The sequence below is a fragment of the Geodermatophilus marinus genome, assembly GCF_003428645.1.
GTDB lineage: Bacteria > Actinomycetota > Actinomycetes > Mycobacteriales > Geodermatophilaceae > Geodermatophilus.
Map to the genome: position 1 here is coordinate 171,933 of NZ_QVQH01000006.1, position 56,584 is coordinate 228,516.

Below are 56,584 nucleotides of genomic sequence, written 5' to 3' on the forward strand. Positions count from 1 at the left end.
CGTCCCCGCCGAGGCGCACGCCAAGATCACCTTCCGGCTGGTGCCCGACCAGCGCCCCGCCGACCTCGCCGAGCAGGTGAAGGGGTGGGTCGCGGCGAACCTGCCCGAGGGGATCCAGGCCGACGTCCACGTCCCCGCGGGCGGGGTCTCGCCGTGCGCCAGCGACCTCGACTCCCCGGCGATGGACGCGTTGCTGGCCGCCATCGGGCAGGCCTTCGACACCGACCCCGCCGACGTCCTCTTCACCCGCGAGGGCGGCAGCGGCCCCGAGGCCGACCTGGTCGAGGCCCTCGGCGCGCCGCTGCTGTTCCTCGGGGCCGGGCTGCCGACCGACCGCATCCACTCCCCGAACGAGCGGGTCCTGCTGCCGATGCTGCACCGCGGCGCGGAAGCGGCGGCCCACCTGTGGCGGGAACTGGCCGCCGTGCCGGTCGTGCGCTGAGCCCGAGCGGGCCGCCGCCGTCCTAGGGTGTCGCCGTGACCGGACCTGGACAGCCGAGCGCACCGGCGGGCTGGTACCCGGACCCGGACGGGACGCCGGGGACCGCGCGGTGGTGGAACGGCCTGAGCTGGTCGGACGTCACCACCCCGGCCGGGCCCGGGGTGCGGGTCCAGGCGGTCGCCGTCCAGACCCCGCCGGCCGCCCCGCCGGCCGCCCCGCCGGTGGCTTCGGCCCGCAGCCGCACCCCGTGGGTGGTCGGTCTCTCCGTGGTCGCCGTCGTCGTGCTGGTCGTCGTCGGTCTGGTGGTCGGGCTCCCCACCGGTGGGGAGGACCCCGACCCGCCGGTGGCCGGCCCCGCCGCGCCCGCGGGCCCGACCTTCCCGCCCGGCACGGTGCGGATCGTCGACGAGGCCGCCGGCATCGCCTACCCGTTCCTCGGCGAGGGCTGGTACGAGTACGACCTCGGCCCGGTGCTGGAGACCACCGCCGTGGCCGGGCAGTTCTTCACCACCCAGGACCTCACCCCCGACGGCGGCACCTTCATCGCCCAGTGCACCTCCGGGCCGCTCGCCCCCGAGTTCGGGTACGCCGGCCCCGCCACCCTGCAGGGCACCCTCGCCCAGGTCGCCGACAGCGTGCGGCTCAACTACTACCCCGGCCCCAACGAGCGCCGGGTGCTGCGCGACGAGGGGCTCACCGTCGACGGCGCCCCGGGCCACGTCCTCGTGTTCGACCTGACCTGGGACGTCGAGGGGTACGACGCGACGGGGGAGCGGGCCGCGCTGCTGCTCGTCGACGTGGGGCGGGACGCACCGGCGCTGCTCTACCTCTCCATCCCCAACACGCACGCCGAGCTCTACGGCGTCATCGACCGGGTGATCGGCGCCGTCGAGGTGCTGTGAGCTCTGTCATCGGTCGGCCTACCGGCCTCCGACCGCGGCCACGTGCCGTCCCCGGCCCGCGCGGAGCCGCTCTGCCGCGTCCCTCCTCGCCGGACCCTGCGGGCCCCGCTCGTCGGTCGCCGACCGCGGCCGGGTGCCGTCCCCGGCCCGCGCGGAGCCGCTCTGCCGCGTCCCTCCTCGCCGGACCCTGCGGGCCCCGCTCGTCGGTCGCCGACCGCGGCCGGGTGCCGTCCCCGGCCCGCGCGGAGCCGCTCTGCCGCGTCCCTCCTCGCCGGACCCTGCGGGCCCCGCTCGTCGGTCGCCGACCGCCGCCGGGTGCCGTCCCCGGCCCGGGCGGGTCGTCGGCGCCGCACCGAGGTGCCGGGCCTCCCCGCTCGGCGCGGGAGGTCCCCGGGGCAGCGGCTAGTGTCGGGTCGTGACAGCAGCTGCTGCCGACCTCATCCTCCGGCACCCGGTCGAACGCTTCCGGCTCGACAACGGCCTGCGGGTCGTCGTCGCCCCGGACCGCAGCGTCCCCGTGGTCGCGGTGACGGTCTCCTACGACGTCGGGATGCGCAACGAGCCGGAAGGCCGCACCGGGTTCGCGCACCTCTTCGAGCACATGATGTTCCAGGGCTCGGCGCACGTGCCGAAGATGGAGCACGCCCGCCTGGTCCAGGCCGCGGGCGGCACGTTCAACGGCTCGACGCACCAGGACTACACCAACTACTACGAGGCGCTGCCGGCCGAGGCGCTGGAGCGGGCGCTGTTCCTCGAGGCCGACCGCATGGCCGCCCCGGCGATCACGCCCGAGAACCTCCGCAACCAGATCGACGTGGTCAAGGAGGAGATCCGGGTCAACGTGCTCAACCGGCCCTACGGCGCCTTCCCCTGGCTGCAGCTGCCGCAGATCGCCTTCGAGAGCTTCGCCAACACCCACGACGGCTACGGCTCCTTCGTCGACCTGGAGTCCTCGACCGTCGAGGACGCCCTGGACTTCTTCCACCGCTACTACGCCCCGGGCAACGCCGTCCTCTGCCTCGGCGGCGACCTCGACGTCGCCGAGACCGAGCGGCTGGTGCAGCGCTGGTTCGGCCCCATCGAGGCGCGCGACGTCCCGCCGACGGCGGCCACCGGCGAGCCGTCCCCGACGGCGGTCCGCCGCGACGTGGTCGAGGACCGCCTGGTGCCCACCCCGGCGCTCGCGCTCGGCTGGCGGGTGCCCGACCCCGTGGGCGACCTCGACACCTACCTCGGTACCGTGCTGCTCGCCGAGCTGCTCAGCGAGGGCGACGCCTCGCGGCTGGAGCGCCGGCTGGTCCACGACGACCGCATCGCGGTCGCGCAGAGCAGCTACGTCGGGCTCTTCGGGGACCCCTTCGACGTCCGGGACGCCACGCTGCTGACCACCCAGGTCCACCACCCCGCCGCCGTGCCGGCCGACGACGTCATCGCCGCGGTGCACGACGAGGTCGGGCGGATCGCGACCGAGGGCGTGGGCCCCGACGAGCTGGCCCGGGTGCAGGCCCGGACCGAGGCCCAGCTGCTCCGCCAGGCCGACTCCGTGCTCGGCCGCACCCTCGCCTTCGCCGCCGCCGAGCTGGTCCACGGCCGCGCCGAGCTGGCCGGCGAGCTGGCGGCCCGGCTGGCGGCGGTCACCCCCGAGCAGGTGCAGGTGGCCGCCCGCGGACTGGACCCGGGCACCGTGGCGGTGCTGGAGCTGCGTGCCACCGGAGGTGCCCGATGACCGCGCCGGACCTCCTCCCCCCGCTGGGCGAGCCCCGCCCGCAGCCGGAGCTGGCCGTCACCGAGGAGACCCTGCCCAGCGGGCTGCGGCTGGTCGTCGTCCCGCGGCCGGGCGTCCCGCTGGTCGAGCTCCGGCTGCGCGTGCCCTTCGCGGCGGCCACACCACGGGGCGCCGCGCAGCACGTGGCGCGGACCTCGGTGCTCTCCGGCGCCGTGCTCCTGGGCACGGGCGCGCACGACGCCACCGACATCGCCATGCTCGTGCAGGAGCACGGCGGCGAGCTCTCGGTGTCCGCCGACCCGGACCGGCTGCTGTTCTCGACCACCCTGCTGGCCGAGGGGCTGGCACCGGTGCTCGGGGTGCTCGCCGAGGTGCTCACCGGCGCCACGTACCCGGCCGACCGCGTCGAGGCCGAGCGGGCCCGCGTCGCCGAGCGGATCGCCATCGCGCGCTCCCAGCCCGGGGTCGTCGCGCGCACCGCGCTCGCGGCCCGCCGCTACGGCACCCACCCCTACGCCGAGCAGCTCCCGGCCGTCGAGCTGGTCGCCGGCGTCCGCAGCCAGGCGCTGCGCAAGCTGCACCGCGAGCGGGTGCTGCCGGCGGGCAGCACGCTGGTCCTCGTCGGCGATCTCGACCCGGCCGCCGCGGTGGACGCCGCCGGTGCCGCGCTGGCCGGCTGGACCGGTGAGGGGACCGCGGTGGCCGCCCCGCCGGCGCCGCAGCTGGCCGCCGGCCACCTGGAGCTGATCGACCGGCCGGGGGCGGTCCAGTCCAACCTGCGGCTGGGTGGGCCGGCACCGCAACGCACCGACCCCGACCTCCCCGCGGCCCGGCTGGCCGCCATGGTCTACGGCGGCTACTTCTCCTCGCGCCTGGTCGAGAACATCCGCGAGCGCCGCGGCTACAGCTACAGCCCGCGCAGCGCCGTGGACCACTTGGCGGCCGCGTCGTCCCTCCTGGTGGAGGCGGACGTGGCCACCGAGGTGACCGCGCCGGCGTTCCTCGAGACCTGGTACGAGCTGGGCCGCATGGCCACCACCCCGGTGACCGAGGCCGAGCTGGACGCCGCCCGCCGCTACGTGCTGGGCAGCATGGCCCTGTCGACGGCGACGCACGCCGGCCTGGCCAGCACCCTGTCGGCCCTCGTGGGGTCCGGCCTGCCGCCGGGCTGGCTGGCCGAGCACCAGCGGGCGCTGGCCGGGGTGACGGTCGAGGAGGTGCAGGCCGCGGCCCGCCGCTACCTGTCCCCGGCGGCCCTCACCGCGGTCGTCGTCGGCGACGCCGAGCGGGTGGCCGACGAGCTGCGCGCGCTGGGCCCGGTCGACGTCCGCGCCTCGGCCTCGGACGGCGCGCCGGCGTGAGCGTCCCCGAGGGCGGGAGCACGGCCGCCGACAACCCGCAGCAGCCCACGGTGACCAGCTGGCCCGAGGGCTCGCGCCCCTCGCCGCCCGGCCCGGTGCCGCTGCTGTCCCGGGCGGCGCACGACCGCAGCCACCTGGCCCGCGCGCTGCCCGACCCGACGGAGGGCCGGCCGGTGCGGGTGCTGCTGGTCGACGAGCGCCGCACGGTGCCGGTCCACGAGGACGGCGAGCGGCCCCGGCTGCTCTGGGAGGAACGCGCCGGGCTGCCGGAGGGCGCGGTGTACCTCGGTGAGGCCGAGGGCGTCCCCTACGCCGCGGTCCGCGCCGAGCGCCGGCCGACCGTCGCCGGTCGTCCGGTGGACGGCTGGAACGGGCTGCGCGAGCTGGGCGCCGACCTCGACGACCTGGACGCCGGCCTGCTCGCCGAGGCGATCGGCATCCTCGAGTGGCACGAGCGGCACCGGTACAGCCCGCTGTCCGGCGCGCCGACCACGGTGGAGCGGGCCGGCTGGGTGCGCCGCGACCCGGAGACCGGCGCCGAGCTGTTCCCGCGCACCGACCCGGCGGTGATCATGCTCGTGCACGACGGCGCGGACCGCTGCGTGCTGGGCCGCCAGGCGGTGTGGCCGCCGGGCCGGTACTCCATCCTGGCCGGCTTCGTCGAGCCGGGGGAGTCCGCCGAGGCCGCGGTCGCCCGGGAGGTGGCCGAGGAGGTCGGCGTCCGGGTCACCGACGTGCGCTACGTGGGCAGCCAGCCCTGGCCGTTCCCGCAGTCGCTGATGCTCGGCTTCACCGCGCGGGTGGAGGGCGACCCGACCCTGCGGCTGGACCCGACGGAGATCGAGGAGGCCCGGTGGTTCACCCGGGACGAGCTGCGCTCCGGGGACGGTCCGCGCGCGCTGCCCCCCGCGGTCTCCATCGCCCGGCACATCATCGACCGCTGGGTGGCCGGCGAGCTGTAGGGGGACGGGCCGTCAGGCGAGGCGGCCCCGGAGCACAAGCGCGGGCCGGTCGGGGGAGTCGGCCAGCACCACCGCGTCGGCGAGCGCGACGGGGTCCACCTCGTCGTCGTACCGGTCGAAGGCGGGCAGCTCCCAGGCCTGCTCGGGCGGCGTCCGGCGGCGTCGGGCGGCCGGACCGACCCGCAGGTGGACGACGACGTCGAACGCCAGGCCCAGCCCCTGCAGCATCGCACCGGGCACCAGCAGCACGCCGCGGGTCGGTGCCGGACGACGGTCGGCTCGGGCGGCGCGGTCGGTCTCGACGTTCCACAGCACCGGCAGGTACAGCCCCGGGCCGCCCGGCCCCACGGGGTCGAGCACCTCCCGGGCCAGGGCGCCCGCGTCCAGCCAGTCGGTGTAGCGGGCGTCGGGGTCGGTGCGGCCGTGCTCCAGGCGGAGGGAGGCCGGGCGCAGGAAGCCCCCGGCGGGGACGACGGCCGCGCCCCGGCCCAGCGGCGGCAGCCGTTCGGCCACGGCGGCGGCGAGGACCTCCGGCGCGGCGACGTCGGGGCCGTCGACGGCCACCCGCAGCGCGGCGGCGCCGGGGTCGGGGTCGAGGTCGGCGAGCAGGCCGGCCAGCCGGTCGGCCAGCGCCTGCGGGGTGAGCGGCTCCGGCCGGGTCAGGACCGGCTCTCCGCGGCCGCCCCCCGCCGGGTGCGGGTGCGGCTCCGGGCCGGGCGCTCGTCACCGGCGGCGGGCTCGCGCGGCGCCGGCGGCCGGGGGACGCTGCCACCACCGGTCGGCGCCGCCGGCGCGGGGCGGGCGGCCAGCTCGTCGAGGACCTGGCGGGCCAGCTCCGGGACCGGCCGGCCGGAGGCCCGGGCGTTGCCGCGGAGCAGCTCGAAGGTGGCCCGCGGGGAGGTGCCGAGACGCTCGGCCAGGACGCCGATGGCGCGCTCGGTCGACACCCGGGCCGCGAGGGCGTGCTCCAGCTGGGCGACGGTGCGCTCCAGGGCGGCGATGCGGGCGTCCCGGGGGTCGACCTCGGGCTCCGGTGCGCCGGAGCCCCGGGCCGCGCGGCGCGCGGTGCGGTCGGGCTCCACGGGCGCGCCCAGCTCCTCGGCGACCAGGTCGGCGAGGGTCATGCCCTCCACGAGGTCCGCGACGTCCTCCGCGCGGCCCGGGGACAGCACCGACCACCCGCGCTCGGTCCGCACCACCACGACCGACGGGGTGTCGGCCCGCAGGACGTCCTCCGGGCCGACGCCCGCGACGGCGATATCGACGCTCGTGCTCACGTCAGCGGCCTCCGCAGGGTCGAGGGCCCGGTGGGACGGCCGGGCGCCGGCGGGCCGTCGTCCCGGCCCCGTGCACGACGATCATGCCTCTTGGCGCACCGCGTGCGCGGGAACACTCGCCGTCATGCCCCGGCTTGCTGGGTGAGCTGTGCCTTCACCTGGTCGATCCCCGGGTTGGTCAGCGCGGTGCCGTCCGCGAACACCAGGGTCGGGACGGTGCGGTTGCCGCCGTTGGCCTGCATCACGATGTCGGCCGCGGCGGGCTCGCGCTCGATGTCGACCTCGGCGTAGTCGATGCCCTCGCGCTGCATGAGCTTCTTGAGCCGGACGCAGTAGCCGCACCACGGGGTGGTGTACATCGTCACGGCGGGGGTCGCAGCGCTCATGGGGTCGGTGTCCTCCTGGTCGGGTGCGGGGGCGCGGCCGGTGCGGCCGCTGCCGTCCCCAACGCCGCGCCCCTGGGGATGCTTCCCCCGCCCGTCGGTGCCGGCTGGGAGGATGGGCGGGCTGTCGAGGGAAGGCGGGGGAGCGGATGTCGCAGATGGTCGGGGCGCCCGGCGCCGTCCGCGCGACCGGCGCGGAGGTGGTGCTCGCGCAGCTGGACGACGAGCAGCGCGCGGCGGCCTCCGCGGTCAGCGGGCCGGTCTGCATCCTCGCCGGGGCCGGCACGGGGAAGACCCGCACCATCACCCACCGGATCGCCTACGGCGTGCACACCGGTGCGTTCGTGCCCGAGCAGGTGCTGGCGGTGACGTTCACCGCCCGGGCCGCGGGGGAGCTGCGCACCCGGCTCGGGGGGCTCGGGGTCGGCGGGGTGCAGGCGCGGACGTTCCACGCCGCCGCGATGCGGCAGCTGCGCTACTTCGCCCCGCAGGTGCTCGGGGGCCCGATGCCCGGCCTGGTGGAGAACAAGCTGCGGCTGGTCGCCTCCGCGGCGTCCCGGGCCCGGCTGACCACCGACCGGACCAGCCTGCGCGACCTCGCCGGCGAGATCGAGTGGGCCAAGACCACCCTCGCGACGCCGGAGGACTACCCCGCCCGGGCCCGCGCCGCCGGTCGCGAGCCGCCGTTCGAGGCGCCGGCGGTCGCCCAGGTCTACGCCTCCTACGAGTCGGCCAAGCAGCGTGACGGCGTCCTCGACTTCGAGGACCTGCTGCTCGTCACGGCCTTCGCCATCGAGGAGCACGCCCCGGTGGCCCGCCAGATCCGGGCCCAGTACCGGCACTTCGTGGTCGACGAGTACCAGGACGTCAACCCGCTGCAGCAGCGGCTGCTCGACGCCTGGCTGGGCGGGCGGGCCGACGTCTGCGTCGTCGGGGACCCCAACCAGACGATCTACTCCTTCACCGGCGCGGACCCGGACTACCTGCTCGGCTTCGCCGACCGCTACCCCGACGCCGAGGTCGTCAAGCTGGAGCGCGACTACCGCTCGACGCCGCAGGTGGTGGCGCTGGCCAACAAGCTCATCGGGCAGGCGCCGCCGCGCAAGGGCCTCCCGGGGCTGCGCCTGCTCGGGCAGCGCGCCGAGGGGCCCGCGCCGCGGTTCTTCGAGCACCCCGACGAGCCGACCGAGGCCGCCGCCGTGGCGCAGGCGTGCCGGGCCCTGGTCGAGGCGGGGACGCCGGCCTCGGAGATCGCGGTCCTGTTCCGCATCAACGCCCAGTCCGAGGTGTACGAGAACGCGCTGAGCGCGGCCGGTGTGCCGTACGTGCTCCGGGGCGGCGAGCGGTTCTTCGAGCGCCCCGAGGTCCGGGAGGCCGTGCTGCTGCTGCGCGGGGCGGCGGCCGGTGGTTCGGAGCCGGGCGCCCTGGTGCCCACCGTCCGCGACGTGCTGGCCTCGACCGGCTGGGTCGAGCACCGCCCGCCGCCGGGTGGCGCCGCGCGGGACCGGTGGCAGTCCCTCGCCGCGCTCGTCGACCTGGCCGTCGACCTGGTCGCCGAGGACCCGACCATCGACCTGCCCGGGTTCGTCACCCACCTCGCCGCCCGGGCCGACGCCCAGCACGCCCCGACCGTGCAGGGGGTCACCCTGGCCTCGATGCACGCGGCCAAGGGCCTGGAGTGGGACGCCGTCTTCGTCGTGGGCCTGGTCGACGGCGTCCTCCCGATCGCCCAGTCGCTGTCGCGGCCGGAGGCGGTCGAGGAGGAGCGGCGGCTGCTCTACGTCGCGGTCACCCGGGCCCGCGAGCACCTGACGCTCTCCTGGTCCCTGGCCCGCAACCCCGGGGGGCGCCGGTCCCGGCCGCGCAGCCGCTTCCTCACCGGCCTGGTGCCCGAGTCCGCGCCGACCGCCGCTCCCGCCGCGCGCCGGCAGAAGCGGGCCAAGGTGGTCCTCGAGGGGGAGGCCGGCGAGCTGTTCGAGCGGCTCCGCGCCTGGCGCAGCGCCACCGCGCAGGCGGCGTCCGTGCCGGCCTACGTCGTCCTCACCGACGCCACGTTGCAGGCGATCGCGGAGAGCCGGCCCGGCACCCTGCGGGAGCTGGCCGCGCTGCCGGGGATCGGGGCGCGCAAGCTCGAGCTCTACGGCGAGGACGTCCTCGCCACGGTGAGCGCTTGATCCCCTGCTTTCCGTGACGGCGAACGGGTGACGGGGCTCACACCTCGCCCGCCGGGTCAATTGCGTTGACCGCCCTCGCGGGGCCGCCCTACTGTCCTCATCGCGCCTGGGGGAGTTCCCGGGCGCGCCAGACCCCGGTCCCGGCGCCCGCGCCGGCACCCGATCCCCGGAGAGGAGGGGAACGATGATCACCACGATGACCGCTCTCGTCCCCTCCGCGGCCTCCTGGACGGGGAACCTCGCCGCGCGTCCGGCCGATCTCCAGGCCCCGTGCCCGGCCGCTCGTCTGCGCGCCCTGCCGCCCGTCGGTGCCGTCGCCCCCGAGGTGTTCGGCATCGCGCCCACCGCGGGTCGCCCCGACGGAACCGCCGTGCCCTCCGTGCCCGTCGCCGCCCAGTTCGGCACCCGTGAGCAGTCCTACACCCAGCACGACACGACCCCCGGGATCCACTCCCCGCGGAGACCGCTGAGCTAGCGCTCACCAGGTCCTCCTCGAGGCCGCGGAACCCGAACCCCGGGTCCGCGGCCTCTCTCGTTGCAGGCCGCGACACCCGGCCCGACCTCCGGTCGGCGGTTCCCCGCCGGCCGTGGACGAGACGAGTACGAGGAGGAGCGGCAGTGCAGCAGGCGATCGACCGCCCGTCGTCCCACCGCCGGCCGGGGCTCCCCCGGACCGGGGGCCCCCTGCCCCGACGGCCCGTGCGGGTTCCGCCGGCGCCGGTGCGCCGGCCCCTGCCGTGCCGGACCGACCCGGACCTGTGGTTCGCGGAGAGCCCGGCGCTGCTGGAGCAGGCCAAGACGCTCTGCGCGGAGTGCCCGGTCCAGGCGGCCTGCCTGGCCGGCGCCCTGGACCGCGGGGAGCCGTGGGGCGTCTGGGGCGGCCAGATCTTCGAGCGCGGGGTGGTCATCCCGCGCAAGCGCCCGCGGGGACGTCCCCGCAAGGTCATCGCCGCGTGAGCGGCGGGACCGGCCTCGCCGCGTGAGCGGCGGGACCGGCCTCGCCGCGTGAGCGGCGGGACCGGCCGCGCCGCGTGAGCGGTGCGGCACCCCTGACCCATCGACCGACGCCACGGGCCCGCCCGGGCCCACCCGAGAACCGAGGAACCGCCGTGCACACCACCGAGTACCACATGGCCGTCGACCGACTGCGCGAGCTGCGCGCCGAGGCCGACACCGCGAGCCGGGCGGCCCGCCTGCGCGCCGCCCGCCGCTGGGCACGCCGCGCGGAGTACGCGACCCGCCGGGCCGCGCGCGCCAGCGCCGCCGTCCGCTGACGGTCTCCCCGGCCGGGATCGGGCGTCCCGCACGCCCGGTCCCGGCCCGATCCGTCCTCCCGCGGGGCATGCTGGAGGGGTGCAGCCACCGGAGCTGACCTGCCGGCGCTGCGGCCGGTCCGGGCGGGCGGCCGACGCCGCGACCGGTTGGTCGTTGGACACCCCTCCGCGGCCGACGGGGTCGGCGGGCGGGCCGGCGCCCGGGCCGACGACGGCGCTGTGCCCGGACTGCGCCCGGGAGTGCGTCCGCGACCTGGAGGCCCGCCTGGACCCGTGACACCGCGACCGGGGCACCGGTGACGGGCCGGCCGGTGGAGCCCGTCAGCCGGTGAAGCCCGGCAGCCACTCCTCGACGACGCTGCGGAAGTCACCGGCCGCGTCCAGCTGGCACAGGACGCCGATCGAGCCGATCGTCACGCGGTGGATGAGCAGGTAGGCCGGCGGCAGGTTGAGCATCCGGCCCAGGCGGCTGGCCTCGCTGCGCGGGTCCGCGACCCGGGCCGCCTGCTCCTGCATCCAGGCGCGCGTGAAGTGGAAGTGGTGGCCGGTGATCGGCTCCAGGAGCGGCAGCAGGTACTCGAGCACCCCCTGGGCGTCCACCGCCACGGTGGGCCGCACGAAGCCCTCGCCCCGCAGGTCGGCGAGCACGTCCTCGGCGCGCCCCTCGAGCGCCCAGCGCACCAGCCGGCCGATCGGCTCGGGGTGACCGTCGGGGAGCCGCGCGGTCGCGCCGAAGTCGATGACGCCGAGCCGGCCGTCGGGCACCAACCGGAAGTTGCCCGGGTGCGGGTCGGCGTGCAGCAGCCCGGCGCGCTGCGGCCCGGAGAAGTGCAGCACGGCCATGAGCCGGCCCGCCCGGTCGCGCTCCTCCCGGGTGCCCGAGGCGATGATCCGGGAGAGCGGGGTGCCCTCCAGCCACTCGGACACGATCACCTTCGGGGCGCTCGCGACCACCCGCGGGACGACGATCTGCGGGTCGTCGGCGTAGGCGGCGGCGAACCCGCGCTGGGCGTCGGCCTCGAGCCCGTAGTCGAGCTCCTCGACCACCCGGGCCTTGAGCTCGGCGATCAGCGGCTTGACGTCCATGCCCGGGAAGAGCGCCGCGAACAGCCGCGCGAACCGCGCCAGCTGGTTGAGGTCGGCCATGAGGGCGGTCGCCGCCCCCGGGTACTGGATCTTGACCGCCACGTCGCGGCCGTCCCGCCAGGTGGCCCGGTGCACCTGGCCGATGCTGGCGGCGGCCGCGGGTAGGTCGTCGAAGTGGCGGAACCGCTCCCGCCACCGGCCGCCGAGCTGCTGGGAGAGCACCGCGTGCACGGTGCGCGCCGGCATGGGCGGCGCCTCCTCCTGCAGCTTCACCAGCGCCTCGCGGTACGGGGCGGAGACCTCCTCCGGCACCGCGGCCTCGAAGACCGACAGCGTCTGCCCCAGCTTCATCGCCCCGCCCTTGAGCTGGCCCAGGACGGCGAAGAGCTGCTCGGCGGTGCGCTGCTGCATCTCCGCGGCCACGGCGTCGGCCGACTGGCCGGAGAGCCGCTTGCCGATCCCCAGGGTGGCGCGGCCGGCCGCCCCCAGCGGCAACGAGGCCAGCCGTGCGGTCCGTGAGACCGACCCTCGCGGCATCTCACGTCCGGTCTCGCTCACGCTCTCTCCTCGCTCGCGCGCGGCCGCGCCGGGGCACCGATCGGTGCCCCGGAGCCCAGGCCCTGACGCGCACCCCCCGCGGGTCCGCTGGCGCACACTGCCGCCATTGTCCCCCGACCGACGGGCCGGGCGCCGGGCGTGGTCGGTGACCTCATCCCCCCGGGGGCCGTGGCGGGCGGCACCGGCACTCGGGATGGGCACCCCAGCGCCGGCTCCGGGGGGTGAACTGGGGCGGCCGCAGCTCCAGGGTCGCCCCCAGCGTGACCGGGGCGCCGCCGCCGTCGACGTAGCCGAGGACCTGGACGGCGGCGGTCAGCGCGGTGAGCAGGCAGGTGACGGTGGCGCCGGCCGGTCGCGCATCGGTGGCGAGCTGCGCGGACAGCACCGGCCAGCGCGGGTCGGCGTCCCGGCGGAGCAGCTCCGCGCAGCGCAGGCAGCCGGTCCGGCCGGGGACGACGAGGGGGCCCACCACGCCGGTCTCCCCGCGGACGGTGGCGACCAGGTGGGCGACGCCGTCGCGCTGCAGGTCGGCCACGCGGGGGTCGGTGGACGCCCAGGCCCGGGTGAGGACGACCAGGTCGGCGGGCCCGGCCGGGGGCCGCAGGTCGGTCAGCGGGCTGGCCCGGCGGACGGCGTCGGCGGCGGCCAGGCCGCGGGGCCGGCCCTCGTCGGCGGCGTCCAGCCCGCCCACCACGGCGTCGCCCGCGGCGACCGGCCCCGTGTCGCGGACGTGCACCCGGCCCACGCCACTCGCGGCGAGGACGGCGGCCAGCGGGACCCCGACCCGGGTGGCGCCGTCGACCACGACGGTCGCCCGGCGGCGGGCCTGCCACCGGGCACCCCCGGTGGCCGTGGGGAGCTCGGCCGCCGCCCGCGCCGAGGCGGCGGGACCGGCGTCGGTGGCCAGCAGGTCCGCGGCCTCGAGGTCGACCAGCAACCCGGTGTCGACCAGCGCCCGCAGCACGGCGTCCACCGCGGTGGGGTCGTGCCCGTCGCGCACCGCGTCGGCGACCACGGCGCGCCAGGTGCGGCGGCCGTCGAGCCCGCGGAGCAGGCGCTCGAGCGCACCGGTGGCGGGGGAGACCACCACCCCGTCGGTCGAGTCGACGCCGCCCACCTGGAGGGCCGGACCGTCCGCGCCGCCGGGCAGGCGCAGCACCGGCACGGTCGGGGGCAGCAGCGGGTGGGAGGTGTCGGTCACCGGGGGAGGGTGGCAGGGGCCGGACCGGTCGCGGGGCCGTCGCCCGGGGCCTGTGGACGACGACGGCGGCGCCCGCGGTGCGGTGCGCCGCCGTCGGATCCGTCCCGCGCCCCGCCGCGGGCCTGCGGGGGGGGGCTCCTCCCGGCTCAGGCCTTGCCGAGGATCCGGTTCATCTTGGTGCCGCAGACCGGGCAGGTGCCCTGGGCCATGCGGCGGCCCGACTCGCTGACCTTGACCTCGCCGTCGAAGTCCCGCTTCTCCTTGCACTTCACGCAGTAGCCGTTGTAGCTGTCCGCCACGCTGCTCCCTCCTCGCGCTCCCCGGCGCCCGACCCGGGTGCCGTGGGGCGGAACGGTACCCGGGTCGCCGGACATGTCCCGGAGCCGACCGGGCGGTCGCCCGCGCCCGCTGTCCACGGCTTGTGGACAGCGGTGTGGACAGGGTGGGGACCGCGGCCCCGGAGCTGTGCGGAACCGGGGGACGGGCCGGCCCCCGGCCGGGTGGGGGGCCCGGCGACACGCGTGCCCAGCTGCGGGTATCCGGTCCCCGGGGGCTGTGGACGGCGGTGGCCCACCCGGTCCCCCGACCCGCGCGGCCCGCCTGCGTGTCCACCGTCCGTGCGACATGCACCCGAGCGGGTGCAGGGCCGGCTCACGCGGCGGCCGGCCGTCACCTACGGTCTCCCCCGTGCCCGGTTCGACCCCCGACTCCCCGGACTCCCGCGTCCCGGCCGCTGCCCCGGCCCGGTCGCCGCGCACCGTCCCCGCGGTGCCCGATCGCGTCGAGGTCCGGCGCAGCACGCGCCGGCGTCGCACGGTGACCGCCTACCGCGAGTCGGGCCGCACCGTCGTCCTCATCCCCGCGGCCTTCACACCCGCGGAGGAGCGCCGCTGGGTGGCGCAGATGGTGGCCAAGCTGCAGACCCGCGAGGAGCGCCGCCGCCGCTCGCTCGGCGGGGACGACGACCTCATGGCCCGGGCGCGGGCGCTGTCGCTGGCGCACCTGGACGGCGTGCCCGAGCCGGCCAGCGTCCGCTGGGTGGACAACCAGCAGCGCCGCTGGGGGTCGTGCACGCCGGCCGACCGCAGCATCCGGCTCTCCAGCCGGCTGCGCGCCATGCCCGAGTACGTCGTCGACTACGTCCTGGTCCACGAACTGGCCCACCTCGTCGAGCCCAGCCACTCGACGGCGTTCTGGGCGCTCGTGGCCCGCTACCCCCGCGCCGAGCGGGCGCGGGGGTTCCTCGAGGGGATCGAGCAGGCGTCGGGCGAGCCGGCCGGCCGCCCGGAGGGCGACGCGGTCGACTGACCGTGCCGTGCGGCGGTCCGCCCGGGCGCCCGGCGGGCCGCACCGGGGCCGCCGGCCCCGGTGCGGGACGTGCCGTCGGGTCAGCCCTGCCCGTCCCGGCGGTCCGGGTCGTCGTCCCCGCCCCGTTCCGGGTCCCCGGGAGCGGAGCCGCCCGGTGCGCCACCCCCGGTGTCGCCGGGGGCGGCGTCCGCGCGGTCGTCGTCGCCGCCCTGCGGCTGGTCCCCGGTCTCGGCGGTGAGCGCCTGCAGCTCGTCGTCCAGGCCCTGGCGGGCCACGAAGTCGAGCGGCTCGTCGAGGTCGTCGGAGGTGGGCAGCAGGTCGGGGTGCGACCACAGCCGGTCGCGCGCCGCGCTGCCGTGCTGCTGGGCCATGGCCCCCCACACCGTCGCGGCGTCCCGCAGCCTCCGCGGCCGCAGTTGCAGGCCGACGAGGGTGGCGAAGGTCTGCTCGGCCGGACCGCCCGAGGCCCGGCGCCGGCGCATCGTCTCGGCCAGCGCGCCGTGGCCCGGGAGGCGCTCGGCGGCGGCCGCGGCGACCACCGCGTCCACCCAGCCCTCGACCAGCGCCAGCAGGGTCTCCAGCCGGCGCAGCGCCATCTGCTGCTCCGGCGTCTCCTCCGGCTCCAGCAGGCCGCTGCCGAGCAGCGCCTGGATGCTCTCGGGGTTGGTCGGGTCGATCCCGCCTATGGAGCCCATCGCCTCGGAGAGGCCGCGCTCGATCGCCTCCCGGTCGATGGTGATGCCGCGGGCGTAGGCGTGCACGGCGTCGGCCAGCTGCTGGCGCAGCCACGGCACGTGGGCGAACAGGCGCAGCGACCCGGCCTCGCGCAGCGCCAGGAACAGCCGCACCTCGTCGGCGGGCCGGTCGAGGCCCGCCGCGAACTCGGCGACGTTCTGCGGCACCAGGACGCCGGTGCCCTCGGGGGCCAGCGGCAACCCGATCTCGGTCCCGGTGAGGACCTCTCCCGAGAGCCGGCCGAGGGCCTGGCCGATCTGCGCGCCGAACATGAGCCCGCCGACCCGCCCCATGATCCCGGCGAGCGGGCCGGCCATGGCCGCGGCCTCGGGCGGCAGGGCGCTGGTCATCGCGCCGGTCACCCGCTCGGCGAGGGGGTCGATCAGCCTGGCCCACTCCGGCAGGGTCTGCTCGAGCCACTCCACCCGCGACCAGGCCACGGCGCGCTCGACCCCGGAGGGCAGGTCGGTGACCTGGTCCAGCCACAGGTCGGCCAGGCGCAGCGCCTCGGTCGCGGCGCCCCGCTCGGCGTCGGACGACGGCTGCGAGCCGGTGGCCAGGGTGCTGATGGCCCCCTGCCGGGCGAGGTCCCAGTTCACCGGGCCGCCGGACCAGTTCATCAGCTTCTGCAGCTCGGCGAACAGCGGCATCTTGCCGAGCAGGTCCTCCGGCGTGCCGGCCCCGGGGCCGCCGCCGAAGAGCGCCCCGAAGCCGAACGGGTCGTTGCCCCCGGGACCCGGCTGGTCGCGGCGCTCGGGATCGCGGTCGGGCATGCCGAAGCCGAAGGGCAGGTCGCTCATGCCCCCACGGTAGACGCGTGATCTCCCGGTGGAGGGCTCGTCCGCCCTGGGCGGACGGAGGGCGGCCGGCCCCGTCCGGAGGCTCGCGCCGGGCGTGCGAGGCGTGAGGGGGACGGGGTCCTTTCTCTAGGCTGGCCGGTCGTGACCCGTCGGATCGCCGTCCTCAGCGTCGGTGTCGTGCTGCTGGTGGTGTTCGGCGTGCTCGGCGCGGCGGTGCCGGTGCCCTACGTCGCCCAGGTGCCGGGGCCGACCTTCGACACGCTCGGCGACGTCGAGGGGGAGCCGATCATCGGCGTCGACGGCCGCGACCGCAACGAGGTGTCCGGGGAGCTGACCCTCACCACCGTCGGGGTCAGCCGGGCCGGGCTGAGCCTGGTGGAGGCGGTGCAGGGCTGGTTCGACGACGAGGTCAGCGTCGTCCCGGAGGAGACGGTGTACCCCTCCGACCGGACGGAGGAGGAGACCCGGCAGGCCAACCGCCAGGCGTTCCTCACCTCCGAGGAGGCGGCGGAGGCCGCGGCGCTGGGCGAGCTCGGCTACCCGACCAAGGTCGTCGTCCGGGGGCTGGCCGAGGACTCGCCGTCCGAGGGGGTCCTGCAGGAGGGGGACGCCATCGAGAGCGTCGACGGGCAGCCGACCCCCGACCTGGCCGCCCTCGACGAGGTGCTCACCGGTATCCCGGGCGGCACGGAGGTGCCGGTCACCTACACCCGGCTCGGCGAGGCGACGACCGCGACGGTGACCACCCGGGCGGCCGAGGACGGCTCCGGCTCGCGGCTCGGCGTGCTGGTCCGCGAGCAGCCGCACGCGCCGTTCGACGTCGACATCCAGGTGGAGGACGTCGGCGGCCCCTCCGCGGGGCTGATGCTGACCCTCGGCATCCTCGACCTCGTCGGCGACGAGGACCTGACCGGCGGCGCCTCGATCGCCGGGACCGGGACCATCGCTCCCGACGGGACGGTCGGGCCGATCGGCGGCGTCCAGCTGAAGATGGTCGCCGCCGCCGACATCGGGGCCGAGCTGTTCCTCGTCCCGGCCGACAACTGCGCCGAGGCGCTCGCCGCCCCGCAGCCGGGGCTGACCACCGCCCGGGTGGCGACCCTGGACGACGCCCTCCGGGCCCTGGAGGACGTCCGGGCCGGGCGGACGCCGGAGCCGTGCTGACCGGGCGGCAGCGCCGCCTCCCGGAGGGCGCGGGTCCGGGGGTGCGCAGCCCCGGCGGCCTGCCTCGTGGGGGATGCTGGCCGCCGGAGGCGGTGCGGGAACCTGCAGCGCCCCCGTCCGTTGGATTCGGATGATCGGGCGAAGTCGGAACGGCTCGTCTCGTAAGTCCCCGGGCCCTCCGGGGCCCAGCTCCGTGGCTGCCCGCCACGACCGCATCACCTGAAGGAGTCCGCTCGTGGCCATGCGGCCCCCCGTGTCCGTGCCGGCACTGTCCCGGCGCGCCAAGGTGGTCATCGGGGCCATCGCCGTGCTGCTGGTCCTGTTCACGGCCATCGGGACCCTCACCAACGTCTACGTCGACTACCTGTGGTTCGACGAGACGGGGTACACCGAGGTCTTCTGGACCGAGCTGCAGACCCGCGCCCTGCTGTTCGCCGTCGCGGGCATCGCCACCGGCGGGCTCACCGCCCTGGCGATCTACCTCGCGTACCGGTTCCGCCCCACGTTCCGGCCCATGTCGCTGGAGCAGCAGAACCTGGAGCGCTACCGCCAGTCGCTCGAGCCGCGCCGCACCCTCGTGCTCACCGCCGTGGCCGTGGTGCTCGGCCTCTTCGCCGGCTTCACCGCGCAGGGCAACTGGGAGACGTGGCTGGAGTTCCGGCACGTCACGCCGTTCGGCCGGACCGACCCGCAGTTCGGCCTCGACCTGTCCTTCTTCGTCTTCGAGTACCCCTTCTACCGGCTGCTGCTGGGCTTCGGCTTCGCCATCGTGCTGCTGGCGCTGATCGGCTCGCTGCTGACGCACTACGTCTTCGGCGGGCTGCGCCTGCAGACGCCGGGGCAGAAGCTGACCGGCGCGGCGATGGTCCAGCTCTCGGTGCTGCTGGGCCTCTTCGTCGCCCTCAAGGCGGTGGCCTACTGGTTCGACCGGTACGGCCTGGTGTTCTCCGACCGCGGCGAGCTGTTCACCGGTGCCAGCTACACCGACATCAACGCCCTCCTGCCGGCCAAGACGATCCTCGTCTTCGCGGCGGCGGTCTGCGCGATCGCGTTCTTCGCCAACATCGTCGTCCGGAACTTCCGGCTGCCGGCGGCCGCCCTGGTGCTCCTCCTGCTGTCCAGCCTGGTGATCGGCGTGGCGTACCCGGCGATCGTGCAGCAGTTCGTCGTCCGGCCCAGCGCCGACCAGCGGGAGTCGGACTACATCGAGCGGGCGATCGCCTCCACGCGGGACGCCTACGACCTCACCGACGTGGAGTACGTCGACTACGCCCAGCAGAACACCGGGGACGAGGTGGACACGGAGGCGGTGCTCGCCGAGCTGCGCAACGACACCGAGACCATCCCCAACGCGCGGCTGCTGGACCCCAACGTCCTGTCCGACACGTTCACGGCGCGCCAGCAGATCCGCAACGTGTACGGCTTCCCGGAGAAGCTGGACATCGACCGGTACACGATCGACGGGGAGACCCAGGACTACGTCGTCGCCGTCCGCGAGCTGAACAGCGACGCGCTCAGCGAGAACCAGCAGACCTGGATCAACCGGCACACGGTGTTCACCCACGGCAACGGCTTCGTGGCGGCGCCGGCCAACCAGGTGGTCGCCGGCCAGGAGGGCGGCGAGCCGAACTTCACCACCCGGGACCTGCCGGTCCGGGGCGACATCGAGGTCGAGCAGCCGCGGATCTACTACGGCGAGCTGATCGAGGACTACTCCGTCGTCGGGGCGCCCTCCGGCGCGGAGCCCCGCGAGTTCGACCTGCCCGAGGGCAGCGACGGCGAGGGGCAGATCAACAACACCTACGACGGCGAGGGTGGCGTCGCGATCGGCAGCTTCTTCCGCCAGCTGACGTTCGCGATCTACTACCGGGAGCGCAACTTCCTGCTCTCCAGCGCCGTCAACGACGCCTCGAAGGTGCTCTACGTCCGCAACCCGCTCGAGCGGGTGGAGAAGGCCGCGCCGTTCCTCACCGTGGACGGCGACCCGTACCCGGCGGTCATCGACGGCCGGGTGACCTGGATCCTCGACGCCTACACGACGTCGGACTCCTACCCCTACGCGGAGCAGATGGAGCTCGGCGAGGCCGCGGCCGACGCGCTGACCGGCACCGGGACGACGGCGCTGCCGAACGAGACGTTCAACTACATCCGCAACTCGGTGAAGGCCACCGTCGACGCCTACGACGGGACGGTGCGGCTGTACGAGTGGGACGAGGACGACCCGGTCCTGAACACCTACATGGAGGCCTTCCCGGGCACCGTGCAGCCGCGGGCGGAGATGCCCGAGGCGCTCGTCGGCCACGTCCGCTACCCCGAGGACCTGTTCAAGGTGCAGCGGGACATCCTGACCCGGTACCACGTCAGCGACCCGATCGACTTCTACAACCAGAACGACCGCTGGCAGGTGCCGGCCGACCCGACGCAGGACACCCAGGAGCCGCAGCCGCCGTACTACATCCTGGCCCAGCGGCCCGGTGACCCGGCGGCGAGCTTCCAGCTGACCAGCGCGCTCAACGCGTTCCGCCGGGAGAACCTGTCGGCGTTCGTGTCGGCGTCCAGCGCGCCGGAGACGTACGGGCAGATGCAGGTGCTGGTGCTGCCGGGCAACACGCCCTTCCGCGGGCCGCAGCAGGTGCAGCAGTCCTTCATCACGAACAACCAGGTCCGGCCCGACCTCACGCTGTTCAACAGCGCCGAGTCCCGGGCGGTGTTCGGCAACCTGCTCACCCTGCCGATCGGCGAGGACGGCCTGCTCTACGTCGAGCCGCTGTACGTCGAGGGCACCGGCGAGAACTCCTTCCCGCTGCTGCAGAAGGTCCTGGTCAACTACGGCGACCGGGTCGGCTACGCCGACACCCTCGCCGAGGCGCTGGACCAGGTCTTCGGGGCCGGGGCGGGTGAGGCCGCGGCCGACAGCGACGACATCGCCGACACCACGGAGGACGCCGCGGAGCCCGAGCCGGCGCCGCAGCCGACCGAACCGACCGAGCCGGCGCCGGCGCCGGACGGTGTGCCGTTGGACCAGGCGGTGTCCGACCTGAACGCCGCGCTCGAGGCGCTGCGCCAGGCTCAGCAGAGCGGTGACTTCGCCGCCCAGGGGCAGGCGCTGGCCGACCTGCAGGCAGCGGTGGAGGCCTACCAGGCCGCCCAGGCGGCCCAGCCCACCGGCTGACGCCGCACCCCACCGGTCCCCGCCCCGCCTCCGGGGGTGTGGCCGGCCCCACCCGGGGCCCGGCTGCACGCCCGGAGGCGGCTGGGGTACGGTGGTCTCACCGACGCGGGGTGGAGCAGCTCGGTAGCTCGCTGGGCTCATAACCCAGAGGTCGCAGGTTCGAATCCTGCCCCCGCTACGAGGCACGAGGGCCCTCACAGTCACTGTGAGGGCCCTCGTCGTCCGCGCATCGATCTCGGCGGTTGGTCGAGAGATCCCGGTCACAGGGCGCTTGCAGCGGCCAGGACGTCGGCGGGCCGGCGATCGCCTGCTCCCGGTTCCCGGATGCGCCGGCGAGCGCGTGCAGGCCGGTGGTGCGGCAGTCGATCGGCTGGGTGTGGTGATCGTGGCCCGCCGCCGCACTCGACGTCCGTGTCGCGTCGCACGCCGCCCTGCTCGTGACGTTCGTCGATGCTGCCGATCGGCGACCTGGGTCGGCCCGCCCGGATGAGCGCGGGCGGGCCGACCGAGCGCGCTTGGATCAAGCGGTGGCCCGAGCGCGGCCGACGGAGGGTGGGGTGGTCGGCGCCGTCCGCCGCTGCTCGGTCCACAGGGAGTAGCCGAGCCAGATCAGGGCCGCTCCGTACGGCACGGCGGCGTAGCGGCCGAGGGCGTGCGGCACCAGCGGGACCAGCAGCGTGCACGCCGCCCCGGCGACCAGCAGGGCGCCCGCCCCCCGGGACAGGACCCGCGCGCGGACGACGGCGCTGCCGAGCAGCACGCCGCCCAGCAGGTAGAGCGCGAACGACACCCCGCCCATGGCTCGCAGGGCGCCGAGGTCCACGTCGCCGCCGGTGTCGGCGAAGACCCCCAGGAAGCTGTCGACGAACGCCGGCGCCTCGGGGACCAGGGGCGGGAGGACGAAGGTCTCGGCGAAGGTGAAGGCCGTGGCCAGCAGGAAGAAGGTCCCGGTGAGCAGGTGGCCGACCAGACCGAGCACACCGGTCTCCTGCACCTGCCGGAGGTAGATCCCGGTCACCCCGATCAAGCCCAGGACGGCGAAGGCCAGCGTCATGGCGCCCACGATCAACCAGGCGCTGCCGGTGACGGCGGCAACGTCCTCGGTCGGGTGGACGAACTGGATGACGATGTAGAGCAGCCCGGCCAGGACCGCGGACAGGCCGCAAGCCCGGATGAGCCGAGACGTCGTGATGGCCACGGTCGATCTCCTCGTCCTGCGTCGGCCCGGGCCCGGTGCCCGGAGACGAGGCGACGCTAGGGAGGAACCTGATGAGCGGTGATCACCACACGTGGTGATGCCGGTGGTGATTGCCGCCGCCGAGGACCGCGCCCAGATCCACGCGACGGTCCGGTGGACGGCGCACTCCACGCATGGCGGGCCGCCCGTGGCACCCCGTCCATCGCGGCGTGGCGCGGTCGCCCCGGCACCCGCTGCTCACGACCGAGAGGCCTGCCCGGCGCCGGCCCGGTGACGCGGCCGCAGCTGGTCGAGCGCTGGTCGTCGGCCGGCGAGGCGACGCCGCGCCTGACACGGGGGCGCCCCGGTGCCTGAAGGCGTCGACACCGGGTGCCGTGGCTGCCACGATGTCGGAGGCCGAGCCGGCGGTGCAGACCGCGACGGGGGTTCGGCGACGACCCCGGGGCCCGGCCCAGAGGGAGGCGGTCGTGATGGGCCCCCTGCTCACCACCAAGCTGCACCCGCCCCGCCGGCGACGCGGCCTCGTGGCCCGCGCCCGGCTGGACGCGCGGCTCGACCGTGCCGGCGAGGTGGCCGTGACGCTGGTCTCCGCACCGGCCGGATTCGGCAAGACGACGATCCTCACCGAGTGGCTGGCGGCGGGTGCACCCGAGGGCCGGTCGGCGGCGTGGTTGTCGCTCGACGCGCGCGACAACGACCCGGCGCTGTTCTGGAGCTACCTGGTCGCCGCGCTGCAGACGGCCGTCCCTGACCTCGGCGCGACCACGCTCGCAGTACTGCAGTCCCCGCAGACCTCGACGGAGGCGGCTGTCGCGACCCTGGTCAACGAGCTGGCCGACCTGCCGCGCGAGCTCGTGCTGGTGCTCGACGACTACCACGTCGTCGACTCCCCGCAGGTGCACGAGGGGATGGTGCGGCTCGTGGAGCACCTGCCGGTGCAGGTGCACCTGGTGATAGCCGGGCGCGCCGACCCGCCCCTGCCGCTGGCGCGGCTGCGAGCCCGCGGAGAGCTGCTCGAACTGCGCGCCGCCGAGCTGCGGTTCACGGCGGCCGAGGTGGCGGCATACCTCACCGGTGCGATGGGACTGACCCTGACCGCCGACGACGTCGCCGCGCTGGACAGCCGCACCGAGGGCTGGATCGCGGCGGTGCAGCTGGCCGCGCTGTCGATGCAGGGCCGCGAGGACCCCTCGGCCTTCGTCGCGGAGTTCGCCGGCGACGACCGCTACATCGTCGACTTCCTCGTCGAGGAGGTCCTGGCCCGCCAGCCGGAACGGGTGCGCACCTTCCTGCTGCAGACCTCCATCCTGGCCCGGCTCAGCGGGCCGCTGTGCGACGCGGTCACCGGCGGGGACGGCGGCAAGGACACGCTGGAGGCGGCGGAACGGGCCAACCTGTTCCTGGTCCCCCTCGACGACCGCCGCCGCTGGTACCGCTACCACCACCTGTTCGCCGACGTGCTGCAGGCCCACCTGCGCGACGAGCAGCCCGACGCCGTCGCCGAACTGCACCGGCGGGCCGCCGACTGGCACGCCCGGCACGGCGACCGGGCCGAGGCGATCGGTCACGCGCTGGCCGGCGGCGACGCCGCCCGCGCCGCGGAGCTGGTCGAGCTGGCCCTGCCGGCCCTGCAGCAGGGCCGGCAGGAGGCCACGATGCGCCGCTGGTTGCAGGCGCTGCCCGACGAGGTGATCGCCGAGCGGCCGGTGCTCAGCGTCGGGTACGCCGCCGCGCTGATGGTCAGCGGGGAGACCGCGGGCGTGGAGGCGCGGCTGCGCGACGCCGAACGGTGGCTCATCGACGACGGTTCCCGGCCGCGGCCGGCCGGGCGGATGGTCGTCGTCGACGAGGCGGCGTTCCGGCGACTGCCCAGCGGGATCGCGCTCTACCGCGCCGGCCAGGCCCTCCTCTCCGGAGACGTGCCCGCCACCGTGACCCACGCCCGCCGCGCCCTCGAGCTCGCCGGCGCCGACGACCACGTCGCCCGCGGTGGGCCCGCCGGCCTGCTGGGCCTGGCGTACTGGCGGACCGGCGACCTCGACACCGGTGCCCGCTGGTACGCCGAGTGCGCGGCCAGCCTCGAGCAGGCCGGGCACCTGTCCGACGTCACCGGCTGCGCCCTCGCCCTGGCCGACATGCGCCTCGAGCAGGGCCGGCTCGCCGAGGCGATGAGCACCTACGAGAACGCGCTGCGCCTGGTGACCCCGCCGGGCGGGCCGGTCCTGCGTGGCGCGGCGGACATGCACGTCGGCATCGCCGGGGTGCTCCTCGAGCACAACGAGCTCGACGCCGCCCGCCGCCGGCTGGCGGTCAGCGCCCAACTGGGCGAGCACGCCGGCCTGCCCCAGAACCCGCACCGCGAGCGGGTCGCCCGGGCCCGCCTCGCCGAGGCCGACGGCGACCTCGACGGCGCGCTCGCGCTGCTGGCCGAGGCCGAGCGGCGCTACGCCGCCGACTACTTCCCCGAGGTGCGGCCGATCGGTGCCGTGCGGGCCCGCCTGCACGCCCGAGCCGGCCGGTGGCCCGACGCGCTGGCCTGGGGGCGGCAGCGCGGGCTGTCGGCCGACGACGACCCCGACTACCTGCACGAGTTCGAGCACCTCGTCCTGGCCCGGGCGCTGGTCGCCCGGTACGCCGCCGACGGGGACCAGCCGTCGATGGCCGGGGCGCTGCGGCTGCTGGCGCGGCTGCGCCGGGCCGCCGAGGACGGCGGCCGCACCGGCAGCCTGCTGGACGTGCTGGTGGTGCTGGCCCTCGCCGCAGCGGTGTGCGGAGACCAGCCGGCGGCGCTCGCGGCGCTGCGGCACGCGCTCGAGCTGGCCGAGCCGCGAGGCCACGTCCGGTCCTTCCTCGACGAGGGGCGGTTGCTGCGCCGACACCTGGCGGCCGTCGCCAACGGCCGCGCCCACGGCTACGCCGGTCGGCTGCTGGCCGCCTCGTCGCCGGGTGCCACGCCCGTGGCGGCCCGGCCGGTCCCGGCCTGGCCGGTGGAGCCGCTGAGCGCCCGGGAGCTGGAGGTGCTGCGACTGCTCGGCACCGATCTCGACGGCCCGGGCATCGCCCGCCGGCTGTTCGTGTCGGTGAACACCGTCCGCACGCACACCAAGAACCTCTACGCCAAGCTCGGCGTGAACAACCGCCGCACGGCGGTCCGCCGCGGGCAGGAGCTCGACCTGCTGACCCGGGGCGGCGACGAACCCACGCTCGCCGCCGACTCCCGATAGCCCGCCGAACAGCGGTTCACCACCCGGATCACCACACCTGGTGATCCGCGCTCACCACGTCTGCTCCTAGCTTCCCCGTACCGCAGCAGCCGGAACACCGGCCGGGAACCGCCCGGCCGGCGACCGGGCAGGGGGACCGATGACGGAGAACCGGCACCTCGGCCTCTCCGACGCGGGTCGCTACGAGATCCGCCTCGCCGGCCGCCTCGACGACCGCTGGGCCACCTGGTTCGACGGCATGACCCTCACCACCGCCGACGGCACGACCGTCCTGTCCGGTCCGCTCGCCGACCAGGCCGCGTTGCACGGCGTCCTGGCCCGGATCCGTGACCTGGGCCTGCCGTTGGTGGCGGTCACCCGCCTGGACGCCGATCCGCACGTCCCGCCTCGCTGAGGCCCCGACCCGATCCGGAGACCGCCATGGCAAGCACCACCCCGACGGCGCGGTCGATCACCGCCCCGCCCGACCCGCTGCGGCGCACCGCGCGCGCCGCCGGCATCCTCTACCTGCTCACGTTCGTGTCGATGCCCACGCTCATGGTGTTCGAGCCGGTGCAGGACGGCGCCGCCTTCGTCCTCGGCGCCGGCGACGACACCGGGGTGCTGTGGGGGGCCTTCTCCGAGGTCATCGTCGCCTTGGCCGGCATCGGCACCGCCGTGGTGCTCTTCCCGGTGGCCAAGCGGGTCAGCGAGACCGCGGCCCTCGGGTTCGTCACCTCCCGCGTGGTCGAGGGCAGCCTGATCCTCGTCGGCGTCGTCAGCGTGCTGAACCTGCTCACGCTGCGAGACGACGTCGCCGGCACCGCCGACACGGACCCCGCGGCGCTGACCACCGCCGGCCACACCCTGGTGGCGACCTACGAGTGGACGTTCCTGCTCTCGCAGAGCCTGGCGCCGGTCGTCAACGCCCTCTGCCTGGGCTACGTGCTGTACCGCTCCGGCCTCGTGCCGCGGATCCTCCCCACCCTGGGCCTGATCGGGGCCCCGCTGCTGCTCGCGTCCGACGTCGCGACCTTCTTCGGCCTCTACGACCGCGCGGCTCCGATCGCCGCCCTCGCCGCCCTCCCGATCGCCGCCTGGGAGTTCTCCCTCGGCGTCTTCCTGACCGTCAGAGGCTTCCGGTCCGCCGCCGTCGCCGCTCTGCCGCCCGCAGGGGCCCTCCGATGAGGGCCGCCGTCTACCGCCGGTTCGGCGGACCGGACACCGTCCGGGTGGAGGCGTTGCCGCAGCCGACGCCCGGCCCGGACGACGTCCTCATCCGGGTGCACGCCAGCACCGTCAGCGCCGCCGACCACCGTGCCCGCAGCCGCGACGTGCCCCGTGGACTCGGGCTGCTCGCCGCCACCGGGATCGGGCTGTTGCGGCCGAAGCGGCCGGTGCTGGGTTACGACGCCGCCGGTGTCGTCGAGACGGTCGGCGCGGACGTCACCGCGTACCGACCCGGCGACGAGGTGATCGCCATGCTCGGCGGGCACTTCGGGGGGCACGCCGAGTACGCCCGCGTTCGCCCGGGCGACCCCATCGCCCGCAAGCCGCGGAACCTGCCCTTCGAGGACGCCGTGACGCTGGTCTTCGGCGGGCTCACCGCCCGCGGCTTCCTGAAGCAGGCCGATCTCGTGGTGGGCGCGGCGGTGCTGGTCAACGGGGCGTCCGGCGCCGTCGGCACCGCGGCAGTGCAGCTGGCCGCGCACGAGGGCGCGCACGTGACCGGCGTTGCCAGCGCCGCCAACCGGGAGCTGGTGACCTCCCTCGGCGCGGAGCGGGTGATCGACCACACCATCGAGGACTTCACCGCCGAGGCGGCCACCTACGACGTGATCGTCGACTGCGTCGGCAACGCCCCGTTCGAGCGCGTCCGGCGCCTGCTCCGCCCGCGTGGGGCGCTGCTGCTCGTCATCACCGACCTGCCCGGGCTGCTGCTGGCTCCGATGCGCCGCAGTCGCACCGGGCACCTGGTCACCGCCGACGTCGGCACGCTCACCGCGGAGGATCTGGGCCACCTGGTCGACCTCGCCGAAGCCGGCGCCTACCGGCCGGTTCGCGACCGCACCTTCGACCTCGTCGACATCGCCGAGGCGCACCGCTACGTCGACACCGGCCGCAAGCGCGGCAACGTCGTGCTCCGCCTCTCCGGCGACGGGCACACCGCTGTGGCGACGTGATCGACACGGACGTGATCGACACGACCGACGTCTCCGATGTCCTCAGCCGGGCCCGACCTCTCGGGCTACGAACCGGGCGCGCGTCGGCGGGCGCCGCGACTGCGAGGAACCCGCCGGCGGGCCGGCCGGAGCGATGGACCACGTCGGGTCCCCGGCCCGTCCAGGACGGCCGTCGCCCCGGAGGCCTGCGCCCACCCCAGCCCGTCAGCTCACCGGTGGGTGAGGAGTCCTGCACCGCCATCCGGTGCTCCGGACCTCCTCTGGGGGAGGGGCCTCCGGCTGTCCGGCCGGCCGGGCCGCCCCCGCCGCCGGGAAGGTCCAAGGCCCACCGGGGCGGGGGACGTCGCCCCTGGCGGGCCGGGGGACGTCGCCCCTGGCGGGCCGGCTCGGTCCGCTGGTGCCCTGGGACGCCCCGAGGTGCCGCCACCTCGAGAACCAGGTCGTCGGTCGAGGAGGTCGGAGGATGGGGACGATCGTCAGGACCGTGAGCGGGGACGTGCGCGGGACCGCCTCGGACGGGGTGTACCGCTTCCTCGGCGTCCCCTACGCGGCGCCGCCGGTCGGCGCCCGCCGGCTGCGGCCGCCGCAGCCGGTCGAGCACTGGGCCGGTGTGCGTGACGCCACGGCACTCGGGCCGCAGCCGCCGCAGCTGAAGTTCGGGACGGATGACCCGCTCGGCCTGCTGTTCGATCCCGCGGTGGTCGGGGACGACTGCCTGAACCTCAACATCTGGACGCCCGAGCCAGGGGCAGCCGACCTGCCGGTGATGGCCCTCAGCCCGGGCGGCGCCTTCCGCTACAACTCCGGCGGCAGCTACGACGGCAGCCGCTTCGCCCGCGACGGCGTCGTGCTCGTCTCCCTCAACTGGCGGACCGGAGCGGACGGGTTTCTCTACCTGGGTGCAGGCGACGACGCAGCCAACCTGGGACTGCTCGACCAGGTCGCAGCGCTGACGTGGGTGCGCGACAACATCCGCGCCTTCGGCGGGGACCCCGACCGGGTCACCGTGTTCGGGGAGTCGGCCGGTGCCATGTCGATCGGCGACCTGCTGTCGATGCCGTGGGCGGAGGGACTGTTCCGGCGGGCGGCGCTGGAGAGCGGCGCCGCGCACCACGTCGTGGCGGCCGACGACGCGGCGCGCATCGGCGCCCGGCTCGCCGAGCTCCTCGGCGTCCCCGCCAGCCGCGCGGCCATCGCCGAGGTCCCCGTCGAGCGCTTCCTGCAGGCGCAGGGGCAGATCGACGCCGAGCTGGCGGCGTCCCCGGACCCCGCCCGCTGGGGCGTCGAGGTCCTCGCCAGCATGATGCCGTTCCACCCCGTGGTCGACGGCGACGTGGTGCCGGCTCCGCCGATCGAGCGGATCGCGAGCGGGGCGGGCGCGCAGGTCGACGTCCTCCTGGGCACGAACGCCGACGACTGGCGGTACTCCCCGGTGCTCGGCGGCTTCATCGACCAGATCACCGAGGAGAATCTCACCGGCCCCCTGGAGACCTACGGCTGGTGGAGCATCGCGGCCTACGGGCTGGACCCCGGCGAGGTGCTGCCGCACTACCGGGCCAACCGGTTCGGCCCCACGCCGGGCGACGTCCTCGGGGCGGTCATGACCGACTGGTGGGTCCGGGTGCCGGCCCTGCGCCTGGCCGACGCGCACGCCTCCGCACCGGGGGGCACGTACATGTACGAGTTCGCCTGGCCCTCACCGATCCTGGACGGCCGCCTCGGCTCCTGCCACGCGCTGGAGCTGCCCTTCGTCTTCGACACCCTCGACCTGGGCCGCGGGCAGATGATGGGCGGCGCGCTCGGGGTGGATCCACCGCAGCAGCTCGCCGACACGATGCACCGGGCCTGGGTCGACTTCGCGGCCGAGGGAGAACCGGGCTGGCCGTGCTACGACCCCGGCCGGCGGGCCGTCATGCGCCTCGACGTCCCGTCCTCCGTCGTCGAGGACCCGTATGCCGCGGAACGAGCCCTCTGGGCGGGAGTGCGCTGACCGTGCCCGTGCGGCGCCGCTCGTCGACGAGCGTCGAGCGGCCGCGGACCTGCTCGGCGCCGCCGCGCCTCGGCGGCGGGAGCTGAGCCGGGGGCCCCGGCTCAGACCGTCGTGGCCCACTCGACGAGACCGGCCCCGCGCGGGCGGGCCAGGGGGACGGCGGCGTCCGGGCGGCGGGGGAGCAGCCGGCGCGGCAGGGGAGCGGGGGCCCCGGCCGACGCCGCCGCGTGACGGGCGCGGGACGGGGGCTCCTCGGCGGGGCGCAGGGCGGGGAGGTCCACCCACGCGGTGCGCCGCAGGCCGTCGACCACGCAGCGGACGCGGACCCGGCAGCGACCGTCGGGCTCGTGCCGCCAGCCCAGCAGCTCCCCGGGGTACCAGGTCCCGGCGTGGTGGACCTCCACCGGGACCGGGTCGGCGAGGGCGCTCCACCCGCCGTCGCCCCGCATGATGGCGACCCTAAGGCAGGCTTTGTTCACCCTCCGTGAGGCACGCGGACTCAGCGGCGGACCGGCCGGCGCCAGCGCGTGCGCGCCGTTCCCACCGGGAGCGGGGCGGGACGGCGGCGCCGCGCACCGGTGTCCCGCCCGCCGTCCGCGCGGGACGCGGCGCGGCGCCGTCGGGCCAGGTGCTCGCCCAGCAGCGCTCCCGCCGCCAGGGCCAGCCCGGTCGTCACCGCCTCCCCGAGCAGCGTCACCCCGCTGATGGTGTCGCCCTCGGCGAAGCGGCGCATGCCGCGGTAGATCGTCAGCCCGGGGAGCAGCGGGATGATGCCGGCGACGACGTGCACCAGGGCGGGCACCCGTCGCCACCTCGACACCAGGGGGCCCGCCAGGCCGACCGTGGTCGCGGCCACGGCCGCGGCCACCGGCGTGTCCAGCGAGGCGGCGCCGGCCGCGGCGAAGACCGCCCAGCCGAGGGCGCCCGCGGCACCGGCCACCGGGACCGCCCGGCGCGGGGCGTGGTTGGCCACGGCGAAGCAGGCCGACACCGCGGCCGCGGCCAGCAGCTGCACGGCCATCGGGCCCAGGGGCTCGGTCGACGGGTCCCCGATGCGCACGGGCAGGCCCAGCCGCAGGCCCACCGACAGCCCGGCCGCGACCCCGGCGATGATCCCCGCGGTGAGCAGGAAGGTCTCGAACGCCCGGGCGGCCGCGGTCACGTAGAAGCCGGAGATGGCGTCCTGGACCGCACCGACGAGCGTGACCCCGGGCAGCAGCAGCACGATGCCGCCCGCGACGACGAGCGAGGGCCGCACGCCCACCTCGGCGGCGAACAGCGTGAGCGCCACGGCCGTGGCGATGAGCCCGCCCACCACGTTCTGGTAGAAGGCGGGCAGCTGCGCGCGGGCCAGCCGGGCGAGGGACAGGTCGATGGCCACCGTGGCCCCGAAGGCCGCCGCGGTCACCGAGGGTCCGGCTCCCAGCAGCACCGCGACCGCGGCGGCCAGCCCGGCGCGGGCACCGGTGACGACCCAGCGCCGGTACGGGTGCCGGGCGGTCACCAGCTCCCGCAGCCGCCGCTCGGCCCCCGGCTGGGCGACCCGGCCGGTCACGAGGTCGTCGACGAGGTTGTGGGCGGCGGTCACCCGCGTGTAGTCGAGCTCGCGCTGCTGCACCAGCCGGATGCCGGTCACCGGTGCGTCCCCCGGGGCGGACTGGGCGGACATGGCGATCGACGTGAAGGTGATGTCGCACTCCACCTCGTGCAGCCCGGCGGCCTCGGCCACCGCCGTGCAGGTGGCGGTCACCTCCGCGGCGCCCGCACCGCCGGCCAGCAGCACCTCTCCGCACCGCAATGCCAGGTCTAGGGTCCGGTGGACCGGGGTAGGGACAGCGGGAGCGGCGCTCATCGCCGTCCAGCCTCCCCGACCCGGGTCAGGTCGCGCCCGGTGGGTCCGGTCACGTCGAGGAAGCTCCCGGCGGTGTGGCACCTTGTTTCCCCAGGCGCTCGGCGATCCGCGCCTGCGGTTCGTCGTCGCTCCGAGCCCGTAGCCCCTGTCCCCGATCACAGGAGTCGCCCTCGTGCGGAGAACCTCCGTCGTCTTCTGGTCCTCGCTGGCCGTCGTCCTGCCCGTCGTCCTGTGGGGTGCCCTGGCGCCCGGATCGCTGGGCTCGGCCGCCGAGGCCACCCGCGCCTTCGTCGTGGACCGCTTCGGCTGGTTCTACCTGCTCACCGCCACCGGTCTGCTGGTCGCGGTGATCGTCCTGGCCGCCTCCCGCTACGGGCGGGTCCGGCTCGGGGGCGACGACGAGCGGCCGCAGTACAGCACCGGCGCCTGGTTCGCGATGCTGTTCAGCGCCGGCATGGGCATCGGCCTGGTCTTCTGGGGCGTCGCCGAGCCGGTGTCGCACTACCTGGTGCCGCCGACCGCCACCCCGGAGACCACGGAGGCGGCCCGCGAGGCGCTGCGCTACTCCTTCTTCCACTGGGGTCTGCACCCGTGGGCGATCTACTCCGTGCTGGCGCTGGCTCTGGCCTACGCCCGGTACCGCCGCGGCTGGAAGGCGACGATCAGCGGGGCGCTGCGCCCGGTGCTCGGCGACCGGGCCGACGGCCCGGTCGGCATCGCCGTCGACACGATCGCCGTCGTCGCCACGGTCTTCGGGGTCGCGACCTCGCTGGGGCTGGGTGCCGCGCAGGTCAACGGCGGTCTCGCCGCGCTGAGCGACGGCATCGCCGTCGACGCCGGCGTCCAGCTGGCCATCATCGCCGTGGTCACCGTGCTGTTCCTCGTCTCGACCCTGTCGGGTCTGGACCGGGGGATCAAGTGGCTGTCCACGGTCAACGTCGTCCTGGCCATCGGGCTGCTGCTCTTCGTCATGTTCACCGGCCCGACCGGCCGGCTGGTCGGCGCCTACACGACCACGCTGGGCAGCTACCTGACCGAGCTGCCGACCATGAGCCTGCAGACCGGTCCGTTCGACCCGGAGCGATCCGAGTGGATCAACGGCTGGACGATCTTCTACTGGGCGTGGTGGATCTCCTGGTCGCCGTTCGTCGCCACCTTCATCGCGCGCATCTCCCGCGGCCGGACCATCCGCGAGTTCGTCATCGGCGTGCTCGGCGTGCCCACCCTGCTCAGCGGGCTGTGGTTCGCCGTCTTCGGCGGCGCCGGGGTCCTCGCCCAGCAGGGCGGTGCGGGCCTGGGTGACCAGGGCACCGAGTCGCAGCTGTTCGCGCTGCTGGACACGCTGCCGGGCGGGGTCGTCGCCGGCATCGGCGCGATGGTCCTCATCGTCACGTTCTTCGTCACCAGCGCCGACTCCGCGACCTTCGTGCTCGGCTCGCTGAGCACCAAGGAGGGCCGGGACCCGGCCCGGCCGGTGAGCATGGTCTGGGGCCTGCTCATCGCCGCCACGGCCGCCGTCCTGCTGGTCAGCGGCGGGCTGGAGGGCGTGCAGACCGCCTCCATCGTGGCGGCCGCACCGTTCGCCGTCGTCCTGCTGCTGACGCTGGTGGCGCTCGTGCGCGGGCTGCGCGAGGAGCACGTCCCGGCCCGCCCGGCGCCCCGCGGCCCGCTCGCGCAGCCAGCGGCGCCGGCCGTGGCGGATCGGGTGCCCGACGGCCACGGTGACGGCCACGGCGAGGCCGTGCCCAGCGGTGCGACGCGCGACGGGGCGGTCCGCTAGCCGGCAGCCGCCCGCCGTCCCGGCACCCCGGTCCTCGCCCGAGGACCGGGGAACCGCGGGCCCGGGGCACGAGGTGTCCTGCGGTGCCGGACCTGCTCACCCTGGTGCTGGGCGAGCCGGGCAACGTGCTGGCGCTCACCCGGGCGACCGATCGCGCCCGCACCGCGCTCGAGGAAGCGCTCGAGCTCGTCCGGGCGGGCCCCCGGGTCCCCTGAACCCGCCCCGTGCGCCGTGTATGGTGGGAACTGCGACGCGGGGTGGAGCAGCTCGGTAGCTCGCTGGGCTCATAACCCAGAGGTCGCAGGTTCGAATCCTGCCCCCGCTACGAAGGACGAGGGTCCCACAGTCACTGTGGGGCCCTCGTCGTGTGCGCATGCATGTCGAGCGGTTGATCGGGAGATCCCGGTCACAGGGGGCGCTGCGGCGTCCGGATGTCGGCGGGCTGCGACCGGCGCCAGGAACGTGACGGCGCCGTCACGCCGTTGTGATCGTCGCAGCTGCCCACGGATCGAGGCCCGGATCGTTCCGTTGCGAGCCTCGGAGCGCATCGGCGGCCAGCCGGGCGGCGAGCGCCTCGGCGTCGGCGCCGACGAAGCCGAGCAGCGCCGAACCGCGGCAGGTCTGCCAGGGCAGGCCGAGGAAGTACAGCCCGGGCACGTCGGTGACTCCGGCGGTGTGGCGGACCTGCCCCTCGACGATGACGCCGGGCACGTGCAGCCAGGAGTGGTCGGGGCGGTAGCCGGTGGCCCACACGACCGCGTCGACGTCGACGGTGCTGCCGTCGGCGAAGGTGGCGGTGCGACCGGCGAGGTCGGTCAGCCGCGGCCGGAAGTCGATCCCACGGCGCCGCAACCGGCGGCTGCGGGTGCCGATGACCAGGTCGCCGCGGGCGCGCAGCCGGCGGGCGATGCGGGTGTGTGCAGGCACGGTGAAGAAGCCGGACCTGGTGAGCCAGAAGAACAGGTCGCGGCCGGCGATGCGCTGCGGCAGCTCGGTCGGGCGGGTGCCGACCGCCACGGTGACCGGCTGGGTGGCGCCCAGCTCGGCGGCGATCTGCAGGCCTGAGTTGGCCGCACCGACCACCAGCACCCGGCCGGATCCGGGCAGCTGGGTCGGGTTGCGGTACGCGGAGCTGTGCAGCTGCGGGACACCCGGATCCAGCCGGTCGGCGAGGGCGGGGGTGTGGGGGGTCTGGAAGGGGCCGGTGGCGACGACGACCTGCCGGGCGCGGACCGTGCCGGTCGGGGTGGTGGCCGCGAAGAGCCCGTCCGGGTCGCGGTGCATCCGGACGACCGGGGTGTTCAGCCGGACCGGCAGGGCGAAGTGGGCGGCGTAGGCGGCGAGGTAGTCGGCGACCTCGTCCTTGCCGGGGTGGGTGTCGGCCGGGGCCGGGAAGGGCAGGCCGGGCAGCGAGTCGTACTGGGCCGGGCTGAACAGCCGCAGCGAGTCCCAGCGGCTGCGCCAGGAGGAGCCGATCTCCGGGCCGGCGTCGAGCAGCAGGAAGTCCGCGCCGCGAGTGGTGAGGTGGTGACCGAGGGCGAGGCCGGCCTGGCCGGCGCCGATGACGAGCACGTCGAGGGTCGGGTCGGCGGTGCGTGCGGGGATGGGCATGACGTCTCCTGACGGGGCGAGCAGAGAGCGGCGGAGCAGGACTGCGGCGCGGTGCGCTAGCCGAGGCCGACGGTGAGCAGCGCGGCGGCGAGGACGAGATCGGCGACCAGACAGGTCTCGGCGTACCAGCGGGGCACGACCCGGCCGAGGCGGTGGTGGACGACGTCCCAGGCCGCGTGGGCGAGCCACCCGGCGGCCAGCACGTAGCGGCCGGCGGCCGGGTCGACGGCGACCGCGGCCATCGCGATCGCCCCGAAGGTGAGCACCGCGGTGGTCTGCGCGGTCAGCAGCCGCCGGTTGGCCAGGTCGCCGCGGGTGGTGCCCCAGGTCAGGTAGATGACCGCGGCGAGCAGCACGCACCAGGCGCTGATCCAGGCCTGCGCGGACTCGGGCAGCCGTGCGACGAGCACGAGGCTGTTGAGAGCGGCGACGGCGCCGAGCGCGGCCGGCCAGCGTCGGGCCAGCGCGCCGCGCAGGCCACCCGCGCGCCGGGTCGGGGACTCCGTGGTCGCCGCAGTGGCGCTGGTCATGGGCGGGCTCCTTCGTCCGGGCTGGGTCTGCCTCGGACGCTAGGAGCGGGCCGGATGGCCTCACGCCGGGAAAACCACCAGGTCGACCCGCCGGATCCCCGCCCCCGGGCGCGGCCCGGCGACGGGCGCCTAGTCCAGCGGAAGGGCGGTGAGCTCGGCGCGGGAGGCCACCCCGAGCTTGCTGAACACGTTGCGCAGGTGGAAGTCGACGGTGCGGGGGGACACGAACAGCCGTGCGGCGACGTCCCGGTTGGACAGCCCCTGCCGGACCAGGGCGGCGACCTGCCGCTCCTGCGCGGTCAGGTCGGTGGCGGTGGTGACGTCGCGGCGGCGGGCGGTCTCGCCGGAGGCCCGCAGCTCGGTCGCCGCGCGCGTGGCCCAGCGGGCGGCGCCGAGGTCCTCGAACACCTCCAGGGCGTCGCGCAGGTGGGTACGGGCGTCGACCCGGCGGCGGGCGCGGCGCAGGTGCTCGCCGTAGCCGAGGTGGATGCGGGCGCGGTCGAAGCGGTGCCCACCGGCGTCGGCGTGCTTGATCGCCTGGTGGAACTCCGCTTCGGCGTCGGCGCCGTCGGCCAGCAGCGCGCGGCCGTACGCGGCGACTGCCCGGGCCCAGTCGGCGTCGACCGCGGTGCCGAACTCCTCGAGCTCGTCGGCCCAGGTGCGGGCCAGCTCGGGCCGGTCGGCGCGCACGGCGGCCTCCAGCCGGTCGACGGCGGCCAGCCGCCGGACGATCGCGGTGCTGGCCTGCTCCAGTTGGTGCAGCGCGGATGCGGGGGTGTCCGCGGTCAGGGCACGTGCCCAGCGGGCGAGGTCGTCGACGAGCGGACCGGTCACCCCCGCACCGGGCTGGCGGTCCAGCGCCTCGAGGTGGGCGGCGAGGTCCTCGCGCTGGTCGCGGAGGGCGGCGAGCAGCGCCAGCCAGCCGTGCGGGAACCGGGTCAGTGCCGGCTGGCCGCTGCTGGTGGCCAGGTCGAGTGCCTCGGCGGCGCCGGCGGTGGCGGCGCGCCAGTCGCCGGTGGCCATCTCGGCGAAGGCCCGCCGGGTGAGCGCGTAGACGATGAGGACCAGCGCGCCGGAGGAGCGGGCGTCGGCGAGCAGCCGCGCGTGGTGGGTGAGCACCATGCCGGTGTCGCCGAACTGGAAGGCGGCGACGCCGAGGTTGGACCGCAGGTCGGTGTCGTCGCCCGGGTCGAACTCGAGCGCGGGGTGGAACTGCGCGGCGGCCTCGCTCAGCCGCCCGTGCCGCAGGTGCACGAACCCCGACAGCAGCCGGGCGTAACAGCGGGCGCGGTCGTCCTCCGCGGCCGACGGGTCGCCGAGGCCGGCGATGTGCTCGCTCATGTCCTCCGCACCCTCGTCGGCCACCGAGCTGACCGCGGCGGCCAGCATGGTCATCGCCCGGGCCCGGTCGACGTCGACAGCGGCGACCTCGGCAGCGGCCTGCAGCAGGATCCGGTGCCCGACCAGCGGCGACCCGACGTTCCACTCCACCCGGGCGCGCAGCCGGTCGAGGTCGGCGCGCAGCAGCGGATCGGTGGCCAGCGCACGCGCCGCGTCGGCCAGCGAGCGGGCGCGACTCGGCTGGGCGGCCAGCCAGGCCGCGTAGGCCGCCGCGGCCAGCCGGCGAGATCGCGCCGCCGGGTCCACGGTGAGCTCCGCGGCGCGCGCCCACGCGGAGGACGCCGCCTCGTGCCCGCCCCGGCCCGTGGCCCGCTCGGCCACGCCGTCCAGCGCGGCGACGACCTGCTCGTCGGGCCGGTCGGCGGCGGCGCTCAGGTGCCAGGCGCGCCGGTCGGGGTCGGTGCCGAGTGCGTCGGCCAGCGCGCGGTGCGCCGCGCGGCGCTGCGCACTGGTGGCCGCCCGGTAGACCGCGGAGCGCACCAGCGGGTGGTACAGGTCGACGGCGTCGCCGTCCACGTGCAGCAGCCCGGCCCGCTCCACGGCGTCGAGCGCCTCCTCGCCGACGCCGAGGCGCTCGGCGGCATCCCGCACCACGGTGAGCCGGCCGGTGTCGTCGGCCGCGGCCAGGAGCAGGAACCGCTGAGCGAACTCGTCCAGCCGCCGGAAGCGGTCCAGGAAGGCCCGCTCGACCCCGCCGGTCAACGGCAGCTGCGCGGGCAGCGGCGCCCGGCCGGCCAGCTGGTCGCCGGTCAGCGCCCCGGCGAGCTCACCGAGCGCGAGCGGGTTGCCACCGGTCGCCCGCACCAGCCGGTCGCGCACCGCCGGGTCGATCGCCGCGCCGGCGCGCGCCGACAGCAGCGCGTCGGCGTCCGCGCCGGCTACGCCACCGAGGACGACGGTGCGCAGGTCGGGTGCGTCGAAGCGGCGGACATCGCCGTCACGGGAGGCGAACAGCAACGCGACGCGCTCGGCCTGCAGCCGGCGGGCGACGAACAGCAGCGCGGCCGCGGAGGCCTCGTCGAGCCAGTGGGCGTCGTCGACGACGGCGAGGACCGGGGCCTCCTCGGCGGCGTCGGCGAGCAGGCTCAGCGTCCCGAGGAAGGCCAGGAACCGGTCGCCCTCACCCTCGGCTTCACCCAGCGCGGCGCGCAGCGCGGCCCGCTGCGGTCCGGGCAGGACGTCGAGGCGGGCGCGCAGCGGCCAGAGCAGCCGCTGCAGCGCGGCGAACGCCAGCGGGGACTCGGACTCCACGCCCGACGTGCGCAGCACCGTAGCGTCCGCGCGGGCGACGGCGTCGGTCAGCAGCGTCGACTTGCCCGCTCCCGCCACGCCGCGGACGACCAGGGCGCCGCCGCTCCCCGTGCGCGCGGCGTCGAGCAGGGCGGCGATCGCCGCGCGTTCGGGGTCCCGTCCGGCCAGCACGAGCGGAACCGTACCGACCGCAGCGGACGGTGCCGGTGATCGTGAACCTGGTGGTTTTCCCGGCGTGAGCGATCTCGGCGGCGTCGAGCGTGGCAGCCAGTCCCGCGTTCCCACCTCGAGGAGGAGCCATGTCGGCCCACCCCGCCGCCGAACCAGCGGCCCCCGCCCACGGTCACCCGTCCCACCACGCGCCGGGCCGCCCCACGCCGGCCGCGGACGAGCTGCGCCGGCCGTGGACGGTGTTCGCGTTGATGATCGCCGCCCAGTTCATGGTCATCCTGGACGTGTCGGTGGTGAACGTCGCCCTGCCGTCGATCAGCGAGGACCTGCGGCTGTCCGCCGGGGACTACCAGTGGGCGATCAGCGCCTACGTGCTGCTGTCCGGTGGACTGCTGCTGCTCGGCGGCCGGGTCGCCGACCTGCTCAACCGGCGTCGTGCCTTCCTCGCCGGCATCGGCCTGTTCACCGCCGCCTCGCTGGTCAGCGGACTGGCGCAGACCCCGGCCATGCTGATCCTGGCCCGGGCCACGCAGGGCGCCGGCGCCGCGCTGCTCACCCCGGCCGCGCTGTCGATCATCATGACCGCCTACGCCGGCAGGCAGCGGCAGACCGCGCTCGCCGTCTGGGGCACCGTGGGCAGCCTCGGCATCGCCGCCGGGGTGCTGTTCGGCGGGGCGCTGACCAGCGCGCTGGGCTGGCGCGCGGTGTTCTTCATCAACGTGCCGATCGGCGTCGCCGTGGTGCTCGGCACCCTGCGGGCCGTGGCCCGCGGCAGCTCCCGGCGCGGCGCGCTGCGCCGGCTGGACGTGCCCGGCGCGCTGACGCTGGTGGCGGGGCTGCTGGCGCTGGTGTTCGGCATCGAGGCCACCCGCTCGGCCGGCTGGACCGCGCCGCGCACCTGGGTCGCGCTGGCCGCCGCGGCGGTGCTGCTGGCCGCGTTCGCCCGGCTGGAGCGGCGCGCCGCCGACCCCCTCGTGCCGCCGTCCACCTGGCGGATCCGGTCGCTGGTCTCGGCCTCGGCGGTGATGGCCGGTGTCACCGGCGTCGTGGTCGGCGCGATCTTCCTGACGTCGCTGTACCTGCAGGCCATCGTGGGGTCCTCACCGGTCGTGGCCGGGTTGCAGTTCCTGCCGCTGGCCGCCGCCATCACGCTGAGCGCCGCCGCGGCGTCGAAGGTGATCGGCCACGCCGGAGCCCGCTCCCTGATCCTCGGTGGGCTGGTGGTCCTGGCCGGCGGGGTGCTGCTGCTCGCGGCGAACGCCGGTGGCACGTCCTACGCCGCGGATGTCCTGCCCGGCTTCCTGCTCGTCGGCGCCGGGGTGGGCCCGATGTTCGTGGCGATCGCCGTCGCCGCGATGAGCGACGTGCCCGCCGAGCGCTCCGGGCTGGCGTCGGGGCTGATGATGACCGGCCACGAGGTCGGCGCCGCCCTCGGCGTCGCCGCGCTCACCGCGATCGCCGGCGACCTGGCCACCTCCGCCGGCCTCGTCGACGGCTACGGCCGCGCCTTCACCGTCACCGCCGCCGTCTTGGCCGCCCTGTTCCTCCTCACGGCCCTCACCGTTCCCGGCGGCAAGCCCACCGGCACCCCCGTCCGCGGCGGGCACGGCGGCCACGGGCACTGACCTGATCTCCCGGCGGGATCCCGGCGATTCCCCCGGTGAGACGGACACCCCTCCGCGCCGACTCTCATCCCCGACCGCACCACCAGCCTTCGAGGAGTTCCCATGCTGTCCGGCACGCCCCGCACCTTCATCGGTTCGACCACCTTCACCGTCACCGGCATGACCTGCGCGCACTGCCAGCGCGCGGTCACCGCGGAGATCGCCGCCGTCGACGGCGTCGACACCGTCACCGTCGACCTGCCCAGCGGCACCGTCACTGTCACCGCCGACCGCCCCGTCGACCGCGCCGACATCGCCGCCGCCGTCGACGAGGCCGGCTACGCCCTCGTGCCGTAGCCCGGCGACCTCCGTTGCCCGGGTCGTCCACCAGCGCCCCGTCCCGGGACGACCCGGGCAACGCCCCCGCACCCGGCCTCCACCACCGCCCGCCAGGAGCCCGCCATGACCGTCGCCGCCCCGCACCCCCCGACCCGCTCGCCGTGCACGCGCCCGACGCGCGGTGGCACGGGCTGCTCGAGCGGCCCGAGGTGGTCGTGCTGCTCGCCGAACGGGACGGCGCGGCCGTCGGCTACGTCTCCGCGATCCGGCAACTGCACCTGTGGACCGGCGGCGACGTGCTCGACCTCGACGACCTCAACGTCCGGCCCGGGCACCGCGACGCCGGCGTCGGCCGGCGGTTGACGACCGCTCTCGCTCGCCTCGCCGCACCCGAGCAGCTGCTCATCCGGTGGGGCACGGAGGTCGACGACCTCGACGCCCAGAGGTCCTACCGCCGCCTCGGCGCCACCCTGCGGCCCAAGGTCCTCGCCGCGTGGCCGCCCGCCGCCTACGCCGACCTGGCCGCCGACGGCTGACCGGACACCGGGCATGCGCCGGCCGGTGGACCTGGCGATTTCCCCGGTCCGAGCCCGCCTCCCACCGCGAACGATCCAGCCGTAGCCCGAACCGCCCGCCCACCAGGAGACCGCGATGACGACCACCGCACCGGCCGGCGCCCCCGCCGCGGCAGCCGAGCCCGCCAGCTGCACCCTCGACATCGGCGGCATGACCTGCGCCTCCTGCGTGGGCCGGGTGGAGAAGGCCCTCCGCCGGGTCGACGGCGTGGCCGGCGCAGAGGTCAACCTGGCCACCGAGGTCGCCACCGTCCGCTTCGATGCGGCCCAGGTGAGCCCGGAGGAGCTGACCGCCGCGGTGGCCCGGGCCGGCTACACCGCGACCCCGCGGCGTGAGGTCCAGCCCACCGGCGAGCGCCCCGGCAGCGGCGCCGACGCGCCCGGCCAGGAGCGGGACGGCGAGGCGGACCTGACCGCGCTCAAGCGGAAGTGGCAGATCACCCTGGCCACCGGCCTCGGCCTGATGGGCCTGATGTACGTGCCGCTGTACCTGGACACGATGGACTGGTTGATGCCGGCCATCCTGGTCGTCGCCACCGTCGTCCAGTTCTGGGCCGGGCGCGACGTCTACCGCGCCGCCTGGGCCGCCGCGAAGCACCGGTCGACCAACATGAACACGCTGGTGGCGCTGGGCACCGGCGTCGCCTACGCCTACAGCGCCTTCGTCACCCTGTGGCCGGCCGCCGCCGAGCGCTGGGGGCTGCCGCTGCACGTCTACTTCGAGACCTCCCTGGTCATCCTCGCCCTCGTCCTCGCCGGGCGGTGGATGGAGGCCAAGGCCAAGAAGCAGACCGCCGCGGCGATCACCGCCCTGGTCGGCCTCGCCCCGAAGACCGCCCGGGTGCTGCGCGACGGCGCCGAGGTCGACGTGCCGGTCGAGCAGGTCGTCGTCGGTGACCTGGTCCGGGTGCGGCCCGGGGAGAAGCTGCCGGTCGACGGCGTCGTCACCGACGGCGCCACCGCCGTGGACGAGAGCATGCTCACCGGCGAGAGCCTGCCGGTGGACAAGACCGTCGGGGACACCGTCATCGGCGCCACGATCAACCGCACCGGCACCGTGGTGCTGCGGGCCACCGCGGTCGGCGCGGACACCGCACTCGCGCAGATCGTCCGCCTGGTCGAGGACGCGCAGGGCGCGAAGGTGCCGATGCAGCGGCTCGCCGACCGGGTCTCGGCCTGGTTCGTGCCCATCGTCCTCGCCCTGGCCGCGGCCACCTTCGCCGCCTGGGCGCTGCTCGGCCCCGACGCGGGCTCGATGACCATGGCGATCACCACCACCATCGCGGTGCTGATCATCGCCTGCCCCTGCGCGCTCGGGCTGGCGACCCCGACCGCGGTCATGGTCGGCACCGGCCGCGCCGCCGAGCTCGGCATCCTCATCGGCAACGGCGATGCGCTCGAGACCGCCCGCCGGGTCACCGCGGTCGTGCTGGACAAGACCGGCACCCTCACCCGCGGCAAGCCGGCCCTGACCGGGATCAGCACCACCGGCGGCTGGGACGAGGACGACGTCCTCGCGCTGGTGGCGGCCGCGGAGACCGGCAGCGAGCACCCCGTCGCCGAGGCGTTCGTGGCCGGCGCAGCCGCGCGCTTCCTCGACCTGCCGCCGCTGCGCTCCTTCGACGCCGTGCCCGGCCACGGCATCGACGCCGTCGCCGGCGACCGGCACGTGCTGGTCGGGAACGCCGCCTTGATGACCGCCCGCGGCGTCGACGTCACCGCGCTGCACGCCGCGGCCGACGCCGACGCCGCGGCCGGCCGCACCCCGATGTACGTCGCCGTCGACGGGGACGCGGCCGCGGTGCTGTCGGTCGCCGACACGGTCAAGCCCGAGTCCGCCGAGGCCGTCGCCCAGCTGCGGGCCCTCGGCCTGCAGGTGTGGATGCTCACCGGCGACAACGCCGCCACCGCCACGGCGATCGCCGACCAGGTCGGCATCGAGCACGTGCTCGCCGAGGTGCTGCCCGCCGACAAGGCGGCGCAGGTCCGCCGCCTGCAGGAGCAGGGGCACGTCGTCGCCATGGCCGGGGACGGCATCAACGACGCCGCCGCCCTCAGTGCGGCCGATGTGGGCATCGCCATCGGCACGGGCGCCGACGTCGCCATCGCCGCCTCCGACATCACCCTCGTCGGCGGCGACCTGCGCGGCATCGTCTCGGCGATCGCGCTGTCCCGCCGCACCGTGACCACCATGAAGCAGGGCCTGGGCTGGGCGTTCGGCTACAACCTGCTGCTCATCCCGGTCGCCGCCGGCGCCCTGTACTGGTGGGACGGGCTGCTGCTGGACCCGGTGCTGGCGTCCGCGGCGATGGCGATGAGCTCGGTCAGCGTCGTCACCAACGCGCTGCGGCTGCGCCGCTTCCACCGCCCCGCCACGGCCGCCGAGATCCTGCACCCGCCGCTGCGCGCACGGATCGGCCAGTACGCCTACCTCACCGGCGTGGCGGTGCTCGCGCTGAGCCTCGGGGCCGGCCTGACCGCGGTCAGCCGGATGGAGTTCGCCGAGCGCGGGATGAACGGCCAACTGGCCTGGATGCAGGGCACCGGCATGCCCGTGCGGCCGGCGATGAGCGAGATGATGACCGCCGAGGTCCCACCGACGGACGCCGCCGACGCCGGCGTCGACGTCCGCCTCGACCTGCCCGCCGACCTGCGACCCGGGCAGCCGACCCGGCTGGTCGCCACCGTCGTGGACAGCGAGACCGGGGAACCGGTCGAGGACCTCACCCGCAGCCACGAGGCGTGGATGCACCTGATCGCCACGCGGGAGGATCTCGGTACGTTCGCGCACATCCACCCCCAGCCGACCGGCGCACCCGGGCAACTGGCCGTGGAGGTCACCTTCCCGACCGCCGGCCGCTACATCGTCAACACCGAGTTCCGCAGGCAGGGCGAGATGGGCGACGTCCACCGGCGTCAGGTGATCACGGTGGGCGGCACCGCGCCGGAACCGGTCGTCCTGGCGGCCGGGCCGCGCAGCGTGGAGGTCGACGGGATCCGCGTCGAGCTCGAGGGCGACGCGACGGCCGGCGGCCGCAGCGACCTGGACCTCACCTTCACCGACGACGCCACCGGCCGGCCGGTCGACGACCTGCAGCCCTACCTCGCCGCCGCCGGACACGTCGTGGTCATGCGGGCGGACGGGCAGACCTTCGCCCACGAGCACGCCGAGGTCGAGGACGCGTCCGGCCGCCCGGTGTTCGCCCTGCCGGGCCAGACGTTCGGCCCGGAGCTCGACGTGCACGCCGAGTTCCCGACCGCCGGCACCTACCAGCTGTGGGGCCAGTTCCGTCTCGCCGACGGACAGGTGCTCACCGTTCCCTTCACCGTGGAGGCGCAGTGACCGCGATGGCGACCCGCGTCCGGCCGGCGACACGCGCCGACGCCGAGGAGGTGGGGGAGGTGCTCGCCGAGGCCTTCGAGGACCACCCGTGGATCCGCTGGGCCTTCGGGGAGCGCCCGAGCCGGGACCGGCTGGCCGCTCTCTACCGGCTGGATGCGGGAGTCGCCGGTGCGGAGCGACGGGCCACCTGGGTCGCCGAGCAGGACGGTGCCGTGGTCGCCGCGGCCTGCTGGACCCGGCCGGACGCTCCCGAGTTGTCGCCCGCGACCGAGGAGCTCCTGTCCACGCAGGTCCCGCGGTTGATCGGTGACCGGGCCGAGCGCCTGGCGGAGGCCGACGACTGCGTCGCGCGACTGCTGCCGGCCGAGCGGCACTGGTTCCTCGGGTGCGTGGGAACCCGGCCCCGGTGGCGGGGGCGTGGCCTCGCCACCTCGCTGGTCGCGGCCGGGCTGGCCGACGTGGACGCCCAGGGCGCCATCGCCGTCCTGGAGACCTCGTCGGCGGCCAACGTCCGGCTCTACGAGCGCCTCGGCTTCGTCGTCCGGGCCGAGCTCGACCCACCCGGTGGTGCACCGCACGTGTGGCTCATGGAGCGGCCTGCCGCCGGAGGACGGGGGGAGACGGCGGAAGCCCAGGTCGAACGTCGCGCCGTCGACGGTGCCGCCGGCCAGGTGCGTGCGCTGGAGCAGCGTCGGTGACGGGGAAACGAGTCCGCCGTAGCCCGCCGCCGCAGCTAACTAAACGGCATTGCGGCTAGACCTCGAGCGGCAGAGCGGTGAGCTCGGCGCGGGAGGTGACGCCGAGCTTGGCGAAGACGTTGCGCAGGTGGAACTCGACGGTGCGGGGGCTGAGGAACATCTGCGCGGCGACGTCCCGGGTCGTCAGCCCCCGCCGGACGAGCGCGGTGACCTGGCGTTCCTGGGGGCTCAGATCTGTGGCGGTGGACACGTCGCGGCGGCGGGCGGTCTCGCCGGACGCGCGCAGCTCGGCCGCGGCGCGGTCGGCATGGGGCGCAGCGCCCAACTCGTCGAAGAGGGCCACGGCGGCGCGCAGGTGCTCGCGGGCGTCGATCCGGCGCCGCGCGCGGCGCAGGTGCTCGCCGAGGGCCAGTTCGGTGCGGGCCCGATCCGGCAGGCGCAGCGCGTCGGCGTGCGCGGCCAGGGCGCGCCGGAAGTGCTCGACGGCGGCGGGGCCCTCGGCGAGCAGGGCGCGACCGTGCTCGACGACGGCGTCCGCGGCCGGCGCGCCGGTACCGGCGGCGAAGGTCGCCAGCTCCTCCAGCCACGCGCGGGCAAGGTCGTCCCGGCCGGCCCGGACGGCGATCTCCAGCCGGTCGATCGCCGCGAGCCGGCGCACTCCGGGCTCGCTGATCTGCTCCAGGTGATGCAGGGCAGCCGCCGGCTGTCGGGCGGCCTGCACTCCTCGCGCCCAGCGCAGGAGGTCGACGACCACGATGTCGGTGACCCCGTTCGGATGCGCCTGCCGGATGGTGGCCGCGTCGGCGAGGTGACGCTCGGCCGCCTGCTGGTCGCCACGCTGGGCCGCCAGCAGGGCGAGTTGCGCGGTCGGCAGCGCCGTCATCCCTGGACGTCCGGTGCTTGCCGCGAGCGACCTCGCCTCGGCCGCGGCACTGAGCGCGGGTGCCCAGGCGCCCACGGCGATCTGGAACTGGACACCGCGGGTCAGCGCGTGCTCGACCTCGTCCAGCGCTCCGGCGCGGCGCGCGGCTGTCAGCAGTTGCTCGTGCAACCGCAGCCCGCGCTCGTCGTCGCCGATGACCAGCGCTGCGATGCCCAGGTTGCGCTGCAGGTGATCGCGGACGAACTCGGCCTCGGTCAGCGCGAACGCCTCCTGGATCGCGCCGGCGGCTGTGCTCCAGTCCCGGCGTGCGGCGGCGAGGAACCCGCGGAGCAGGGCCTCGGCGGCTCGCGTTCGGGGCGGGGCGTCCGGCGCCGGTGCGGGCACCAGTGCCCCCGGGTCGACCCCGCGCGGCGAGCGGGCGCCGAACACGGCCAGCGCCGCGGCGACCACCGCCAGCTGTCCCGCCAGCGCGGGGTCGACGTCGGCGGCGACCTGCGCGGCCTGCAGAGCGAGGTCGAAGCCGTCGTCGAGTGATCCGGTGTTCCACTCGATCTGGGCCTGCAGGGCCAGCAGCTGCGCGCGTAGCAGCGGTTCGGTCACCTCGGCCGCCGCGGATGTCGCCAGTGCCGCCGCCCGGGAGGGGTGCGCACCGGCCCACGCCGCGGAGGCGGCCCGGTACAGCCGTCGTCCCCGGGCTTCGGTGCCGGTCGTGAGTTCAGCGGCGCGGGCCCACGCCGCGGAGGCCGCCTCGTGACCGCCGCGGCCGGCGGCGCGCTCGGCGACGGCGTCGAGCGCCGTGACGACCGCCTCGTCGGGGCGGTCGGCGGCGGCCGCCAGGTGCCACGCGCGCCGGTCCTGGTCGGCGGCGAGGACGTCGGCCAGCGCGCGGTGCGCTGCGCGTCGCTGCGCGCTGGTCGCCGCGCGGTAGACCGCGGAGCGCACCAGCGGGTGGTGGAGCGAGAGCGTCGTCCCCTCGACGCGGAGCAGCCCGGCCCGCTCGACCTCGTCGAGGGCGTCGCCGGCATCGAGACGGTTGGCGGCGTCGCCGACGACGGGCAACCGGGCGGTGTCGTCGGCCGCGGCCACCAGCAGGAACCGCTGAGCCGCCTCGGTGAGCCGGCGGTAGCGGTCCAGGAACGCCCGCTCGACACCGCCGGTCAGCGGTAGCTGCGCCGGCAGCGGCGCCTGCCCGGCCAGCTCGTCGTCGGTCAGGACGGCGGCCAGCTCGACCAGCGCCAGCGGGTTGCCGCCGGTACCGGTGACCAGCTGGTCGCGCACCGCCGGGTCGATCCCCCTCCCGGCGCGGGCGGCCAGCAGCACGTCCGCGGTCTCGCCGGTGACGCCGCCGAGGACGATGGTGGGCAGATCCCCGGCGTCGAAGTCGCGGACATCGCCGTCGCGGGCGGCGAACAGCAGGGCCACGCGTTCGGCCTGCAACCGGCGGGCGGTGAACAGCAGCGCGGCCGCCGATGCGTCGTCCAGCCAGTGCGCGTCGTCGACGACCGCGAGCACCGGGAACTCCTCGGCGGCGTCGGCGAGCAGGCTCAGCGTGCCGAGGTAGGCCCGGAACCGGTCGCCGTCCCCCTCGGCCTCGCCCAGCGCGGCCCGCAGGGCGGTCCGCTGCGGCGCCGGCAGGGCCGGCAGACGGGCGTGCAGCGGCCAGAGCAGCCGCTGGAGGGCGGCGAACGCCAGCGGGGACTCCGACTCCACCCCCTGCGTGCGCAGCACGGTCATGTGCGCTGCGGAGGTCACGGCGCCGGCCAGCAGCGTCGACTTGCCGGATCCGGCCACGCCGCGGATCACCAGCGCCCCGCCTCGCGAGGAGCCGGCGGCGTCGAGCAGGGCCGTGATCGCTGCGCGTTCGGCCTCGCGACCGGCCAGCACGGCGCCGAACCTACCGGCTGCCGGCGGCCCCGGTGCCCTCGACGATCTCCGGCGGAGAAGCCGGTGAAAACACCGTCACGAAGCCCGATCCGGTGCGGCGAGGCTGTTCCTCGACCGGCTTCCACCCCGCTGGCCGGCGCCACCACCCCCGGGAGCAGCCATGACGACCAGCACCTCGGCCGAGCCCACGCCCGCCGTGCGTGCCCGGGGCCTGCGTACGCCGGTGGTCTGGGGCGTCGCGGTCGGCTCCCTCCAGGCCGCCACGCCGCTGGCCTTCTTCTGGCTCAGCCCCGCCACCGTCCACGCCCTCGGGCTCGCCGTGATCGCCGCGGTGTACGTCGGCTTCGCCGTCGCCGACGGCCGCCGGCACGTGCTCGTCGTCGAGACGGTCGTCGCGTCGGTGTTCGTGGTCGTCGCCGCCGCCGCGGTGCCCGGGTCGGCCTGGCTGATCGTGGCCGGCCTGACCGGCCACGGCCTCAAGGACCTGTGGCAGCACCGCACCCGATTCGTGGCCAACACCCGCTGGTGGCCACCGTTCTGCGCCGCCGTCGACTTCGTCGCCGCCGCGCTGGTCGCCGCCGCGATCACGGCCGACCTGCCGTTCGCAGGGTGAGCACGCCGCACCGGTGAACCGCGGTGCTGTGGCCCGGCAGTGAACCCGGTGCCGCTGCCGGTCCGAGCGGCGCGGCCCCGACCAACCCTCGGCCCCAGCCGCTGATCCCGTCCGAACAGGAGGCCGCACGATGACCACCACCGCTCCGACCACCACCGCTCCGACCACCACCGCTCCGACCACCGCCGCGGGCCGGTCCACCGCCGGGCGCGGATCCCGCCGCGGCCCCATCCGCCGGATCATCGCCACCTCGCTGGGCACCGGGACGGTCCTCGCAGCCGTCCTCACCCTCGTCGTGTTCGCGGGCGGGCCCGAGCCCGTCATCACCGGGTCGGCCCTCCTCGGCTTCGCGGTCGGCTGGGCGGTGCTGGCGGTGCTGTCGGCCCGGTTGACCGACCAGCCGCAGCGGTGGGCCCTGGTCCCGGCCGCCGTCCTGGCGGCGTCCGGGCTCGGGCTGCTGGTCCTGGCACCGGACGACCGGGTGCTGACCGCCGCCGGCTGGGCATGGCCTCCGGCGCTGCTCGCGCTGACCCTCTGGATCGGCCTCCGCATCCGCCGCTCCCTGGCCGCCGGCTCCGGCCGCCGGCTGCTCTACCCGGTCGTGCTGGTCATGGCTGCCGCGGCCGTCGGCGGTGCGGTGGAGACCGTGGGTCTGGCCGCCGACCAGCGGGCCTACCCCATGCCCGGGCAGGCCTACGACGTCGGCGGCCATCGGCTGCACCTGGACTGCACCGGCTCCGGCAGCCCCACCGTCGTGCTGCACAGCGGCCTCGGCGAGACGTCGGCGCACTGGGCCCGCATCGCCCCCGCCGCCGGCGGCGCCACCCGGGTCTGCGCCTACGACCGTGCCGGGCAGGGCTGGAGCGACGACGCACCCCGACGACGGCAGGACGGCCTGCAGGCCGCCGCCGACCTGCACACCCTGCTCGACCGCGCCGGCGAACACGGCCCGTACGTGCTCGTCGGTCACTCGATCGGCGGCGACCACGCGATGACCTACGCCGCCCGCTACCCCGAGCAGGTCGCCGGGATGGTGCTGCTCGACGCCACCAGCCCGTACACCGTCGGCGACGACGCGGCCCACACCGGCCCGCCCAGCGCGGTCGCGCTGCTGCCCAGCCTGGCTCGCCTCGGCATCGGGCGGCTGCTGCCGACGTCCTCCTGGTCCGCCCTGCCCGACCCGGCCGCCGCCCAGGTGCAGGCGTTCGCCGCCAGCCCCCGCGGCTGGCGCAACCTGGTCGACGAGGTCGCGACCCTGCCCGCGCTGCTCACCCAGGCCCGCGCGCTGGCGACCCTGGGCAGCACGCCCCTGGTGATGCTCACTGCCGCCGGACACGATGGGGACCCGGCCCGGGCGGCCGCGCACGACCGGATGGCCGGGCTGTCGACGAACAGCAGCCACCGTCTCGTGGGCGCCACGCACGCCGGCCTGGTGGACGAGGAACACGGCGCCGCCCTCTCCGTGCAGGCCGTCGCCGACGTCGTCCAGGCCGCCCGCGCCGGGTCGCCGCTTCCGCCGAACTGACCCGGAGCACGTGCCAGGCCCATGGACTTCGAGCCGGGATCGGGAGAGGTGAGGGGAACGATGGAGACCACACGAGGGACCCCGGCCGGGCAGAGCAGCGGCCCGGGAACGATGAACGCGGTCCGCCAGGAGCGGTACGGCATCGCTCCGGAGCACCTCCTCGAGGTGGGCCGGACCGACCGGCCGGCCCCGCGGGACGGCGAGGTCCTCGTCCGGGTGCGGGCGGCGAGCGTGGACCGCGGCACCTGGCACCTGATGGCCGGCCGGCCCTATCCCGCGCGGCTGGTCTTCGGACTGCGCCGGCCGAGCTTCCGCAACCCCGGCCGCAACCTCGCGGGAGTGGTCGAGGCCGTCGGTGCGGGAGTGACCGAGCACCGGCCGGGCGACGAGGTGTACGGCATCGCGTCGGCCAACGGCACCTTCGCCGAGTACGCGGCGGCGAAGCAGGACAAGCTCGACCGCAAGCCGGCGAACCTCTCCTTCGAGCAGGCGGCGGCCGTGCCCGTGTCAGCCGGCACCGCGCTGGAGGCGGTCCGCGACCACGCCGAGGTGCGGCCGGGGGACAGGGTGCTGGTCATCGGCGCCTCGGGCGGCGTGGGAACCTTCGCCGTCCAGATCGCCAAGGCCCTGGGGGCCGAGGTGACCGGCCTGGCGGGCGGTGCCAAGCTCGACGCCGTCCGCCGGCTGGGCGCCGACGCCGTCCTCGACTACCGCAGGGACGAGATCCCGCAGGGCCGCTTCGACGCGATCATCGACATCGCCGGGCGCCGCCCGCTCGCGCAGCTCCGGCGGGCGCTGACCCCGCACGGACGACTGGTCATCGTGGGCGGCGAGACCGGCGGCCGGCTGTTCGACGGGCTCGGCCGGCAGGTGCGTGCCGCGCTGCTGTCCCCGTTCGTCGGCCAGACGCTGGGCTTCTTCGTGAACAGGGAGAGCGGCGCGGACCTGCGGGCGCTCACCGCGCTGATCGAGGCCGGCTCGGTGACGCCACTGGTCGACCGCGTCTTCCCGCTCGCCGACACGGCGGCCGCCATCAGGTACGTGATCGACGGCAAGGCGACCGGCAAGGTCGTCGTCACCGTGTGAGCCCCGGTGGAGTTCGAGAGGCCAGGGATCTGGGCCCGCGGGAGGCGGGCCACCGGCTCGCCGAACTCCCTGTCCTGCGTCCCCCTCCGGTCTGGGCACGGGCCCCGCACAGCTCCCAGGGATCGTTTCCGAGGACGAGCCCGTTCGGGACACCCCCGCCGCCGGGCCCCGGTGCGGGACGACACGGATCCGGACCCGGTGCGGCTCGACGCACCGACCGGTCGGGAGGTGTGTTGTGCACCGCGCCAGGTCGTCTCTAGCGTGACGGTCACCACTGACCGTCTGCCCGAGGAGACCGCCCGTGAGCGTCGAGGTCCCCGTCCCCGTCCCGGTCGACCTGGACGAGGTCGACCTCTCCGACCGGGACTGGTGGGTGCGCCCGCCCGCCGAGCGGCACGCCGCCTTCGACCGGCTCCGCCGCGAGCGCCCGTTCGCCTTCTTCGCCGAGCCGGAGATCCCGGGGATCCCGACCGGCCCGGGGTACCGGGCGGTGACGCGCTACGCCGACCTGGAGGCGATCAGCTCCCAGCCGGCGCTGTTCTGCTCCGGCAAGGGCGCGGTGTCGATGCAGGACATCCCGGCCGAGCTGCACGAGTTCTACGGCTCCCTGATCAGCATGGACGACCCCCGGCACGCCAAGATCCGCCGGATCGTCTCGAAGACCTTCACGCCCCGCATGCTCGAGCGCACCCTCGACTCGGTGCGCGCGGTGGTGGACGACGTCCTGGCCGCCGCCCGGCGCACGGCCGAGGCCGGCGACGGGACGATCGACGTCGTCGCCGACATCGCCGCGCCGATCCCGCTGCGGGTCATCTGCGACATGATGGGGATCCCGGAGGAGGACCGCCCCGGCGTGCTCAACCGGTCGAACATCATCCTCTCCGGCGGCGACCCCGAGCTGATCGAGGACGGCGACCCCCTCACCGCGTTCCTCACCGCCGGCATGGAGATGGCCGCGCTCATGGAGCGGCTGGCCGCCGAGCGGCTGGAGCAGCCGCGCGAGGACCTCACCACGGCGCTGGTCACCACCGAGGTGGACGGCGAGAAGCTCTCGCACCAGGAGATCGCCTCGTTCTTCATCCTGCTGCTGGTGGCCGGCAACGAGACCACCCGCAACGCCCTGTCCCAGGGCCTGCTCGCGCTGGCCGAGCACCCCGACCAGCGGGCCCGCTGGGCCGCCGACCCGGGCCTGGACCGCACCGCCGTCGAGGAGGTCGTCCGCTGGGTCAGCCCGGTCACCTGGATGCGGCGCACCGCCACCCGGGACGGCGAGCTCAACGGCCACCGGTTCTCCGCCGGGGACAAGTTCCTGCTGTTCTACGCCGCGGCCAACCGCGACCCGGAGGCCTTCCGGGACCCCCAGGTCTTCGACGTCGGCCGCGACCCCAACCCGCACGTCGGCTTCGGCTCCAAGGGCCCGCACTTCTGCCTCGGCGCCCACCTGGCCCGCCGGGAGCTGGCGGTGGCCTTCCGCGCGATGTTCGACCAGTTGCCGGACCTCGAGGTCACCGGCCCGCCGGACCGGTTGCGCTCGTCCTTCGTCAACGGCCTCAAGCGGCTGCCCGCGCGGCTGACCGGGGTGCGCTGATGCGGGTGTCCGCCGACCGGGAGCGCTGCGTGGGCTCCGGCCAGTGCGAGCTGCTCGCCCCGGACGTCTTCGAGGTCGACGACGACGGAGCCGTGCGCGTGCTGGTGCCCGAGCCCGGGGAGGAGGAGCGCGACGCCGTCCGCGACGCGGTCGCGCAGTGCCCGACCGGCGCGCTGGCGGTCAGCGGCTGAGCCGGGGAACACCGGACCGGTCCGCGCCGTTGCCGCCGTCCATGGAGCTCACCGTCACCGACGTCCCGGAGGCCGGGCGCTACGAGGTCCGCGACGGCGACCGGGTGCTCGGCCTGGCCGCCTACCAGCGCCGCGACGACCGGGTCGTGTTCACCCACACCGAGGTCGACCCGGAGCAGGAGGGCAGCGGGGTGGGCAGCACGCTGGTGCGCGGCGCACTGGACCAGGTGCGCGCCGCCGGCCTGCGGGCGGTGCCGCGCTGCCCCTTCGTGCGGGCCTGGATCGAGCGGCACCCGGACTACGCCGACCTCGTCGAGCAGCGCTGAGCGGAGCGGATCCGTCGGGCTCACGCCGACGGATCCACTCCGCTACAGCACCCGCGAGCCGTACATCTCGCCGAGCGGGTCGGCGATCAGCTCGACGCGGGCCCCGTCGGGGTCCCGGAAGTAGACCGACACCCCGCTGTGCACGACGTGCTCCACCCCGGCCTCGGTCAGCCGCTCCACCAGCCGGTCCCAGCGCTGAGGTTCCACGCTGATGGCCACGTGGTGCAACCCGCCGAGCACCTCGGCGTAGGGGCCGACGTCGAGGCCCGGGAAGTCGAAGAAGGCCAGCAGGTTGCCGTTGCCGATGTCGAAGAAGAAGTGCGAGGAGCCCGGGTAGTCCCGGTTCTCGATCAGCTCGGTGAGCGGGAAGCCCAGCACGTCCTGGTAGAAGCGCACGGTGCGCTCCACGTCGCTGCTGATCAGCGCGGTGTGGTGCAGCCCGCGGGCGGTGGAGCCGGGGCGCTCGCCGGCCGGGCGCAGGTGCGCTGCACGGATGCGGGCCCGCTCCTGCTCGCGGGCGGCCGGGTCGACGGCGTCGGTGGTGCTCATGGGGGCATCCTCCCCCGGGTGCGGGCGCACCGGGCAACCGCTGCGACGTGGATCTCCCCGCTTCGGCGCGCCGGTCCGGCGCCCGGCTGGGACGCTGGCGGCCGTGCGTGTGCTCGTGGCCGGATGGTTCAGCTTCGACGAGGTGATCGCCACGGTCGGCGACGAGCTCGGCGCCGACACGGTGACCCGGTGGCTCACCGACGCCGGGGTCGACCACGACCTCGCGGAGGCGCCCTACCTGGGCAGCGGGGTGAACTGGCGCGACGTCGACCCCGCCGACTACACGCACCTGCTCTTCGTCAGCGGCCCGCTCAGCGGCTCGCCGCTGCTGCGCGAGCTGTGCGAGACCTTCGCCGGCAGCCGGCGCTGGGCGGTGAACGTCTCGGTGGTCAGCGAGGCCGGGCGGGCCCTGTTCGACGAGGTCTGGGCGCGGGACGCCGACGGTGCGGCCCGGCCCGACCTCGCCGTCGAGGGGCCGACCCCGTCCGCTCCCGTGGTGGCGGTGGCCTTCACCCCGGCCCAGGGCGAGTACGGGGACCGCACCCAGGCCGACCGGGTGCGCGGCGCCATCGAGGAGTGGCTCGCCACCCGGGCACTGCCCTGGTTCGAGTTGTCCATGGACCTGTTCGAGAAGCCGCACCGCCGCCGCCCCGTGCAGGTGGAGGCGCTGATCCGGCGGGCCGACGTGGTGGTCAGCATGCGGCTGCACGCCCTCGTGCTCGGGGTCAAGCACGACCGCCCCGTGATCGCCTGCGACCCCATCGCCGGCGGGGCCAAGGTGACCGCCCAGGCCGGTGCGCTCGGCTGGCCGGTCGTGCTGCCCGCCGAGGAGGTCACCGGCGAGGCGCTGGACGCGGCGCTGGAGCACTGCCTGTCCGGGCAGCTGGCCGGGCCGCTCCGGGCGGCCCGGGCCCGCGGGCGGGAGGCCGACGCCCGCGCCCGGGAGTGGCTCACCGCGCAGCTGGGGCGCTGAGCCCGGTCCCGCACCGCGGCGCCGCCCGGGAACCGGCCGCCACCCGGGCCGGTCCACCGCGCGGTCGCCGGATCCCCCTCCGGGTCCTACGTCTGTGAGTGCGGGGGCACTCAGAGACGTAGGAGGCCGGAGGTGGACGCATCCCGGCGCGGGGCGGGGCAGCGGTGCGGGGCGGGTCCGTGCGCGGGCAGGGCAGCGCGTGGGGTGGTGCCCAGGGGTGCGAGGCGTCGGTCAGCGCAGCGCCTGGTCCAGGTCGGCCAGCAGGTCCTCGACGTCCTCGATGCCGACCGAGAGCCGCACGAGGTCGGCGGGCACCTCGAGCGGCGAGCCGGCCGCGCTGGCGTGGGTCATCCGCGCCGGGTGCTCGATGAGCGACTCGACCCCGCCGAGCGACTCGGCGAGGGTGAAGACCCGCGCGCGCTCGCAGACCCGCAGCGCCGCCTCCTCGCCTCCGGCCAGCCGGAAGGAGAGCATGCCGCCGAACCCGGACATCTGCTTCGCGGCGATCTCGTGGCCGGGGTGGTCGGGCAGGCCGGGGTAGAGCACCGCCGACACCGCGGGGTGGGCGGCGAGGTGCTCGGCGATGCGGGCGGCGTTGGCCTGGTGCCGGTCCATCCGCACGCCGAGGGTCTTGATCCCGCGCAGCACCAGCCAGTCGGAGAGCGGGCCCGAGACCGCGCCCATGGCGTTCTGCGAGAAGGTCAGCTGCTCGCCCAGCCCGGGGTCGGAGACGACCAGCGCCCCGCCGACGACGTCGGAGTGCCCGCCCAGGTACTTGGTGGTCGAGTGCACGACCACGTCGGCGCCGAGGGGCAGCGGCTGCTGCAGGTAGGGCGAGGCGAAGGTGTTGTCGACGACGAGCAGCGCGCCGGCATCGTGCGCCACCTCGGCCAGCCGCGCGATGTCGGCGACGTTGAGCAGCGGGTTGGTCGGCGTCTCGCACCAGATCACCCGGGTGGTCGGCCGGATCGCGGCGCGGAGGGCGTCGGCGTCGTTGAGGTCCACCGGCGTGTGCTCGACCCCCCAGCGGGAGACCACCCGCGAGATCAGCCGGAACGTGCCGCCGTAGGCGTCGCCGCCGAGGACGACGTGGCTGCCCGGCTCGCACACCGTCCGCAGCAGGGTGTCCTCCGCGGCCAGGCCGGAGGCGAACGCCAGCCCGGTGGACCCCTGCTCCAGCGACGCCAGGGCCTCCTGGAGCGCCGTCCGGGTCGGGTTGCCGCTGCGGCTGTACTCGTAGCCGCCGCGCAGCCCGCCCACGCCGTCCTGCTTGAAGGTGGTGGCCAGGTGCAGCGGGACCACCACGTCCCCCGTCGCGGGGTCGGGCTCCTGCCCGGCGTGGATGGCGCGCGTGTTGAAGCCGGTCATGCCCCGACGGTAGGGCCGAGCCCGGCAGGGTGACCGACCAGGTGCCCGAGCACGTCCTGGCGGGTGACCACCCCGGCCGGCTTGCCGTCCTCGTGGACCAGGAGCGCGTCGGCGGAGCCCAGCGCGGCCACCGCGGCGCTCACCGGCTCACCGGAGCCGATGATCGGCAGCGGCGGGGACATGTGCCGCTCGATCCGGTCCGAGAGGTTGGCCCGGCCGGCGAACAGCGCGTCCAGCAGGACCTTCTCGCCCACGGACCCGACCACCTCGCCCGCGGTCACCGGCGGCTCGGCCCGTACGACCGGCAGCTGGCTCACGCCGTACTCGCGCAGGATGTCGATCGCCTCGCGCACCGTCTCGTTGGGGTGGGTGTGCACCAGCTCGGGCGTCGTCCCGCCCTTGCCGGTGAGCAGCTCGCCGACGGTCTCGCCACCGGTCTCCTCCAGGAACCCGTAGTCGGCCATCCACTCGTCGTTGAAGATCTTGCCGAGGTAGCCGCGGCCGCCGTCCGGCAGGAGGACGACGAGGACGTCGTCGGCGGTCAGCCGCTCGGCGGCCCGCAGCGCCGCGACCACCGCCATGCCGCAGGACCCGCCGACCAGCAGGCCCTCCTCGCGGGCCAGCCGCCGGGTCATGGCGAAGGAGTCGCCGTCGCTGACCGCGATCACCTCGTCGGCGACCCCCCGGTCGTAGGTCGAGGGCCAGAAGTCCTCGCCGACCCCCTCGACCAGGTAGGGCCGCCCCGTGCCGCCGGAGTAGACCGAGCCCTCCGGGTCCGCGCCGATGACCCGCACCCGCCCGTCCGAGGCCTCCTTGAGGTACCGGCCGACGCCGCTGATCGTGCCGCCGGTGCCCATGCCGGTGACGAAGTGCGTGACGCGGCCGTCGGTCTGCGCCCAGATCTCCGGGCCGGTCGTCTCGTAGTGGCTCTGGGGGTTGGCCGGGTTCGAGTACTGGTCGGGCTTCCAGCCGCCGGGCGTCTCCCGGGCCAGCCGGTCGGAGACCGAGTAGTAGGACCGCGGGTCGGCCGGGTCCACCGCCGTGGGGCAGACGACGACCTCCGCGCCGTACGCCCGCAGCACGTTGACCTTCTCCTGGCCGACCTTGTCGGGGCAGACGAACACGCACCGGTAACCGCGCTGCTGGGCGACCAGGGCCAGCCCGATGCCGGTGTTGCCGCTGGTCGGCTCGACGATGGTGCCCCCGGGTCGGAGCGCCCCGGAGGCCTCCGCGGCGTCGACCATGCGCACGGCGATGCGGTCCTTCACCGAGCCGCCGGGGTTGAGGTACTCGACCTTGGCGAGGACCAGCGGCGCGGCGGGGCCGAGGTCGCGGGTCACCGAC

General features: G+C 75.9%; 48 protein-coding genes and 2 tRNA genes (2 of these 50 only partly in view). 33 read left to right on the forward strand and 17 right to left on the reverse strand.

Features of this window, described 5'->3' with window-relative positions; all coding sequences use genetic code 11:
* From D0Z06_RS09315 to nudC, 5 genes are all read left to right on the forward strand, one after another.
* Window positions 1-442 carry the end of a M20/M25/M40 family metallo-hydrolase gene (locus D0Z06_RS09315; RefSeq protein ID WP_117377164.1) on the forward strand. Its footprint begins 974 nt before the window's first position, so 442 of the gene's 1,416 nt are visible here — the last part of the coding sequence; its start codon lies beyond the left edge, outside the window; the stop codon is at window positions 440-442.
* A 35-nt stretch (window positions 443-477) separates the two neighbouring features.
* The gene (locus tag D0Z06_RS09320) at window positions 478-1,344 is read left to right on the forward strand and encodes a DUF2510 domain-containing protein (RefSeq protein ID WP_117377083.1); all 867 of its coding nucleotides are present in this window, start codon (window positions 478-480) and stop codon (window positions 1,342-1,344) included.
* Between the two features lie 415 nt (window positions 1,345-1,759).
* A complete protein-coding gene (locus tag D0Z06_RS09325; RefSeq protein WP_117377084.1) occupies window positions 1,760-3,070 on the forward strand; it encodes a M16 family metallopeptidase in 1,311 nt (436 codons plus the stop codon).
* The gene (locus tag D0Z06_RS09330; protein ID WP_117377085.1) at window positions 3,067-4,431 is read left to right on the forward strand and encodes a M16 family metallopeptidase; all 1,365 of its coding nucleotides are present in this window, start codon (window positions 3,067-3,069) and stop codon (window positions 4,429-4,431) included. Before D0Z06_RS09325 ends, D0Z06_RS09330 begins: the two co-directional genes overlap by 4 nt.
* Entirely contained in the window at window positions 4,428-5,393 is a 966-nt protein-coding gene (gene nudC / locus D0Z06_RS09335; RefSeq protein WP_117377086.1) for an NAD(+) diphosphatase, read from the forward strand. Before D0Z06_RS09330 ends, nudC begins: the two co-directional genes overlap by 4 nt.
* A 12-nt stretch (window positions 5,394-5,405) precedes the next feature.
* Here nudC and D0Z06_RS09340 read toward each other — a convergent pair whose 3' ends face one another.
* From D0Z06_RS09340 to D0Z06_RS09350, 3 genes are all read right to left on the reverse strand, one after another.
* Window positions 5,406-5,957 carry a nucleoside/nucleotide kinase family protein gene (locus tag D0Z06_RS09340; protein ID WP_233517560.1) on the reverse strand — a complete coding sequence of 184 codons (552 nt, stop codon included), beginning with the start codon at window positions 5,955-5,957 and terminating at the stop codon, window positions 5,406-5,408.
* Window positions 5,958-6,052: 95 nt separating this feature from the next.
* Window positions 6,053-6,670 (reverse strand): ANTAR domain-containing protein, encoded by a 618-nt coding sequence (locus D0Z06_RS09345; RefSeq protein WP_117377088.1) that lies wholly within the window; start codon window positions 6,668-6,670, stop codon window positions 6,053-6,055.
* A 122-nt stretch (window positions 6,671-6,792) separates the two neighbouring features.
* On the reverse strand, window positions 6,793-7,056 hold the full coding sequence (locus tag D0Z06_RS09350; RefSeq protein ID WP_117377089.1) for a mycoredoxin: 264 nt from the start codon (window positions 7,054-7,056) through the stop codon (window positions 6,793-6,795).
* Between the two features lie 146 nt (window positions 7,057-7,202).
* On the opposite strand from D0Z06_RS09350, the gene D0Z06_RS09355 reads away from it, so the two are divergent.
* The 4 genes from D0Z06_RS09355 (at window position 7,203) to D0Z06_RS25730 (ending at window position 10,501) form a co-directional block, all read left to right on the forward strand.
* On the forward strand, window positions 7,203-9,227 hold the full coding sequence (locus D0Z06_RS09355) for an ATP-dependent helicase (RefSeq protein WP_117377090.1): 2,025 nt from the start codon (window positions 7,203-7,205) through the stop codon (window positions 9,225-9,227).
* Between the two features lie 184 nt (window positions 9,228-9,411).
* Window positions 9,412-9,702, forward strand: a complete 291-nt coding sequence (locus D0Z06_RS09360) for a hypothetical protein (RefSeq protein WP_117377091.1) — start codon at window positions 9,412-9,414, stop codon at window positions 9,700-9,702.
* Window positions 9,703-9,926: 224 nt separating this feature from the next.
* Window positions 9,927-10,184, forward strand: coding sequence for a WhiB family transcriptional regulator (locus D0Z06_RS09365; RefSeq protein WP_304999755.1), 258 nt, complete (start codon window positions 9,927-9,929; stop codon window positions 10,182-10,184).
* A 152-nt stretch (window positions 10,185-10,336) separates the two neighbouring features.
* On the forward strand, window positions 10,337-10,501 hold the full coding sequence (locus tag D0Z06_RS25730) for a hypothetical protein (protein WP_199522224.1): 165 nt from the start codon (window positions 10,337-10,339) through the stop codon (window positions 10,499-10,501).
* A 321-nt stretch (window positions 10,502-10,822) separates the two neighbouring features.
* On the opposite strand, the gene D0Z06_RS09375 is transcribed toward D0Z06_RS25730, so the two are convergent.
* From D0Z06_RS09375 to D0Z06_RS25735, 3 genes are all read right to left on the reverse strand, one after another.
* The gene (locus D0Z06_RS09375; RefSeq protein WP_233517561.1) at window positions 10,823-12,145 is read right to left on the reverse strand and encodes an ABC1 kinase family protein; all 1,323 of its coding nucleotides are present in this window, start codon (window positions 12,143-12,145) and stop codon (window positions 10,823-10,825) included.
* A 151-nt stretch (window positions 12,146-12,296) separates the two neighbouring features.
* Complete coding sequence (locus D0Z06_RS09380; RefSeq protein ID WP_117377093.1) at window positions 12,297-13,346, reverse strand: ThiF family adenylyltransferase; 1,050 nt, start codon at window positions 13,344-13,346, stop codon at window positions 12,297-12,299.
* Window positions 13,347-13,492: 146 nt separating this feature from the next.
* Window positions 13,493-13,645, reverse strand: a complete 153-nt coding sequence (locus D0Z06_RS25735; RefSeq protein WP_176449798.1) for a DUF5679 domain-containing protein — start codon at window positions 13,643-13,645, stop codon at window positions 13,493-13,495.
* A gap of 388 nt (window positions 13,646-14,033) precedes the next feature.
* Here D0Z06_RS25735 and D0Z06_RS09385 point away from each other — a divergent pair, with 388 nt between their 5' ends.
* Complete coding sequence (locus D0Z06_RS09385; protein ID WP_233517562.1) at window positions 14,034-14,654, forward strand: M48 metallopeptidase family protein; 621 nt, start codon at window positions 14,034-14,036, stop codon at window positions 14,652-14,654.
* An 80-nt stretch (window positions 14,655-14,734) separates the two neighbouring features.
* Here the strand turns inward: D0Z06_RS09385 and D0Z06_RS09390 are convergent, their stop codons facing one another.
* A complete protein-coding gene (locus tag D0Z06_RS09390) occupies window positions 14,735-16,189 on the reverse strand; it encodes a zinc-dependent metalloprotease (RefSeq protein WP_117377094.1) in 1,455 nt (484 codons plus the stop codon).
* A gap of 141 nt (window positions 16,190-16,330) precedes the next feature.
* Here D0Z06_RS09390 and D0Z06_RS09395 point away from each other — a divergent pair, with 141 nt between their 5' ends.
* From D0Z06_RS09395 to D0Z06_RS09405, 3 genes are all read left to right on the forward strand, one after another.
* The gene (locus D0Z06_RS09395; RefSeq protein WP_199522225.1) at window positions 16,331-17,353 is read left to right on the forward strand and encodes a YlbL family protein; all 1,023 of its coding nucleotides are present in this window, start codon (window positions 16,331-16,333) and stop codon (window positions 17,351-17,353) included.
* Between the two features lie 241 nt (window positions 17,354-17,594).
* A complete protein-coding gene (locus D0Z06_RS09400; RefSeq protein ID WP_233517563.1) occupies window positions 17,595-20,525 on the forward strand; it encodes a UPF0182 family membrane protein in 2,931 nt (976 codons plus the stop codon).
* Window positions 20,526-20,629: 104 nt separating this feature from the next.
* Window positions 20,630-20,703: transfer RNA gene (locus D0Z06_RS09405), tRNA-Met, on the forward strand.
* A 342-nt stretch (window positions 20,704-21,045) separates the two neighbouring features.
* Here D0Z06_RS09405 and D0Z06_RS09410 read toward each other — a convergent pair.
* A complete protein-coding gene (locus D0Z06_RS09410) occupies window positions 21,046-21,723 on the reverse strand; it encodes a hypothetical protein (protein ID WP_117377096.1) in 678 nt (225 codons plus the stop codon).
* A gap of 470 nt (window positions 21,724-22,193) precedes the next feature.
* Between D0Z06_RS09410 and D0Z06_RS09415 the strand changes: the two genes are divergently transcribed.
* The 5 genes from D0Z06_RS09415 (at window position 22,194) to D0Z06_RS09435 (ending at window position 29,099) form a co-directional block, all read left to right on the forward strand.
* Entirely contained in the window at window positions 22,194-24,947 is a 2,754-nt protein-coding gene (locus tag D0Z06_RS09415; RefSeq protein WP_233517572.1) for a LuxR C-terminal-related transcriptional regulator, read from the forward strand.
* 139 nt (window positions 24,948-25,086) lie between these two features.
* Window positions 25,087-25,341 (forward strand): hypothetical protein, encoded by a 255-nt coding sequence (locus tag D0Z06_RS09420; protein ID WP_117377098.1) that lies wholly within the window; start codon window positions 25,087-25,089, stop codon window positions 25,339-25,341.
* 26 nt (window positions 25,342-25,367) lie between these two features.
* Complete coding sequence (locus tag D0Z06_RS09425) at window positions 25,368-26,114, forward strand: DUF4386 domain-containing protein (protein ID WP_117377099.1); 747 nt, start codon at window positions 25,368-25,370, stop codon at window positions 26,112-26,114.
* Window positions 26,111-27,109, forward strand: a complete 999-nt coding sequence (locus D0Z06_RS09430) for an NAD(P)-dependent alcohol dehydrogenase (RefSeq protein ID WP_117377100.1) — start codon at window positions 26,111-26,113, stop codon at window positions 27,107-27,109. Before D0Z06_RS09425 ends, D0Z06_RS09430 begins: the two co-directional genes overlap by 4 nt.
* A 463-nt stretch (window positions 27,110-27,572) precedes the next feature.
* Window positions 27,573-29,099: a carboxylesterase/lipase family protein gene (locus tag D0Z06_RS09435; protein WP_117377101.1), complete on the forward strand. Its 1,527-nt coding sequence runs from the start codon at window positions 27,573-27,575 to the stop codon at window positions 29,097-29,099.
* Between the two features lie 101 nt (window positions 29,100-29,200).
* Here D0Z06_RS09435 and D0Z06_RS09440 read toward each other — a convergent pair whose 3' ends face one another.
* Both D0Z06_RS09440 and D0Z06_RS09445 read right to left on the reverse strand, forming a co-directional pair.
* Complete coding sequence (locus D0Z06_RS09440) at window positions 29,201-29,548, reverse strand: hypothetical protein (protein ID WP_117377102.1); 348 nt, start codon at window positions 29,546-29,548, stop codon at window positions 29,201-29,203.
* A gap of 50 nt (window positions 29,549-29,598) precedes the next feature.
* A complete protein-coding gene (locus tag D0Z06_RS09445) occupies window positions 29,599-30,951 on the reverse strand; it encodes a threonine/serine exporter family protein (protein WP_117377103.1) in 1,353 nt (450 codons plus the stop codon).
* A 172-nt stretch (window positions 30,952-31,123) separates the two neighbouring features.
* On the opposite strand from D0Z06_RS09445, the gene D0Z06_RS09450 reads away from it, so the two are divergent.
* From D0Z06_RS09450 to D0Z06_RS09455, 3 genes are all read left to right on the forward strand, one after another.
* Window positions 31,124-32,731 carry a BCCT family transporter gene (locus tag D0Z06_RS09450; protein ID WP_117377104.1) on the forward strand — a complete coding sequence of 536 codons (1,608 nt, stop codon included), beginning with the start codon at window positions 31,124-31,126 and terminating at the stop codon, window positions 32,729-32,731.
* A gap of 83 nt (window positions 32,732-32,814) precedes the next feature.
* Window positions 32,815-32,946: a hypothetical protein gene (locus tag D0Z06_RS26720; RefSeq protein ID WP_255419341.1), complete on the forward strand. Its 132-nt coding sequence runs from the start codon at window positions 32,815-32,817 to the stop codon at window positions 32,944-32,946.
* A 36-nt stretch (window positions 32,947-32,982) separates the two neighbouring features.
* Window positions 32,983-33,056: transfer RNA gene (locus D0Z06_RS09455), tRNA-Met, on the forward strand.
* Between the two features lie 149 nt (window positions 33,057-33,205).
* Here D0Z06_RS09455 and D0Z06_RS09460 read toward each other — a convergent pair.
* From D0Z06_RS09460 to D0Z06_RS09470, 3 genes are all read right to left on the reverse strand, one after another.
* Complete coding sequence (locus D0Z06_RS09460; protein ID WP_117377105.1) at window positions 33,206-34,342, reverse strand: flavin-containing monooxygenase; 1,137 nt, start codon at window positions 34,340-34,342, stop codon at window positions 33,206-33,208.
* Between the two features lie 56 nt (window positions 34,343-34,398).
* Window positions 34,399-34,872 (reverse strand): DUF6010 family protein, encoded by a 474-nt coding sequence (locus D0Z06_RS09465; RefSeq protein WP_117377106.1) that lies wholly within the window; start codon window positions 34,870-34,872, stop codon window positions 34,399-34,401.
* Window positions 34,873-35,001: 129 nt separating this feature from the next.
* Window positions 35,002-37,695 (reverse strand): ATP-binding protein, encoded by a 2,694-nt coding sequence (locus D0Z06_RS09470; protein WP_117377107.1) that lies wholly within the window; start codon window positions 37,693-37,695, stop codon window positions 35,002-35,004.
* A 128-nt stretch (window positions 37,696-37,823) separates the two neighbouring features.
* On the opposite strand from D0Z06_RS09470, the gene D0Z06_RS09475 reads away from it, so the two are divergent.
* The 5 genes from D0Z06_RS09475 to D0Z06_RS09495 all read left to right on the forward strand — a co-directional run bounded on the left by D0Z06_RS09475 (window position 37,824) and on the right by D0Z06_RS09495 (window position 44,254).
* Complete coding sequence (locus tag D0Z06_RS09475) at window positions 37,824-39,320, forward strand: MFS transporter (protein WP_117377108.1); 1,497 nt, start codon at window positions 37,824-37,826, stop codon at window positions 39,318-39,320.
* Window positions 39,321-39,422: 102 nt separating this feature from the next.
* Window positions 39,423-39,656, forward strand: coding sequence for a heavy-metal-associated domain-containing protein (locus tag D0Z06_RS09480; protein ID WP_117377109.1), 234 nt, complete (start codon window positions 39,423-39,425; stop codon window positions 39,654-39,656).
* A 143-nt stretch (window positions 39,657-39,799) separates the two neighbouring features.
* Entirely contained in the window at window positions 39,800-40,174 is a 375-nt protein-coding gene (locus tag D0Z06_RS09485) for a GNAT family N-acetyltransferase (RefSeq protein WP_117377110.1), read from the forward strand.
* Window positions 40,175-40,289: 115 nt separating this feature from the next.
* Window positions 40,290-43,556, forward strand: coding sequence for a heavy metal translocating P-type ATPase (locus D0Z06_RS09490; protein WP_117377111.1), 3,267 nt, complete (start codon window positions 40,290-40,292; stop codon window positions 43,554-43,556).
* 5 nt (window positions 43,557-43,561) lie between these two features.
* Window positions 43,562-44,254 (forward strand): GNAT family N-acetyltransferase, encoded by a 693-nt coding sequence (locus tag D0Z06_RS09495; protein WP_147332006.1) that lies wholly within the window; start codon window positions 43,562-43,564, stop codon window positions 44,252-44,254.
* A gap of 55 nt (window positions 44,255-44,309) precedes the next feature.
* Here the strand turns inward: D0Z06_RS09495 and D0Z06_RS25740 are convergent, their stop codons facing one another.
* Window positions 44,310-47,021 (reverse strand): helix-turn-helix transcriptional regulator, encoded by a 2,712-nt coding sequence (locus D0Z06_RS25740; RefSeq protein WP_199522226.1) that lies wholly within the window; start codon window positions 47,019-47,021, stop codon window positions 44,310-44,312.
* A 160-nt stretch (window positions 47,022-47,181) separates the two neighbouring features.
* On the opposite strand from D0Z06_RS25740, the gene D0Z06_RS09510 reads away from it, so the two are divergent.
* The 6 genes from D0Z06_RS09510 to D0Z06_RS09535 all read left to right on the forward strand — a co-directional run bounded on the left by D0Z06_RS09510 (window position 47,182) and on the right by D0Z06_RS09535 (window position 52,350).
* Window positions 47,182-47,634, forward strand: a complete 453-nt coding sequence (locus tag D0Z06_RS09510; RefSeq protein WP_117377113.1) for a hypothetical protein — start codon at window positions 47,182-47,184, stop codon at window positions 47,632-47,634.
* Between the two features lie 130 nt (window positions 47,635-47,764).
* The gene (locus D0Z06_RS26915; protein ID WP_117377114.1) at window positions 47,765-49,159 is read left to right on the forward strand and encodes an alpha/beta fold hydrolase; all 1,395 of its coding nucleotides are present in this window, start codon (window positions 47,765-47,767) and stop codon (window positions 49,157-49,159) included.
* A 60-nt stretch (window positions 49,160-49,219) separates the two neighbouring features.
* Window positions 49,220-50,245 (forward strand): NAD(P)-dependent alcohol dehydrogenase, encoded by a 1,026-nt coding sequence (locus D0Z06_RS09520; RefSeq protein ID WP_233517565.1) that lies wholly within the window; start codon window positions 49,220-49,222, stop codon window positions 50,243-50,245.
* A gap of 301 nt (window positions 50,246-50,546) precedes the next feature.
* The gene (locus D0Z06_RS09525) at window positions 50,547-51,833 is read left to right on the forward strand and encodes a cytochrome P450 (RefSeq protein WP_199522227.1); all 1,287 of its coding nucleotides are present in this window, start codon (window positions 50,547-50,549) and stop codon (window positions 51,831-51,833) included.
* Window positions 51,833-52,024 (forward strand): ferredoxin, encoded by a 192-nt coding sequence (locus D0Z06_RS09530; RefSeq protein ID WP_117377116.1) that lies wholly within the window; start codon window positions 51,833-51,835, stop codon window positions 52,022-52,024. Before D0Z06_RS09525 ends, D0Z06_RS09530 begins: the two co-directional genes overlap by 1 nt.
* A 41-nt stretch (window positions 52,025-52,065) precedes the next feature.
* Window positions 52,066-52,350: a GNAT family N-acetyltransferase gene (locus tag D0Z06_RS09535; protein ID WP_117377117.1), complete on the forward strand. Its 285-nt coding sequence runs from the start codon at window positions 52,066-52,068 to the stop codon at window positions 52,348-52,350.
* 42 nt (window positions 52,351-52,392) lie between these two features.
* On the opposite strand, the gene D0Z06_RS09540 is transcribed toward D0Z06_RS09535, so the two are convergent.
* Window positions 52,393-52,899, reverse strand: a complete 507-nt coding sequence (locus D0Z06_RS09540) for a VOC family protein (RefSeq protein WP_117377118.1) — start codon at window positions 52,897-52,899, stop codon at window positions 52,393-52,395.
* Between the two features lie 103 nt (window positions 52,900-53,002).
* On the opposite strand from D0Z06_RS09540, the gene D0Z06_RS09545 reads away from it, so the two are divergent.
* Window positions 53,003-53,872 (forward strand): polysaccharide pyruvyl transferase family protein, encoded by an 870-nt coding sequence (locus D0Z06_RS09545; protein WP_117377119.1) that lies wholly within the window; start codon window positions 53,003-53,005, stop codon window positions 53,870-53,872.
* Window positions 53,873-54,103: 231 nt separating this feature from the next.
* Here the strand turns inward: D0Z06_RS09545 and D0Z06_RS09550 are convergent, their stop codons facing one another.
* On the reverse strand, window positions 54,104-55,240 hold the full coding sequence (locus D0Z06_RS09550) for a cystathionine gamma-synthase (protein WP_117377120.1): 1,137 nt from the start codon (window positions 55,238-55,240) through the stop codon (window positions 54,104-54,106).
* Window positions 55,237-56,584: the 3' portion of a cystathionine beta-synthase gene (locus D0Z06_RS09555; RefSeq protein ID WP_117377121.1), read on the reverse strand. It continues 59 nt past the right edge of the window; 1,348 of the gene's 1,407 nt are visible here — the last part of the coding sequence; its start codon lies off the right edge, out of view; it ends in the stop codon at window positions 55,237-55,239. Before D0Z06_RS09555 ends, D0Z06_RS09550 begins: the two co-directional genes overlap by 4 nt.

What these genes read in the sequence shown, in the direction of transcription:
- D0Z06_RS09355 (WP_117377090.1), top strand. Translation starts at nt 7,203, where the DNA reads ATGTCGCAGATGGTCGGGGCGCCCGGCGCCGTCCGCGCGACCGGCGCG.
- D0Z06_RS09360 (WP_117377091.1), top strand. Translation starts at nt 9,412, where the DNA reads ATGATCACCACGATGACCGCTCTCGTCCCCTCCGCGGCCTCCTGGACG.
- D0Z06_RS09475 (WP_117377108.1), top strand. Translation starts at nt 37,824, where the DNA reads ATGTCGGCCCACCCCGCCGCCGAACCAGCGGCCCCCGCCCACGGTCAC.
- D0Z06_RS09420 (WP_117377098.1), top strand. Translation starts at nt 25,087, where the DNA reads ATGACGGAGAACCGGCACCTCGGCCTCTCCGACGCGGGTCGCTACGAG.
- D0Z06_RS09520 (WP_233517565.1), top strand. Translation starts at nt 49,220, where the DNA reads ATGGAGACCACACGAGGGACCCCGGCCGGGCAGAGCAGCGGCCCGGGA.
- D0Z06_RS09435 (WP_117377101.1), top strand. Translation starts at nt 27,573, where the DNA reads ATGGGGACGATCGTCAGGACCGTGAGCGGGGACGTGCGCGGGACCGCC.
- D0Z06_RS09465 (WP_117377106.1), bottom strand. Translation starts at nt 34,872, where the DNA reads ATGACCAGCGCCACTGCGGCGACCACGGAGTCCCCGACCCGGCGCGCG.
- D0Z06_RS09330 (WP_117377085.1), top strand. Translation starts at nt 3,067, where the DNA reads ATGACCGCGCCGGACCTCCTCCCCCCGCTGGGCGAGCCCCGCCCGCAG.
- D0Z06_RS09540 (WP_117377118.1), bottom strand. Translation starts at nt 52,899, where the DNA reads ATGAGCACCACCGACGCCGTCGACCCGGCCGCCCGCGAGCAGGAGCGG.
- D0Z06_RS09550 (WP_117377120.1), bottom strand. Translation starts at nt 55,240, where the DNA reads ATGACCGGCTTCAACACGCGCGCCATCCACGCCGGGCAGGAGCCCGAC.
- D0Z06_RS09350 (WP_117377089.1), bottom strand. Translation starts at nt 7,056, where the DNA reads ATGAGCGCTGCGACCCCCGCCGTGACGATGTACACCACCCCGTGGTGC.
- D0Z06_RS09425 (WP_117377099.1), top strand. Translation starts at nt 25,368, where the DNA reads ATGGCAAGCACCACCCCGACGGCGCGGTCGATCACCGCCCCGCCCGAC.
- D0Z06_RS09460 (WP_117377105.1), bottom strand. Translation starts at nt 34,342, where the DNA reads ATGCCCATCCCCGCACGCACCGCCGACCCGACCCTCGACGTGCTCGTC.
- D0Z06_RS09495 (WP_147332006.1), top strand. Translation starts at nt 43,562, where the DNA reads ATGGCGACCCGCGTCCGGCCGGCGACACGCGCCGACGCCGAGGAGGTG.
- D0Z06_RS09445 (WP_117377103.1), bottom strand. Translation starts at nt 30,951, where the DNA reads ATGAGCGCCGCTCCCGCTGTCCCTACCCCGGTCCACCGGACCCTAGAC.
- D0Z06_RS09415 (WP_233517572.1), top strand. Translation starts at nt 22,194, where the DNA reads ATGGGCCCCCTGCTCACCACCAAGCTGCACCCGCCCCGCCGGCGACGC.
- D0Z06_RS09530 (WP_117377116.1), top strand. Translation starts at nt 51,833, where the DNA reads ATGCGGGTGTCCGCCGACCGGGAGCGCTGCGTGGGCTCCGGCCAGTGC.
- D0Z06_RS09490 (WP_117377111.1), top strand. Translation starts at nt 40,290, where the DNA reads ATGACGACCACCGCACCGGCCGGCGCCCCCGCCGCGGCAGCCGAGCCC.
- D0Z06_RS09440 (WP_117377102.1), bottom strand. Translation starts at nt 29,548, where the DNA reads ATGCGGGGCGACGGCGGGTGGAGCGCCCTCGCCGACCCGGTCCCGGTG.
- D0Z06_RS09390 (WP_117377094.1), bottom strand. Translation starts at nt 16,189, where the DNA reads ATGAGCGACCTGCCCTTCGGCTTCGGCATGCCCGACCGCGATCCCGAG.
- D0Z06_RS09510 (WP_117377113.1), top strand. Translation starts at nt 47,182, where the DNA reads ATGACGACCAGCACCTCGGCCGAGCCCACGCCCGCCGTGCGTGCCCGG.
- D0Z06_RS09535 (WP_117377117.1), top strand. Translation starts at nt 52,066, where the DNA reads ATGGAGCTCACCGTCACCGACGTCCCGGAGGCCGGGCGCTACGAGGTC.
- D0Z06_RS09430 (WP_117377100.1), top strand. Translation starts at nt 26,111, where the DNA reads ATGAGGGCCGCCGTCTACCGCCGGTTCGGCGGACCGGACACCGTCCGG.
- D0Z06_RS26915 (WP_117377114.1), top strand. Translation starts at nt 47,765, where the DNA reads ATGACCACCACCGCTCCGACCACCACCGCTCCGACCACCACCGCTCCG.
- D0Z06_RS09400 (WP_233517563.1), top strand. Translation starts at nt 17,595, where the DNA reads ATGCGGCCCCCCGTGTCCGTGCCGGCACTGTCCCGGCGCGCCAAGGTG.
- D0Z06_RS09480 (WP_117377109.1), top strand. Translation starts at nt 39,423, where the DNA reads ATGCTGTCCGGCACGCCCCGCACCTTCATCGGTTCGACCACCTTCACC.